The sequence below is a fragment of the Arthrobacter sp. AZCC_0090 genome, from assembly GCF_014207375.1.
Classification (GTDB): domain Bacteria; phylum Actinomycetota; class Actinomycetes; order Actinomycetales; family Micrococcaceae; genus Arthrobacter.
Genome location: NZ_JACHEE010000001.1, coordinates 225,549 through 283,219, shown reverse-complemented (window position 1 = coordinate 283,219; position 57,671 = coordinate 225,549). Strand labels below are relative to the sequence as shown.

Annotated in this window: 52 protein-coding genes (2 of these 52 cut by a window edge); 11 read left to right on the top strand and 41 right to left on the bottom strand. The window is 63.8% G+C overall.

The genetic code is table 11. The features are described 5' to 3' along the window. Both dnaJ and hrcA read right to left on the bottom strand, forming a co-directional pair. A protein-coding gene (gene dnaJ, locus HNP00_RS01365) for a molecular chaperone DnaJ (RefSeq protein ID WP_184735103.1) crosses the window boundary here: on the bottom strand, positions 1-61 show its 5' end (the start). The gene continues 1,070 nt to the left of window position 1, outside the view; only the first 61 of its 1,131 coding nucleotides appear in the window; the start codon lies at positions 59-61; the stop codon falls past the left edge of the window. Positions 62-122: 61 nt separating this feature from the next. After that, positions 123-1,136, bottom strand: coding sequence for a heat-inducible transcriptional repressor HrcA (gene hrcA / locus HNP00_RS01360; RefSeq protein WP_184735101.1), 1,014 nt, complete (start codon positions 1,134-1,136; stop codon positions 123-125). Between the two features lie 215 nt (positions 1,137-1,351). Between hrcA and HNP00_RS01355 the strand changes: the two genes are divergently transcribed. Then, a complete protein-coding gene (locus HNP00_RS01355; protein ID WP_184735099.1) occupies positions 1,352-2,209 on the top strand; it encodes a DUF3097 domain-containing protein in 858 nt (285 codons plus the stop codon). A gap of 147 nt (positions 2,210-2,356) precedes the next feature. Then, the gene (locus tag HNP00_RS01350) at positions 2,357-2,770 is read left to right on the top strand and encodes a DUF4870 domain-containing protein (protein WP_184735097.1); all 414 of its coding nucleotides are present in this window, start codon (positions 2,357-2,359) and stop codon (positions 2,768-2,770) included. Positions 2,771-2,805: 35 nt separating this feature from the next. Here HNP00_RS01350 and hemW read toward each other — a convergent pair whose 3' ends face one another. Together hemW and lepA are read right to left on the bottom strand one after the other, a co-directional pair. Further along, a complete protein-coding gene (gene hemW / locus HNP00_RS01345; RefSeq protein WP_184735095.1) occupies positions 2,806-4,035 on the bottom strand; it encodes a radical SAM family heme chaperone HemW in 1,230 nt (409 codons plus the stop codon). Between the two features lie 63 nt (positions 4,036-4,098). Further along, entirely contained in the window at positions 4,099-5,952 is a 1,854-nt protein-coding gene (lepA, locus tag HNP00_RS01340) for a translation elongation factor 4 (protein ID WP_184735093.1), read from the bottom strand. A gap of 179 nt (positions 5,953-6,131) precedes the next feature. Between lepA and HNP00_RS01335 the strand changes: the two genes are divergently transcribed. Beyond that, the gene (locus tag HNP00_RS01335; protein WP_184735091.1) at positions 6,132-6,701 is read left to right on the top strand and encodes a type II toxin-antitoxin system PemK/MazF family toxin; all 570 of its coding nucleotides are present in this window, start codon (positions 6,132-6,134) and stop codon (positions 6,699-6,701) included. A gap of 170 nt (positions 6,702-6,871) precedes the next feature. Then, entirely contained in the window at positions 6,872-7,132 is a 261-nt protein-coding gene (gene rpsT / locus HNP00_RS01330; RefSeq protein ID WP_028267110.1) for a 30S ribosomal protein S20, read from the top strand. Between the two features lie 107 nt (positions 7,133-7,239). On the opposite strand, the gene holA is transcribed toward rpsT, so the two are convergent. From holA to HNP00_RS01315, 3 genes are all read right to left on the bottom strand, one after another. Beyond that, positions 7,240-8,256, bottom strand: coding sequence for a DNA polymerase III subunit delta (gene holA, locus HNP00_RS01325; RefSeq protein WP_184735089.1), 1,017 nt, complete (start codon positions 8,254-8,256; stop codon positions 7,240-7,242). Further along, entirely contained in the window at positions 8,175-9,803 is a 1,629-nt protein-coding gene (locus HNP00_RS01320; protein WP_184735088.1) for a ComEC/Rec2 family competence protein, read from the bottom strand. The genes holA and HNP00_RS01320 overlap by 82 nt, the downstream gene beginning before the upstream one ends. A gap of 318 nt (positions 9,804-10,121) precedes the next feature. Continuing rightward, the gene (locus HNP00_RS01315) at positions 10,122-11,030 is read right to left on the bottom strand and encodes a ComEA family DNA-binding protein (RefSeq protein WP_184735086.1); all 909 of its coding nucleotides are present in this window, start codon (positions 11,028-11,030) and stop codon (positions 10,122-10,124) included. A 345-nt stretch (positions 11,031-11,375) separates the two neighbouring features. Between HNP00_RS01315 and HNP00_RS01310 the strand changes: the two genes are divergently transcribed. Beyond that, positions 11,376-13,064, top strand: coding sequence for a C1 family peptidase (locus HNP00_RS01310; RefSeq protein ID WP_184735084.1), 1,689 nt, complete (start codon positions 11,376-11,378; stop codon positions 13,062-13,064). A gap of 12 nt (positions 13,065-13,076) precedes the next feature. After that, positions 13,077-13,388, top strand: a complete 312-nt coding sequence (locus HNP00_RS01305) for a protease inhibitor I42 family protein (RefSeq protein WP_184735082.1) — start codon at positions 13,077-13,079, stop codon at positions 13,386-13,388. 21 nt (positions 13,389-13,409) lie between these two features. On the opposite strand, the gene HNP00_RS01300 is transcribed toward HNP00_RS01305, so the two are convergent. The 5 genes from HNP00_RS01300 to HNP00_RS01280 all read right to left on the bottom strand — a co-directional run bounded on the left by HNP00_RS01300 (position 13,410) and on the right by HNP00_RS01280 (position 21,620). After that, positions 13,410-14,423 (bottom strand): DegV family protein, encoded by a 1,014-nt coding sequence (locus tag HNP00_RS01300; RefSeq protein WP_184735080.1) that lies wholly within the window; start codon positions 14,421-14,423, stop codon positions 13,410-13,412. A 57-nt stretch (positions 14,424-14,480) separates the two neighbouring features. After that, entirely contained in the window at positions 14,481-17,009 is a 2,529-nt protein-coding gene (gene leuS / locus HNP00_RS01295) for a leucine--tRNA ligase (RefSeq protein ID WP_184735634.1), read from the bottom strand. Between the two features lie 320 nt (positions 17,010-17,329). Next, positions 17,330-18,844 carry a glycerol kinase GlpK gene (gene glpK, locus HNP00_RS01290; RefSeq protein ID WP_184735078.1) on the bottom strand — a complete coding sequence of 505 codons (1,515 nt, stop codon included), beginning with the start codon at positions 18,842-18,844 and terminating at the stop codon, positions 17,330-17,332. Between the two features lie 58 nt (positions 18,845-18,902). Then, entirely contained in the window at positions 18,903-19,652 is a 750-nt protein-coding gene (locus tag HNP00_RS01285) for an MIP/aquaporin family protein (protein ID WP_184735076.1), read from the bottom strand. 174 nt (positions 19,653-19,826) lie between these two features. Further along, complete coding sequence (locus tag HNP00_RS01280; RefSeq protein ID WP_184735074.1) at positions 19,827-21,620, bottom strand: glycerol-3-phosphate dehydrogenase/oxidase; 1,794 nt, start codon at positions 21,618-21,620, stop codon at positions 19,827-19,829. A gap of 124 nt (positions 21,621-21,744) precedes the next feature. Here HNP00_RS01280 and HNP00_RS01275 point away from each other — a divergent pair, with 124 nt between their 5' ends. The 4 genes from HNP00_RS01275 to HNP00_RS01260 are packed head-to-tail and all read left to right on the top strand — an operon-like array spanning position 21,745 to position 25,680. Beyond that, positions 21,745-22,707 carry a sugar-binding transcriptional regulator gene (locus HNP00_RS01275; RefSeq protein ID WP_184735072.1) on the top strand — a complete coding sequence of 321 codons (963 nt, stop codon included), beginning with the start codon at positions 21,745-21,747 and terminating at the stop codon, positions 22,705-22,707. Between the two features lie 54 nt (positions 22,708-22,761). After that, a complete protein-coding gene (locus HNP00_RS01270) occupies positions 22,762-23,643 on the top strand; it encodes an aldo/keto reductase (protein WP_184735070.1) in 882 nt (293 codons plus the stop codon). A 10-nt stretch (positions 23,644-23,653) separates the two neighbouring features. Beyond that, positions 23,654-24,601, top strand: coding sequence for an alpha/beta fold hydrolase (locus tag HNP00_RS01265; protein ID WP_184735068.1), 948 nt, complete (start codon positions 23,654-23,656; stop codon positions 24,599-24,601). Next, on the top strand, positions 24,598-25,680 hold the full coding sequence (locus HNP00_RS01260; protein ID WP_184735065.1) for a glycosyltransferase family 1 protein: 1,083 nt from the start codon (positions 24,598-24,600) through the stop codon (positions 25,678-25,680). Before HNP00_RS01265 ends, HNP00_RS01260 begins: the two co-directional genes overlap by 4 nt. Here the strand turns inward: HNP00_RS01260 and HNP00_RS01255 are convergent. The 27 genes from HNP00_RS01255 to HNP00_RS01125 form a co-directional block, all read right to left on the bottom strand. Continuing rightward, complete coding sequence (locus HNP00_RS01255; protein ID WP_184735063.1) at positions 25,677-27,803, bottom strand: primosomal protein N'; 2,127 nt, start codon at positions 27,801-27,803, stop codon at positions 25,677-25,679. The two genes, HNP00_RS01260 and HNP00_RS01255, sit on opposite strands and share 4 nt — an antisense overlap. A 106-nt stretch (positions 27,804-27,909) precedes the next feature. Continuing rightward, positions 27,910-29,139, bottom strand: coding sequence for a methionine adenosyltransferase (gene metK, locus HNP00_RS01250; protein ID WP_184735061.1), 1,230 nt, complete (start codon positions 29,137-29,139; stop codon positions 27,910-27,912). 91 nt (positions 29,140-29,230) lie between these two features. Next, positions 29,231-30,478 carry a bifunctional phosphopantothenoylcysteine decarboxylase/phosphopantothenate--cysteine ligase CoaBC gene (gene coaBC, locus HNP00_RS01245; RefSeq protein WP_184735059.1) on the bottom strand — a complete coding sequence of 416 codons (1,248 nt, stop codon included), beginning with the start codon at positions 30,476-30,478 and terminating at the stop codon, positions 29,231-29,233. Positions 30,479-30,505: 27 nt separating this feature from the next. Further along, entirely contained in the window at positions 30,506-30,766 is a 261-nt protein-coding gene (gene rpoZ, locus HNP00_RS01240; RefSeq protein WP_028267125.1) for a DNA-directed RNA polymerase subunit omega, read from the bottom strand. A gap of 39 nt (positions 30,767-30,805) precedes the next feature. Beyond that, positions 30,806-31,378: a guanylate kinase gene (gene gmk, locus HNP00_RS01235; protein ID WP_184735057.1), complete on the bottom strand. Its 573-nt coding sequence runs from the start codon at positions 31,376-31,378 to the stop codon at positions 30,806-30,808. 57 nt (positions 31,379-31,435) lie between these two features. Continuing rightward, positions 31,436-31,762 carry an integration host factor, actinobacterial type gene (gene mihF, locus HNP00_RS01230; RefSeq protein WP_184735054.1) on the bottom strand — a complete coding sequence of 109 codons (327 nt, stop codon included), beginning with the start codon at positions 31,760-31,762 and terminating at the stop codon, positions 31,436-31,438. Between the two features lie 109 nt (positions 31,763-31,871). After that, positions 31,872-32,753, bottom strand: a complete 882-nt coding sequence (pyrF, locus tag HNP00_RS01225) for an orotidine-5'-phosphate decarboxylase (protein ID WP_184735052.1) — start codon at positions 32,751-32,753, stop codon at positions 31,872-31,874. Next, positions 32,746-36,054, bottom strand: coding sequence for a carbamoyl-phosphate synthase large subunit (carB, locus tag HNP00_RS01220; RefSeq protein ID WP_184735050.1), 3,309 nt, complete (start codon positions 36,052-36,054; stop codon positions 32,746-32,748). The genes pyrF and carB overlap by 8 nt, the downstream gene beginning before the upstream one ends. After that, a complete protein-coding gene (gene carA / locus HNP00_RS01215) occupies positions 36,054-37,331 on the bottom strand; it encodes a glutamine-hydrolyzing carbamoyl-phosphate synthase small subunit (RefSeq protein ID WP_184735048.1) in 1,278 nt (425 codons plus the stop codon). The genes carB and carA overlap by 1 nt, the downstream gene beginning before the upstream one ends. Continuing rightward, positions 37,312-37,830: a hypothetical protein gene (locus tag HNP00_RS01210; protein ID WP_184735046.1), complete on the bottom strand. Its 519-nt coding sequence runs from the start codon at positions 37,828-37,830 to the stop codon at positions 37,312-37,314. Before HNP00_RS01210 ends, carA begins: the two co-directional genes overlap by 20 nt. Further along, on the bottom strand, positions 37,830-39,179 hold the full coding sequence (locus HNP00_RS01205) for a dihydroorotase (RefSeq protein WP_184735043.1): 1,350 nt from the start codon (positions 39,177-39,179) through the stop codon (positions 37,830-37,832). The genes HNP00_RS01210 and HNP00_RS01205 overlap by 1 nt, the downstream gene beginning before the upstream one ends. After that, entirely contained in the window at positions 39,179-40,192 is a 1,014-nt protein-coding gene (locus HNP00_RS01200) for an aspartate carbamoyltransferase catalytic subunit (protein WP_184735041.1), read from the bottom strand. Before HNP00_RS01200 ends, HNP00_RS01205 begins: the two co-directional genes overlap by 1 nt. Further along, on the bottom strand, positions 40,189-40,770 hold the full coding sequence (gene pyrR / locus HNP00_RS01195) for a bifunctional pyr operon transcriptional regulator/uracil phosphoribosyltransferase PyrR (RefSeq protein ID WP_184735039.1): 582 nt from the start codon (positions 40,768-40,770) through the stop codon (positions 40,189-40,191). Before pyrR ends, HNP00_RS01200 begins: the two co-directional genes overlap by 4 nt. A gap of 229 nt (positions 40,771-40,999) precedes the next feature. After that, positions 41,000-41,410, bottom strand: coding sequence for a transcription antitermination factor NusB (gene nusB, locus HNP00_RS01190; protein ID WP_184735037.1), 411 nt, complete (start codon positions 41,408-41,410; stop codon positions 41,000-41,002). Next, positions 41,410-41,973: an elongation factor P gene (gene efp / locus HNP00_RS01185; RefSeq protein ID WP_028267136.1), complete on the bottom strand. Its 564-nt coding sequence runs from the start codon at positions 41,971-41,973 to the stop codon at positions 41,410-41,412. Before efp ends, nusB begins: the two co-directional genes overlap by 1 nt. A 192-nt stretch (positions 41,974-42,165) precedes the next feature. Next, positions 42,166-42,687: a lipopolysaccharide assembly protein LapB gene (locus HNP00_RS01180; RefSeq protein ID WP_184735035.1), complete on the bottom strand. Its 522-nt coding sequence runs from the start codon at positions 42,685-42,687 to the stop codon at positions 42,166-42,168. Continuing rightward, the gene (gene aroB, locus HNP00_RS01175) at positions 42,684-43,775 is read right to left on the bottom strand and encodes a 3-dehydroquinate synthase (RefSeq protein WP_184735033.1); all 1,092 of its coding nucleotides are present in this window, start codon (positions 43,773-43,775) and stop codon (positions 42,684-42,686) included. Before aroB ends, HNP00_RS01180 begins: the two co-directional genes overlap by 4 nt. Then, entirely contained in the window at positions 43,772-44,281 is a 510-nt protein-coding gene (locus HNP00_RS01170) for a shikimate kinase (RefSeq protein ID WP_184735632.1), read from the bottom strand. The genes aroB and HNP00_RS01170 overlap by 4 nt, the downstream gene beginning before the upstream one ends. 56 nt (positions 44,282-44,337) lie before the next feature. Further along, on the bottom strand, positions 44,338-45,537 hold the full coding sequence (aroC, locus tag HNP00_RS01165; RefSeq protein ID WP_184735031.1) for a chorismate synthase: 1,200 nt from the start codon (positions 45,535-45,537) through the stop codon (positions 44,338-44,340). 26 nt (positions 45,538-45,563) lie between these two features. Continuing rightward, positions 45,564-46,454, bottom strand: a complete 891-nt coding sequence (locus HNP00_RS01160) for a shikimate dehydrogenase (RefSeq protein ID WP_184735029.1) — start codon at positions 46,452-46,454, stop codon at positions 45,564-45,566. Further along, positions 46,451-48,088: an endolytic transglycosylase MltG gene (mltG, locus tag HNP00_RS01155; RefSeq protein ID WP_184735027.1), complete on the bottom strand. Its 1,638-nt coding sequence runs from the start codon at positions 48,086-48,088 to the stop codon at positions 46,451-46,453. Before mltG ends, HNP00_RS01160 begins: the two co-directional genes overlap by 4 nt. Then, positions 48,085-48,675 carry a Holliday junction resolvase RuvX gene (ruvX, locus tag HNP00_RS01150; protein ID WP_184735025.1) on the bottom strand — a complete coding sequence of 197 codons (591 nt, stop codon included), beginning with the start codon at positions 48,673-48,675 and terminating at the stop codon, positions 48,085-48,087. The genes mltG and ruvX overlap by 4 nt, the downstream gene beginning before the upstream one ends. Positions 48,676-48,677: 2 nt before the next feature. Beyond that, on the bottom strand, positions 48,678-51,356 hold the full coding sequence (alaS, locus tag HNP00_RS01145) for an alanine--tRNA ligase (RefSeq protein WP_184735023.1): 2,679 nt from the start codon (positions 51,354-51,356) through the stop codon (positions 48,678-48,680). Between the two features lie 134 nt (positions 51,357-51,490). Beyond that, entirely contained in the window at positions 51,491-51,703 is a 213-nt protein-coding gene (locus tag HNP00_RS01140; RefSeq protein ID WP_184735630.1) for a hypothetical protein, read from the bottom strand. Positions 51,704-51,762: 59 nt separating this feature from the next. After that, positions 51,763-52,137 (bottom strand): DUF948 domain-containing protein, encoded by a 375-nt coding sequence (locus tag HNP00_RS01135; RefSeq protein WP_184735021.1) that lies wholly within the window; start codon positions 52,135-52,137, stop codon positions 51,763-51,765. A 150-nt stretch (positions 52,138-52,287) separates the two neighbouring features. Then, positions 52,288-52,908 (bottom strand): 30S ribosomal protein S4, encoded by a 621-nt coding sequence (rpsD, locus tag HNP00_RS01130; protein ID WP_028267147.1) that lies wholly within the window; start codon positions 52,906-52,908, stop codon positions 52,288-52,290. A gap of 170 nt (positions 52,909-53,078) precedes the next feature. Beyond that, complete coding sequence (locus HNP00_RS01125; protein ID WP_184735019.1) at positions 53,079-54,533, bottom strand: replication-associated recombination protein A; 1,455 nt, start codon at positions 54,531-54,533, stop codon at positions 53,079-53,081. A gap of 41 nt (positions 54,534-54,574) precedes the next feature. On the opposite strand from HNP00_RS01125, the gene HNP00_RS01120 reads away from it, so the two are divergent. Continuing rightward, positions 54,575-55,252: an acVLRF1 family peptidyl-tRNA hydrolase gene (locus HNP00_RS01120; RefSeq protein ID WP_184735017.1), complete on the top strand. Its 678-nt coding sequence runs from the start codon at positions 54,575-54,577 to the stop codon at positions 55,250-55,252. A gap of 57 nt (positions 55,253-55,309) precedes the next feature. On the opposite strand, the gene HNP00_RS01115 is transcribed toward HNP00_RS01120, so the two are convergent. Further along, entirely contained in the window at positions 55,310-56,086 is a 777-nt protein-coding gene (locus HNP00_RS01115) for an N-acetyltransferase (RefSeq protein ID WP_184735015.1), read from the bottom strand. An 84-nt stretch (positions 56,087-56,170) separates the two neighbouring features. Next, positions 56,171-57,671, bottom strand: the 3' portion of a protein-coding gene (gene aspS, locus HNP00_RS01110) for an aspartate--tRNA ligase (protein WP_184735013.1). 296 nt of this gene lie beyond the right edge of the window; 1,501 of the gene's 1,797 nt are visible here — the last part of the coding sequence; its start codon lies beyond the right edge, outside the window; the stop codon is at positions 56,171-56,173.

The following is a 57,671-nucleotide window of genomic DNA, read 5'->3' as shown; positions in this document are numbered from 1 at the left end:
TCTTGATCTCCTCGCCGGTTGCTTCCGGTGAGACGCCCAGAACGTCATAGTGGCTGCTCAAAGTCGGTATCTCTTCCTTGTTGTAACTGCGTTTCTTGCGAGACGGGTTCCGGCCGGGGCCGTCAGCCGCCCAGAATACGGGAAAGGTAGCGTGCGACGGCGCGGACGGCCGCCATGGTGTTGGGATAGTCCATCCGGGTAGGTCCAAGAATGCCGATCTTAGCGCTACTGCCTGGACCGTAGCCGGTGGCCACCACCGATGCTTCGGAGAGACCGTCGTAGGGGTTCTCACGGCCGATGCTCACGGTGACTCCACGGGGGTCCTCCGCCATGTCCGAGAGCAGGCGCAGCATGACCACCTGTTCCTCAAGAGCTTCGAGAACCGGTCCGATGCTCAGCGGGAAATCCACGTTGGAGCGGGCCAGGTTAGCCGTGCCTGCCATGACCATGCGTTCGTCCCGGCCCCTGTCGGCCAGCCTTTCCAGACCATGGGCAAGGACGCCTGCAAGGCCCCGAAGTGTTGGCGGGCACAGGGCAACTACCGACGGCAGGACCTGCGGCATGAGGTCAAGCTGCGAGCCGGCGATGCTTCCAAGGAAACGTCCGCGTAGGGCCATGAGGTCATCGTCAGTGGCATCCGCCCCTGCGTGCACCACGCCCTGTTCCACTTTGCCGGTATCCGCGATAAGTACCACCAGCACCTGGCGCGGAGCCAGAAGCACGAACTCAATGTGCCGAACCCGGGCGCGGCTTAGGTGCGGGTACTGCACGACGGCGACCTGGTTGGTCAGTTGGGACAGGAGCCGAACGGTGCGCTCAAGGATGTCCTCGACGTCGTCGGGTCCCTCAAGCAGCGAGTGGATGGCCCGACGTTCGGCGGCCGAAAGCGGTTTGACCTGGGAGATACGGTCGACGAAGAGGCGGTAGCCTTTGTCCGTGGGGATGCGGCCGGCACTGGTGTGCGGTGCGGCGATGAGTCCTTCTTCTTCCAAAAGGGCCATGTCGTTGCGGATGGTGGCGCTCGACACTCCCAAATGGTGCCGTTCGACCAAGGCTTTGGATCCGACGGGCTCGCGGGAGTGAACGTAGTCCTCCACGATGGCGCGCAACACTTCAAGCTTGCGTGGTTCGCTCACTGCCCACCTCCATTCAACCGCCAGTGCTGAACAGTTTCTACTCAGCGACCTGATATTCAATAGTTAGCACTCAACATGCCCAAGTGCTAACAAGTCTAGTATGAGCCACCACGTTGTTAGCATTGGTACCGCTCGCGGCGAACATGATTCCCGCGCGGTCCCGCGGAATGTCCAGGGCCGTCATTGATCCCCTAGCGCAAAGTGGTGTGAAGACCGTGTCTTACGACAATTGGGGCCCGCAAGATCTCTCCTCGCCTGCCAAGCGGCAGCTGCCGGAGGTGCCCGTTGAACGCGGGATGGTTCTCGAAGACGTGCAGTCCGGTTGGGTCGGGGCCGTGACCAGGGTCGAAAAGTCCGGCGGCATGCACATCGTGGTGCTGGAGGATCGCCGGGGAAAGAACAAGTCATTCCGGCTCGGCTTTGGATTCCTGCTCGACGGACAGCCAGTGAAACTTCTGCCGCCCGCGCCACGCGCGTCCGCCGTCGTGGCTGCCGGGCATGCAAGCCGCACAGCATCCGGATCCGTCCGGGTAGCCGGCCAGCGTGCCCAAGTCGCCAAGGCAAGCCGGATCTGGGTGGAAGGCAAACACGACGCAGAACTGGTGGAGAAGGTCTGGGGAGATGACCTCCGGGTGGAGGGAATCGTCGTCGAACCCTTGCATGGCGTGGACGACCTCAAGGCGGCGATTGCCGAGTTCTCTCCCGGCCCGGGCCGCAGGCTCGGGATCCTCGTGGATCACCTGGTGCCGGATTCGAAAGAGTCGCGGATCGCTGCCGACGCCATGACGCTGCCCGGCGCGCCAGGAAACGTCCTGATCGTGGGCCATCCCTATGTGGACGTCTGGCAGGCCATCCGTCCCAAGGTCCTGGGGATCCAGCAGTGGCCCACCATAGCCCGAGGCACCGATTGGAAGACCGGCATCCTGAAGTCGTTCGGCTGGCCACACACTACGGCCGAGGACGTCGGGCTTGGCTGGCAGAAGCTTCTCGGCGCCGTCCACAGCTACGCGGACCTGGAAGCCTCCCTGCTGGGTCGGGTGGAGGAAGTGATCGATTTCCTGACCGTGCCGTGACGGCGCTTTGCAGATTCACTTCGCTTTCACGGCGGCTCCAGCGCGGTTTCCCCGGCCTAGGGTCTGGGAGTTGGTCCGCTGATCGCGTGCCGAGCAAGTATTCTGGGACAGCAACACTGCACCGATAGATACTCGAAGGAAGAAACTGTGGCAGACAACGCTCCTGACGAACGGGACGGCGCTTCGGGCCAGTCCCAGTACCACGGCGTTCCTGCCAATGCGCTGCCCTTGACGGCCTCCGAAGACCGGCAGTGGGCCACCCTTGCGCACTTTGGCGGAATCCTTGGCTGCGTGCCTTCGCTCCTGATCTACCTGATCTTCCGCGACCGTGGCCCGTTCACGGCACAGGAATCGAAAGAGGCGCTGAACTTCACTTTGCCGCCAACGATTGCCGCAGTGCTCGCGAACATCCTGGTCCTGCTCCCGGTGGTTGGAAACCTGTTCGCGGTCGTGGCCACGGCCATCTGGGTCGCTGTGACCTGCTTCTCGGTGTCTGCCGGCATTCGCGTCAACCACGGACAGCCGCACCGCTACCGTTTCAACCTGCGCTGGATCAAATAGCGATGGCGCGCAGGGCAGCCGCCCTCGTCAGTTCGCTACTCCGGGAGGATGCGGCGGACCACGGCATCAGCCAGTAGCCGCCCCTTGAGCGTCAGTACCAGCCGTCCTTGGAAGGCTGCCGCAGGCTCCACCAGGCCGTCGGCGATGAGGCCCGCCACGGCATGGCGGCCGACCTTGTCGAGGGCATCGACCTGGAGCCCGGTGCCGAGGCGTGCCTCCAGCATGATGCGTTCCACTTCCCGCGTTCCGGCATCGAGGGTTTCGCGCCCAGCGGCAGGAGAGACCCCTTCACCGAGCCTGTTTGCATATGCGGTGGGGTGTTTGACGTTCCACCAGCGGACTCCGCCCATATGGGAATGCGCTCCGGGTCCGATGCCCCACCAGTCATCTCCCCGCCAGTAGGCAAGGTTGTGTTTGCAGGCCTGCTCGGGTGTGCGGGACCAGTTGCTGACCTCGTACCAGTTCAGCCCGGCTGCGCTGATCAGTTGATCGGCGAGTTCGTATTTGGCAGCGTGGTCGTCGTCGTCGATTCCCGGAACTTCACCGCGCCTTATCTGGGCGGCCAGCTTAGTGCCTTCTTCCACGATCAGTGCGTAGGCGCTGATGTGGTCCGGTTCGTAGGACAGGGCTGTTTCAAGGGAAGTCTGCCAATCCGCCATCGACTCACCGGGAGTGCCGTAGATGAGGTCGAGGCTTACCGCAAGTCCGGCGTCGCGTGCCCATTGGACCACCAACGGAACCCGGCTGGGCGTGTGGGTACGGTCCAGAACCTTGAGGACGTGCGGGACCGCCGACTGCATGCCGAAGGAAACCCGCGTGAAGCCGGCATCAGCCAGCAGCAGGAGCGACTCGGGGGTCACCGAGTCTGGGTTGGCTTCAGTGGTGACTTCGGCCCCGGCTTCGATGCCCCAGTGCCCGACGGCGGACGTCAGGATGCGTGCCAGATCTTCGGCAGGCAGCAGCGTTGGTGTGCCGCCGCCGAAGAATACCGTGCTCAGGGGCCGATGCGGCAGCCCGGAGGCTCCCATGGCCCGGACGGCGAACTCCACTTCCGAAATCGCCGTAGATGCGTAGGCATCCTGGGATGCGCCGCCTCCAAGCTCTGTGGCGGTGTAGGTGTTGAAATCGCAGTATCCGCAGCGCACGGCGCAGAAGGGTATGTGGACGTAGAGTCCGAACTTGCGTGACTCTACACCGTCAAGCACCTGCGGCGGCAAGAGGCCGTCCGCAGGCGCCGGGTCTCCGAGGGGAAGGACACTAGGCACAGGATCCCCCGTGTGCCCGTGCCCTACGTGCCAGTCCGGACGTGTGTTGGGCAAAGAGCCCCATTACTTCTTGGCCTTGTCCTTGGATTCGTCAGTGGTCAGGGCTGCGATGAACGCTTCCTGCGGAACTTCCACGCGGCCCACCATCTTCATGCGCTTCTTGCCTTCCTTCTGCTTTTCCAGAAGTTTGCGCTTACGGGTGATGTCACCGCCATAGCACTTGGCAAGCACGTCCTTGCGGATGGCACGGATGCTTTCGCGGGCAATGATGCGCGAGCCGATGGCCGCCTGGATGGGCACCTCGAACTGCTGTCGGGGAATGAGCTCCCGCAGCTTGCCTGTCATCATGACGCCGTAGGCGTAGGCCTTGTCCCTGTGGGTGATGGCGCTGAAGGCGTCAACCTGCTCGCCTTGGAGCATGATGTCCACCTTGACCAGGTCGGCAACTTGCTCGCCGTCGGCCTTCCAGTCCAGCGAACCGTAGCCACGGGTCTTGGACTTGAGGATGTCGAAGAAGTCGAAGACGATCTCGGCCAGCGGCAGCCGGTAACGGATTTCCACCCGGTCCTCGGAGAGGTAGTCCATGCCGCCCATGACTCCACGGCGGCTCTGGCACAGTTCCATGATGGCGCCGACAAACTCGTTGGGAGCCAGGATGGTGGCGGACACCATCGGTTCGCGGACCTCCGAGATCTTGCCGGTGGGGTATTCGCTGGGGTTGGTGACGTGGATGACCCGCTTGTCCTCCAGCGTGACCTCGTACTCCACGTTGGGAGCGGTGGAGATGAGGTCCAGGTTGTACTCACGCTCAAGGCGCTCACGGGTGATTTCCAGGTGCAGCAGGCCGAGGAAGCCGACGCGGAATCCGAATCCCAGAGCGGCCGACGTCTCCGGCTCATAGACGAGTGCGGCGTCGTTGAGCATCAGCTTCTCCAACGCGTCACGAAGCACCGGATAGTCCGTGCCGTCCAAGGGATACAGGCCGGAGAAGACCATGGGCTTGGCGTCTGCATAGCCGGCAAGGGATTCTGAGGCAGGCTTGGCCAGATTGGTTACAGTATCCCCCACCTTTGACTGGCGGACGTCTTTCACGCCGGTGATCAGGTAGCCGACCTCGCCGACGCCCAGTCCCTTGGAGGGAGTGGGCTCCGGCGAGCTGACACCGATTTCCAGGAGCTCGTGGGTGGCGCGGGTGGACATCATCTGGATCCGCTCGCGCGGGTGCAGCATGCCGTCCACGACGCGGACGTAGGTGACCACGCCGCGGTACGTGTCATAGACGGAGTCGAAAATCATGGCGCGCGCCGGGGCGTCGGGGTCGCCGACAGGCGCGGGTAAATCGCGGACGATCTTGTCCAGCAGGGCTTCCACGCCGGCGCCGGTTTTGCCGGACACCCGCAGCACGTCCTCGGGGTCGCCGCCGATCAGGTTGGCGAGTTCCGCTGCGTACTTTTCGGGCTGGGCCGCTGGAAGGTCGATCTTGTTGAGCACCGGGATGATGGTGAGGTTGTTTTCCATCGCCAGGTAGAGGTTGGCCAAGGTCTGAGCCTCGATGCCCTGTGCCGCATCCACCAACAGGATTGCGCCTTCACAGGCCGCGAGCGAGCGGGAGACCTCATAGGTGAAGTCAACGTGGCCAGGGGTATCGATCATGTTCAAGGCGTAGCTGGTGCCCTCAAGTTCCCAAGGCATGCGGACAGCCTGGGACTTGATGGTGATGCCACGCTCGCGTTCGATATCCATGCGGTCCAGATACTGGGCCTTCATGTCGCGGGACTTAACGACGCCGGTGTACTGCAACATGCGGTCGGCCAAGGTGGATTTACCGTGGTCGATGTGGGCAATGATGCAGAAGTTCCGGATGATGGCCGGATCTGTCGCGGCGGGCACCGGTGCGGTGCGGGCCATGGGAGACACGCAGGGTCCTTACTGTCGACACTCACACGGCCGAACCCCGGACTGGTCTGGACCAATCCGGCCGATGCCGCATATCTGAACTTATAGTCTCCCATGAACACGACGCCGCTTGTGCACTGTGATCAGGCGCCGATGCTTTGTGGGAGGCGCAGGATGGCGATGGAAAGTACGGTGGTGCCATGGCATCGGACACGCACCTGCTTGGCAGACTCCTCAAAGGCTCCTTGGGCTACCTTCGGCGGATCATCAGATCCCCCACCGGCACAGGAACCCGCCGGCCACCGAAAACCCGAGCGTCAACGGAGGCAAGCCGCCCCCGGAACGCAGGGACCGGCGTCGGGCAGCTTTCCCGGCCCTATCCGGGGGACTTCAGGGGCAACGTCTCTCCGAGGTACTCCCCCAACCCGGATGGCAAACCAGACCCCGGCGAGATTGTGTGGTCCTGGGTCCCCTACGAAGAGGATCATTCGCGGGGCAAGGACCGGCCGGTCCTCTTGATAGGGCGCGACGGCGGTTGGCTGCTGGGGCTGATGCTCACCAGCAAAGACCACGACAACGACCGCCGTTCAAACGACTACGTCGACATCGGCACAGGAGCCTGGGACGCCCAGGGGCGGCCCAGTGAGGTCAAGGTGGACCGGGTGGTACGCATCAACCCCTCGGACGTTCGGCGTGAGGGCGCCATCCTGGACAAACGCACTTTCCAAATGGTGGCGCATCGGCTCAACGGGCAACACGACTCGGCGTAAACGGTAAATCCCCGGAAAAGCGCCGAGTCTGATAATATTTATGGCTGTGTGTCCGTGCAGGTCGACGGCCACTCATGGTTGGCTGCCATAGGCATCCCCACGCCGCTCAGTCGATGGCCAACCTGAAAACCCTCTAGACCATTTCCGCATTAAAAAGAGAGTTCACACACGTGGCTAATATCAAGTCCCAGAAGAAGCGCATCCTCACCAACGAGAAGGCTCGCCTGCGTAACAACGCTGTCAAGTCTGAGCTGAAGACGGCCATCCGCGCCGTTGCCACCGCCGTTGAGTCCACGGACAAGGATGCCGCTGCAAAGGCTCTTGTTGCTGCCAGCCGTAAGCTGGACAAGGCTGTCAGCAAGGGCGTTATTCACAAGAACAACGCTGCAAACCGCAAGTCGGCGATCTCCAAAAAGGTCAACGCACTCTAAGGTTTTTCCAGTTCGACTGAGCTGAACGTGAGGCCGGCGCCCAATGGGTGCCGGCCTCAGGTATTTAACTCTCCCACGAGTCGACTCGGAGACCCCGGCAACAGGCTCTAGCGGCCCCGGGCCGAGGCAGCAATGACTGTGACAGCGTGCTCCACCGCGTACACGGGATCCCGCGCGAGTCCTTTGACTTGGGCGTCGGCTTCAGCTGTGACCTGGATGGAACGGATCAGGCCCTCAGGAGTCCAGCGCCGGACGTCCCGCTGTGCCTGTTCCACCAGCCAGGGCTGCATGCCAAGCTGCTTGGCAATCTGTGCGGACGAGCCCTGGGCTCCCGCGACTTTGGCAAGGGTGCGGAGCTTCGCGGCAAGGGCGGCAACCAGCGGGACGGGGTCAACCCCAGTGGCCAGGGCATGCCGGAGGCTGGACAGGGCCTGCGGTCCATTTCCGGCCATGGCGGCGTCCGCCACCTTGAAGGCAGTGGCTTCCACACGGCCGCCGTAGTAGCGCTCCACTGTGGCTGCGTCCACAGCCGTGGTGGCATCCGCGATGAGCTGGTTGCATGCTGCCGCGAGCTCCGAGAGGCTGGCACCGACTGCGTTGACGAGGGCCTGGACTGCGTCCGCCTCGATGCGCCGGCCGCCTGCCTTGAATTCCGAGATGACGAATGCTGTTTTCTCGGCATCCTTTTTCAAGGGCTGGCAATCTACTACCGGCCATCCGCAGGACTTGATGGCGTCCAGAAGTTTCTTGCCGCGCACCCCGCCGCCGTGACGCAGGACTAACACGACGTCGTTCTCCGGTTGGGCTACGTATTTCAAAGCATCGGCAAGGAAGGCATCGTTCATGGACTCGAGGCCCTCGATCTCGATGAGCTTGGCCTCGTCGAACAGTGACGGCGTGACGGTCATCGCTAGGGAACCGGACTCATAGCTTCCTGCGTTGAGTTTGCTGATTTCCACCTCCGGTGCGGTGGCCCGCACTTGGGAACGGACCCGATCCATCGCACGGATTCCGAGGTACTCCTCAGGGCCGGTAATGAGCACTACGGCGGACGGCGTGACATCCCGCCAGCTGACGGTGTTTGCCGCGGCGGTTTTAGCCTTGGAGACCGGGGCAGCAGCCAATGTTGCTTCCTTCCAGAGGGGTTTTTGCAGATTCCCAGTCTCCCACGTTCAGCGTTCGGGGCAGTGATCCTCAACCCCGCGGGCTGCCTGCCGGGCAGCAGCGAACGGTCGGAAGGGGCTTTTGTCCATCGGCGACGGACAGTAGACTCCCCCGCGGCCATGAGGAACACCACCCGGCCGTGCAAGTCCAACACGGTGTCGCTGGCCCACGCTGGATGCAAGACAAACCACGCCAACAGGGTTGTCACAACGGACCACAGAACCATGGTGGCAATTCCCGTGAGTCCTTCCGGCCAGGGCAGGGCCGCCCCTGGAAGTCCTGCGAAAAACCGGGCGATGACCGCCACCATTCCCGCACTCGCCCCGGAAATGGCCATAGGAAAGACTGCAAGCCAGGGAATCAACGGAACGAGCGGCACGGCAATGGTCCCGAGGATCGTCACGGGTGCGACAAACGGAGCAACCGCGATATTGGTGAGCAATGAGTAGCTGGAGAACTGCGGTTGCAAGGCCACAATCGCCGGGCTGCACAGAAGTTGCGCGGACAAGGGAACGGCAATGGCGGAAGCCAGCCAGGAAGGCATCCAAAGCGGGGCCCAAGTTGCTATGGGCCGTGCCAACAGGACAATTCCCAGTGTGGCGAGGACAGACAAGAGAAATCCGACGCTCATTCCGAGTGAAGGATCCAGAATGAGCAGGCCAGTCACGGCAAGGCAGAGAAAGCCCAGGCTCCGGCCCCGCCGCCCCCCACTTAGCGCGGCGAGGCCGATGGCACCCATCACTGCCGCCCTCAGGACGCTCGCATCTGGGCCGACCATGATGACAAAGGCCGCCAGACCAACAAGGGCCACTATTGCCGCGACTCCCCTGGCAAGCCGAAAGCTCCTGGCCAAAAGCACCAGGCCGCCAAGTATGAGGCTACAGTTTGCGCCGCTCACGGCCGTGAGGTGGGTGGTACCGGTGGTTTTCATCGCAGCCTCCAGGCCTTCGTCCAAGCCGGTGGTGTCGCCCGTGACCATTCCGGGCAAAAGACCGCTGGCGTCACCCTGCAGCCATTCAGAGGCAGAACCGAATTGCTTCTTCAACTGCGCTGGACCTTGCGGCATTTCGCCCTTCATTTCCGGCCTGTGTTGTGCGTCCGGCCGCATGGGTGGGGTGCCAGCCGCGACGACCCCAGCCTCCACCTGTCCTGTTTTTGCCTGCTTTAGCTTTCCGGAAGTTCTTACCTCCTGTCCCGGTACAACCTGATCCCAGCCTTCGCCTCCGGTCAGCAGAATTCTTGCGCGGGAGCGGATTAGCATCCCATCGGCGGCAATATCAATCAGTTCGGCGGGCACGGCCCATCTTCCCGATCCCCGTGAGTCGGTGCTCAGTTCTCGGGGATCTCCCACAACCAGTGCGTGGATGACAACCGAGGCGCGCGACGCCGAAGCCTCGGCAACCGGACCTTCTTGGCGCGGTCCGGCATCCATCGCGGCATGGGCGGCCACGGCCGATCCGAACAAACACGCGACGGCCAAAGTGGCGGGAATGGTTCGAAGGCTCACGCGCGGGATACTGCTCCGCAAGGCGCCCGCGCGTCCGTGCCCTGCGTGCCGTTGAGGGGTTTGTCGAGTCTGAGGGATCCGTTGACGCCTGCCTCGCAGCAGAAGCCCCGCGACGACGCAGAGGCCCGCGCACAGGGCCACTATCCACGTCGTAGGCAAGAACGGAGCAGACAGGGAGACAGCCCACGCGAGCAAGGCAGACGGGACCAACCGCAGATCGATGCGGCTACCGGGCTCCTGGGCGTCTACATGCCCCGACGGCGCGGACCGCGGAGCATTTGCTTGCCCGTTTCCCTTCATGCAGGATCACCAACCATGTCAGACCGTCACCAAAGGCAGCAGGGTTTCCATCATCTTCGGTCCGACACCATCAACGGCATCGAGATCTTCCACCGCCGCGAACGGACCGTGCTGCTGCCGCCACTCGACGATGCGTTTTGCGAGGACGGGACCTACTTTCGGCAAGGCGTCGAGTTCCTCAGCCGTCGCAGTATTGAGGTTAAGCTTTCCTCCCGCAGAGGTTCCGGCTCCCGAGCTCCCGCTATCAGGAGCGCCCACGGTCCCGCCAGCGGTTCCGGCCGCTGGCTCAGGAACGGGCTCCCCTGTCCGCGGAACATGGATCTTGGCAGCGTCCTGCACTACCGCGGCAAGGTTGAGACTGTTCAGCTCGGCGGCCGGCTCTGCGCCCCCAGCAGCGGCGATAGCATCAAACACCCGCGCTCCGGCGGGCAACGTGACGATCCCGGGATTCTTCACGGCACCGGCGACATGGACAGTAAGCTGGCCGCCCCGCGATTCGGGCGAGTTTTCCCCTGCATTGCTTCCGCCGACGCGTGGCGTTGCACCCGCAAACGAACTGCGGACCAAGGGTTCCACCGTTGGCTGGCCGGTCCACGCCTGCCAGGCGAACCACAACAGCAACAGAAGGCAAGGAACGGCCAGCAGGATGGCTACTCGCCAAGGCGTTCGCCAGCGGAGACGCACGGAAACCCGCGCCTCGTCCCCTTCGGTGCCGGGCCCGGAGGCGCCGAGGACCGGGCCGGCCAAGTGGGAAGTATCGTTGCCACGTGCAGCCGATGGGTGCAGGGGCAGCAGTGGCTCCGTCCCGCTCCTGGGCCTGACATGGGCGCCGGGCTCTGTTGAGGACGAACCGAGGCTGGCAGCGAACCGGCGCCGGGCCATGCGTGCCGCATCGTCAGCTCGAGAAGCTCCGTTCCTGCGTGGCATAACCTCGAGCCTAGAACCGTCCATGGGCCAGCGGCGGGCAGTAACGGCGATATGTGGACAGGCCACCATCAAGGGTCCTTGTGGAGGATGAGTCGCCGTCGAGCCGCCTTTGCCAGACCATTTGATCCAGATCGAGACCAAGGAGAATCGCTAGTCTCCTTTTTAGTAAAACGTCTTGACTAAAATGTCCCCCGCTCCTAGCATTTGAGTGTTGCGGGCTGGGCGGCCGCGGGGAGATCGGCTACCCATTGGGTATTTTGATCCCACCCACTCACTCTCCATTGGCATCAGGCATGCGGCCTGTCCAAGTAGCGAGAGGCCGCATTCGCGTAGGAGCGAATCAGAATGGCCAAGCTGGAAACATCCGAACTCACCGCCGCACTCAATCAATCCAATGCAAGCTGGACCGCGCGCGACACGCCGCAGTCTCAACTTACCGACGAAGACAAAACAGCACTCTTAGGCGTCATTTTCACCGCTGCCGACATCGCCCTGAGGGAAGCTGGGGTGCCGCGTGACTTTTCCTCGCCGCCTGCCGGTCTACCCTCGGAGTTGGACTGGCGAAGCAACAACGGAAACCACGTGACCGCCGTTAAAGACCAGAAATACTGCGGATCCTGCGTCTCGTTCGGTTGCACCGCCGTGGTTGAATCCATGGCCTCGATCGAGCTGGGCCAATTGCTGGACCTTTCCGAAGCCGATTCGCATTTCAATTCAAGTCATGGCCCGTCATGTGGGGGCTGGGACACGGATTCCTGCATGTCCCAGCTGCAGGCCCGGGGAGAAGTCAGCGAAGGCGTCTTGGGGTACATGAGTGCGTTCGACAACCCTCCGGTTATCGATCCGGCTACGTCCTTATGGAAGCCGTATGTCCGGCCGACTCCCAACCGCGCGAGCACGCAGGTTTCGATCACGAGCCATGGACTCATTACCGACCTCAATGCCCGCAAGCAGTACTTGCATGATCACGGCCCGATGGCGGCCTGCTTCGATGTCTACGATGATTTCTACCACTACTCCAGCGGAGTCTATTCCCGCCAGAGCGGTGCCCTACGAGGCGGACACTGCGTTGAAGTGATCGGGTATTCCGATTCCGAGCAATGTTGGATCGCGAAGAACTCGTGGGGAACAGGCTGGGGTATGGCCGGCTTCTTCAAGATCGGGTATGGCCAATGCAACTTTGACGTCTACGCGTGGGCCACTGCGCAGGGCGTCAAAGTCCCCGCAACCCCGTCTTGGCAAGGCTGGGAAGGTCTTGGCGGGATCATCACCTCGAAGCCGTCCGCCGTTTCCTGGGCCGCGAATCGGATCGACGTCGTAGCGCGCGGCACCGATTCCGCCATGTACCACCGATGGTGGGACGGCTCAGCGTGGAACGGCTGGGAGTCCTTGGGCGGAGACTGCCAGAGCGGCCCCGCCATCTGTTCGTGGGGTTCCGGCAGGCTGGATACCTTCGTTGTAGGTACCGATCACCAGCTTTACCACAAGTGGTTTGACGGTGGTTGGAGCAACTGGGAGGCTCTTGGAGGGATGCTGTCTTCTGATCCGGCAGCCGTTTCCTGGGGTCCAAATCGGATCGACGTCTTCGCTCGCGGGATGGACTCCGCCATGTGGCACTTGTGGTGGGACGGTAGCAACTGGGGAGGCTGGGAAAGCCTGGGTGGTGTCCTCGACTCAGCTCCCGCGGCGGCATCGTGGGCGGCGAATCGTCTGGACACGTTCGTCAAAGGTACCGACAGTCAGCTCTACCACCAGTGGTGGGCCGGTGCAGGATGGAGTGGGTGGGAAAACCTAGGCGGCTACGTTGGCGGGGATCCCGGAGCCGTTTCCTGGGGTCCGAACCGGATCGACATCTTCTACCCCGGCTCCACGTTCACCATGATGCACAAATGGTGGGACAATGCCTGGAGCGGCGAAGAAAGCCTCGGCGGCACCTTGTCATCCGGCGTCGGAGTCAGTTCCTGGGCGTCCGGGCGCTTGGACTGCTTCGTGGAAGGGACCGACTCGGCGATGTACCACAAGTGGTATGCCTGACAGAGAGGGCCGGTGCCAGTACACGTGATCACGGTAAAAAGCGGCGAACTCTTTATCATCGAGCTTCCAGCGAACCCGTCCACTGGCTACCAATGGTCCGTCGTGGATGTTCCCCACGCGTTGGAACTGGTTGAGGAACACTTCACGCCAGCCATTACCGGAACTACTGCGGCCGGGGTCCCGGCCGCAGTAGGCTCCGGGGGCATACATACCTTCAATTTCATGGCCAATGGGACAGGCGAAGTCGAAATTCAGTTTGACCTCAAACGGGTCTGGGAATCGGAGGCAATCGAGCGCCGGAAGTTCACTGTCCTGGTCAGTTGACATCCGTGGGCATCAAGCCCGCTAAAGGTCAGCGATGACCTGGCGCTGGCCCTCATATCCAGGAGTACTGCTTTCCCCAACAACCACAGCCAAAACGCCAAGACCGGCGTGAGCTGCCAAGACGGCAGGCAGGGCACTGATCTGTGCTGGCGGGCAACCCGGGCAGTTCTCCCCGAGCCGCGACGCGAGCAGTTCGGCCTCAGCCAGGTTTCCAAAATGGTGCACGGCGAGCCGGGATTGTCCTGACGGCCGGGAATTGACATCCGCAGCAACGATTTCTTCAAGCCGGGCGACGGCCTTGGCCGCCGAGCGCACCTTCTCGAGCGGCACGATCTTGCCGCCGTCGACCGCAAGGATCGGTTTGATGGACAACATTGTCCCGAGCAAGGACGCGGCAGCGCCGATTCGTCCCCCGCGCCGGAGCTGCTCGAGGCTCGGTACATAAAAGTAGACCTTGGTGCGACTCAATCGTTCCTCGGCGAAGCGACGGACTTCGGTCGCAGAACGGCCGTCTGCTGCTGCGACGAGCGCACTTTGGACACCCATGCCTTGCGCCATTCCCACGGTGCGGGAGTCCAGGACCTCGACGGGAATTGAAACGCGCTGCGCAGCCAACCGGGCGGCATCGGCAGTGCCGGACAGCCCTGCGGAAATGTGGATGGAGACCACAGCGTCGAAGCCGCGATCCCGCGCTGCGAGATAAGCCTGTTCGAACTGCCCGGGCGAAGGACGGGATGTCTTTACTGGCGATCCGGCCGCCAAGGCCACCGCGAGTGTCTGGGTGATGTCGTCTTCACCCTCGCCGTAGATTTCTTCGCCCACCATAACAGGCATCGGTACGACGGCGAGGCGCCCGTCGGCAATGAACGCCTTGACCCATTCGGCCGGGAGGGCGGCTGCCGAGTCAGTGACGACGGCGGTGCGCACGGCGACCGGCGACGGTTCAGCGCTGGCGCGACCCGGCGTTGTGGACTGGCGTAGGCGGGCCAAACGTACCTTGAGCCACAACCATGCGGGTGGTTCGCGGTCCGTCAACGATGCCTCCTGGGCTGCTGGCCGGCCGCCGGCAAGCACCGGCGGCCGGATACCCGGCTAGGCCGGGACGATGTTGACCAGTTTAGGCGCGCGCACGATCACCGTGCGGATGCCACGGCCATCGAGTGCGCGCTGCACGTTTTCACTGGCCAGGGCGAGTTCGCGAAGTGCGTCCTCACTGATGTCAGGGGACACCTCGAGGCGGTCGCGGACTTTCCCCTGGACCTGCACCACAGCCGTGACAGTGTCCTGGACAAGAAGCGAAGCATCATGGGAGGGCCAGCCAGCATTCGCTACAGAGGCCGGGTGGCCCAACTGGTTCCACAAGTCCTCCGCCGTGTAAGGCGCGAAGAGGCTCAGGATGATTGCTACTGCCTCGGCGGCTTCGCGGACGGCGGGATCTGCGCCACCGGCCCCGGAATCGATGGTCTTGCGGGTCGCGTTGACGAGTTCCATCAGCTTGGCCACCACGACGTTGAACTTGTTGTTGTCCAACAGCTCTGCGGCGTCAGCGATGGTCCTGTGGGTCACGGTGCGCAGCGCGCGGTCACCGGTGGAGACATCGACGCCGGGCTCGCTCGCGACGTCCTGGCCGAGGCGCCAGGCACGGGCAAGGAACTTCGCCGAGCCAGACGGCGAGACATCCGCCCAGTCGACGTCGTCTTCGGGCGGGGAGGCAAAGACCATGGTCAAGCGGACGGCGTCGACGCCGAACTTGTCCAGTTGCTCGCCAAGATCGACGCCGTTGCCGAGGGACTTGCTCATGGCCTTGCCGCCGTTGAGGACCTGGCCCTGGTTGAGCAGGGCGCTGAAGGGTTCGTCCGCGGCGAGCAGGCCCATGTCGTGGATGACCTTTGTGAAGAAGCGCGCGTAGAGCAAGTGCAGGATGGCGTGTTCCACGCCCCCCACGTATTGGCCCACCGGCATCCAGTCGTTGATCTTGGCTGGATCAAACGGTCCTTCGGTGTAGTGCGGGGAAACGAAGCGCAGGAAGTACCAGGACGAGTCAACGAAGGTGTCCATCGTGTCTGTGTCGCGCTGGGCGGCCCGTCCGCAGTTCGGGCACTCGACGTTGACCCACTCCAATGCCGCGGCAAGCGGGGACGTGCCTCGCGGCGACAGCGCCTCTCCGCGCAGGTTTTCAGGCAGCCTGACGGGCAGCTGATCGTCCGGCACCGGCACCTCGCCGCATTCGGCACAGTGGATGATGGGGATCGGGGTTCCCCAGAAACGCTGGCGGCTCAGGAGCCAGTCGCGCAGGCGGAAGTTCACGAACTTCTCCCCTGTGCCCAGCTTCTCCAGGATGTCGATGGCTGCAGGGATGGCCTCGGCCTTGGACAATCCGTCCAGTTCGCCCGAGTTCATCAGGGTGCCTTCGCCGGCGGTCGCAACACCGGTTTCGGCAGGGTCCTCCCCACCGGTGTTCAGCACCGGACGCACCGGCAGGCCAAAGGCCCGGGCGAAATCCAGGTCGCGCTGGTCGTGGGCAGGTACTGCCATGATGGCGCCGGTGCCGTAGTCGGCAAGCACGTAGTCAGCGGCCCAGACGGGCAGCTTTTCGCCGTTGAGGGGGTTGATCGCGTAGCGGCCGGTGAACACGCCGGTCTTCTCGCGCTCCGTGGACTGGCGCTCGATGTCCGACAGGGCCTTGACCTTTTCGCGGTAGGCCATGAGGGAGTCGTGGTGTTCGGGCGTGACCAAGTCCAGGGCCAGATGCGCGTCCGCGGCGACAACGAAGAACGTCGCCCCGTACAGGGTGTCCGGGCGCGTGGTAAAGACAGTGACTTCGCGCTCGGCGCGGCTATCGGTGGCTTCGATGACGAACCGCACGTGTGCGCCCTCGGAGCGGCCGATCCAGTTGCGTTGCATTGCGAGCACGCGCTCGGGCCAGTGCCCCTGCAGTTCTGACATGTCGTCCAGCAGGCGATCAGCGTAATCGGTGATCTTGAAATACCACTGGTTCAGGGACTTCTTGGTGACAGGGGTTCCACAGCGTTCGCAAGCGCCGTTGACCACTTGCTCGTTCGCCAGGACGGTCAGGTCCTTCGGGCACCAGTTGACCGGTGAGTCCTTGCGGTAGGCCAGGCCGCGCTCGTAGAAGCGCTTGAACAGCCACTGAGTCCAGCGGTAGTACTCCGGGTCCGAAGTATGGAGCCGGCGGGACCAATCGGCAGAGATGGCATAGCGCTTGAACGACGCAGCCTGGGTATCGATGTTGGCGTAGGTCCACTCGCTGGGGTGCGCGTTGCGCTTGATGGCTGCGTTCTCCGCAGGCAGGCCGAAGGAGTCCCAGCCGATGGGGTGCAGGACATCGAAGCCCTTCTGACGGAGGTACCGCGCCACGACGTCGCCCATCGCGAAGGCCTCGGCGTGGCCCATGTGGAGGTCGCCTGAAGGGTAGGGGAACATGTCCAGGACATAGCGCCGCTCACGGGATCCATCGTCAACAGGGGTGAAGACCTTGAGGTCTTCCCAGACCTGTGGCCACTTGGCTTCCATCGAGGCGAAGCTGTAGACACCCTCCTCGGGCGTCTCCCCTGCCACTGTTGACTGTGCTCCGGTTTCTGTCTCCGGCTGAACGCTCACTGCTGCCCTCTTCTGTTCTTCCATGACGGTTTTGCCTCCTGCTCCGGGTCCCGGAAGGTCCCGGACACACAAAAGCCCCTCGGCAAGGAGGGGCGGCCGCTCGGTTCGCGATGTCTAAGAATCGACGTCAACCGGGCGGCTAGCTAAGCAGAAGGATCGCACGCATAAAGCCACCTTACCGCTTTGTTATGTGTTGTGTGCAAACACGGAACAGACGCCGCGAGTAGGTGAAGGTTGAGGGAGGCCGCACTTCGCCCGGGTGTGGTGGGCACCGCGAAGCGGGCGGGGCAAGTGCGGCCTTCCTCAACCGACGGTTGAGCCTACTTAACGTCCTCGTCCACCCAATCCATGGACTTGGTCACTGCCTTCTTCCACAGCCGCATCTGGCGGTCCCGCTCGGCGTCGTCCATCTGCGGCTCCCAGCGCTTGTCCTCGCCCCAGTTGGCGCTGAGTTCGCCCAGGTCTTTCCAGAAGCCGACGGCGAGGCCTGCCGCATAGGCTGCACCGAGGGCCGTGGTTTCCACGACCTTCGGACGGACCACGGGCACGCCCAGGATGTCGGCCTGGAACTGCATGAGCGCCTCATTGGCGACCATGCCGCCGTCGACCTTCAGCTCGGTCAGCGGAACGCCCGAGTCAGCGTTGACGGCGTCGAGCACTTCGCGGGTCTGGAAGGCGGTGGCCTCCAGGGCCGCGCGGGCGATGTGGCCCTTGTTGGCAAAACGGGTCAGGCCCACGATGGCTCCGCGGGCGTCAGCGCGCCAGTACGGGGCGAACAAGCCGGAGAACGCGGGCACGATGTATACGCCACCGTTGTCCGCGACTCCGGAGGCCAGCGTCTCCACCTCGGGAGCTGAGCTGATCATGCCGAGGTTGTCGCGCAGCCACTGGATCAGTGAACCGGTGACGGCGATGGAACCTTCCAGCGCGTAGTGCGGTTTGGCATCGCCCAGCTTGTAGCCAAGCGTGGTCAAGAGGCCGTTCTTGGAGTGGACGATCTCCTCGCCGGTGTTGAAGATCAGGAAGCAGCCCGTGCCGTAGGTGTTCTTGGCTTCGCCGGCCTGGAATGCCGCCTGGCCAAAGGTTGCTGCTTGCTGGTCACCCAGGATGCCGGCGACGGGTACCTCGCGCAGCAGTTGGGAGGTGTGCACGTTGCCGTAGACCTCGGAGGAGGACTTGATGGCAGGCATCATCGACGCCGGTACGCCAAACGCGTCCAGGATGTCCTGGTCCCACTGCAAGGTGTCGAGGTCCATGAACATGGTGCGCGAGGCGTTGGTGACGTCCGTGGCGTGCACGCCGCCGTCGACGCCGCCTGTCAGGTTCCACAGGACCCAGCAGTCGGTGTTGCCGAAGATGAGGTCCCCGGCTTCGGCCTTGGCGCGCGCGCCTTCAACGTTGTCCAGGATCCATTTGATCTTGGTGCCGGAGAAGTAGGTTGCCAGAGGCAGGCCGACTTTCTGCTTGAATCGTTCGGGTCCACCGTCCTGGGCCAACTCGTCAACGATCGACTGTGTGCGGGTGTCCTGCCAGACGATCGCGTTGTAGATGGGTTCGCCCGTGTTCTTGTCCCACACGACGGCGGTTTCGCGCTGGTTGGTGATGCCGACGGCGGCGATGTCGTGCCGGGTCAGGTTGGCTTTGGACAACGCCGAGCCAATGACCTCGCGGGTGTTGTCCCAGATTTCGACCGGGTTGTGCTCCACCCATCCGGCCTGCGGGAAGATCTGCTCGTGTTCCATCTGGCCGGAGGAAACGATGTTTCCCGAGTGGTCAAAAACGATGGCCCGCGAGCTGGTGGTTCCCTGGTCAATGGCGATGACATATTGCGACATTATGACGTCCTTGTCTGGTTGCTTTGGTGCGGATGCGGGATAAGTGTCTGAGCGTGTACTACTTGGCGATGGTTGCCATGATCGGCACTGAGTGGGCAACGAGGCCCGCGATGGTCCCGCCAAGGAGCGGTCCGACCACCGGAACCCACGAGTATGCCCAGTCGCTGGAGCCCTTGCCCTTGATCGGCAGAATGGCGTGGGCGATACGCGGGCCGAGGTCACGGGCGGGGTTGATCGCATAGCCTGTGGGTCCGCCAAGGGACGCGCCGATACCCACGACGAGCAATGCCACCGCGAGCGGCCCGAGGCCGGACGGAGTGCCACCGAAGGTCAGGATCACGAACACGAGCACGAACGTTCCGATGATTTCGGTGACCAGATTCCAGGGGTAGGAGCGGATCGCCGGACCCGTGGAGAACACTGCAAGCTTGCTGGCTGCCAGCGGCTCGGCGTCGAAGTGCTGCTTGTGGGCGAGCCACGCGAAGATGGCGCCCAGGAAGGCACCGGTCAGTTCTCCACCGAAGTAGGTGAACGTGGATGCCGCGCTCACGGCTACCCCCGGGGCGAACTCGGCCTTGCCATCAACCAAGAGGCCAAGCGTGACAGCCGGGTTCAAGTGTGCACCGGACATAGCCGCTACGTACACACCTGCAAATACAGCGATGCCCCAGCCAAAATTCACCATCAGGAACCCGCCATTGTTACCCTTTGTGCCTTTCAAGGCGACGTTTGCCACAACGCCACAACCGAGCAGGGTAAGCATTCCGGTTCCGAACACTTCGGAAAGGAAAACAATTCCGAGAGACATCTTTGACTCCTCATTTTCTTCTGTTGTCAGCCCCGCAGATTTGTTGGGGGCCGTTGGGCCGGCGTCTGTTAGCGCCGTCCCGGTTGCCGCGCTCCCTAGCGGAGCGGAGCGCCGCAACCCTTGTGTCCCGGCTTCATGGCCAGAACAATCAAGCTGATGTGACGTACATTACGTTCAGGCGACGAGGCTGTGAACAGTCACGCCATGAAAACGCAGAAGGACATTCTGTGCGTGCTGGATTTCCGCGTCGCGCTTCGCTGAATCCCAGGCAAGCTGCCCGGAAAGGATTTCGGCGACTTCGTTGAGCAACTCCCCCGTCACGAGGCCCCGGAAGGCCAGGGAGGTGCGGCGAATGAGGACATCCACGAGGTGCCCGATCTGTTCGTTGGCGGCCATGAATTCCAACTCCCGAACGCTGAGCTCGTTCGTGGAGCGCAGTTTCCGGTCCTCGCCTGCATGGAGGTAGGCAATGACATCCTCAGCGCGAGTGCCGTAGCGCGTCAGCAAGCCGCTGACCCGATCGGCGTCGAGGCCGGGCGCCATGTGCTTCTTGACCCAGTCTTGGATTCCGTCTTCGCTGTTCGGGAAGCCGGAGCCGCCCCCGATGGCGAGCTTCGCCGTCGAGATCTTCCGTTCCATGCCCAGTTCGCGGAGGACATCGTTGCTCAGGTGTTCGGCGAGGGCCCGGAAGGTGGTCCATTTTCCGCCGATCAATGAGAGGACGACGGCGGCCTTGCCGCCAAGGGCGGCCGCGGCACCGGAGGCTGGGCGCTCGCTCCGTTCGATGCGGTAATCGCGGGACACGAAGCCCGGCTGTGTGTCATCGTGGCGCGGAAGCGGTCGGACGCCGGCGAAACTGTAGACGATCTGGCTGCGATCCACCATGATGGAGGGGAAGACATAGCCCACGAGGTCGAAGAAGTAGTCAATCTCGGCTTCGGTGCACACGGCGTCCTGGGCCATGTCGGCCTCGACGTCGGTGGTCCCCACCAGGACACGATCGCCCATTGGGTAGATCAGCACGATCCGTCCGTCGGTGTGTTCGAAGAAGATTTCGCGACCGCCGCAGGCTGCGAGCAGTTCCGGGTGGTCCAACACAATGTGCGAGCCTTTGGTCCCTCCCATGAAACTGCTCGCGGCCCCCATGGCCTCGTTGGTGAGGTCCACCCACGCGCCGGTGGTGTTGACGATGACGTCGGCCTGGAAGCTGAATTCCTCACCGGTGAGTTCATCGCGCAGCACGACGGAACCGGCCGCGGACGAGTCCATGGAGACGAGCGAGACGTAGTTGCTGGCGCGGGCGCTGCCACCCGGCAGGCCACTTCCGATGCCAGCTTTTTCACCGTCCTGGAGCACATCGAGCGTGAGTCGCTCGGGATTGTGCACGGATGCGTCGAAATAGGTGGCGGCGTATTTGATGCCTGGGTGCAAGCTCGGCAATTCGGCCAGTGCCTTCGCCCTGCCGCGGAACTGATGGCGAGGGACGCTGCCGCCGTCGCGGGAGAAGAAGTCATACATGCTCAGTCCGAGCTTGATAAGGAAGGCGCCGCGTTCCTTCGGCTTGCCTTGCTTGTGCGTGAGGAAGCGGGTGGGGGCGGACAGCATCCCGGAAAAGGTGCTGAAAATCGGGATGGTTGTCTGCAGCGGCTTGACGTAGTGGGGTGCAATCTTCAGGAGGCGGTTGCGCTCGACGACGGATTCCTGCACGAGGCGGAATTCGCCGTTCTCGAGGTAGCGGATGCCTCCGTGGATCATGTGGGACGAGGCTCCGCTGGCGCCCTGGCAGTAGTCGCCGCGCTCCACGAGGGCAACGTCCACGCCCTGCAATGCCAGATCGCGGAATGTGCCGACGCCGTTGATGCCGCCACCGATAATCAGCACCTGGGCTTGCGGCCGTTCGCGAAGTGCTGAAGCCGAGGTACGGCGAGGTGATCCCGCTGCGGAACCATAAAAGCTGTTGTGTCCCAAAACTGCTCCCTTGGGCTTTGGTATGTGCGTTGCATCACTTGACGTCGCACCTTGCACAACTATTCTTCGAAGGAGTGGAAAATGAAATCAAGCTATTTGCACAAACGTGCAGAACGGAACTGAGATGCCACGATCACGACATTCGGAAGCCCTCCGGGCAGCGCAGATGTACTACCTCCAGGACCTCACGATGGACGCCATCGCCCGCGAACTCCGGACCTCGCGCTCGACGGTGTCCCGCTTGCTGTCCTCGGCACGGGAGTCGGGACTGGTGCAGGTCCAGATCCGGAGTCCACTTGACTCCGCGCCCGAACTGGAGCGGATGATCCGCAGTCACTATGGTGTCGATGTACACGTGGTGCCTGTCCTGGACACCTTGAACGAGGCGGAAACCCTTGACAGGGTGGCGATGCAGGCAGCACGGACCATCGGACCGCTCGTCGATTCGAACGCCATTATCGGGGTGGCCTGGGGTGCGACCATCAGCGCCGTCAGCAGGCACCTGACCCGCAAGATCACCCACGACAGCACCATCGTCCAGCTCAACGGCGCGGGCAACATGCAAACCACGGGCATCACGTACGCCAGTGACATCATGCGGCGCTTCGGCATCGCCTACGGAGCCCGGGTGGAACAGTTCCCCGTTCCTGCTTTCTTCGACCACGCTTCCACCAAGACCGCCATGTGGAATGAGCGCAGCGTCCAACGCGTGCTCGACCTCCAAGCCAGGATGAGCATCGCGATCTTCGGTGTTGGGTCTGTCCATTCGGACTACCCCAGCCACGTTTACGCGGGTGGCTACCTCGACGAAACTGACCTTAATCTGCTGGCCAGCTCGGACGTCGTAGGCGATGTTGCCACGGTCTTCTTCCGCGCCGATGGCTCTTCCGACGGGATTACCCTCAACGAGCGTTCCACCGGCCCGAGTCACGAGCAACTAAGGCAGGTCCGCCGCCGCATCTGCGTCGTTTCGGGTGCATCCAAGATCAATGGCCTGCGTGGAGCCCTGGCGGCTCGGCTTGCAACGGATCTCATCCTGGACGAGGCCACCGCCAAGCGCCTGGTTAGTTTCGGGAGCCCATCCTGAATATTTGACTGATCCTGAATCATTCCCGGCACCGAGGTAGGTAGAGTCTTGGCTATGAAACCCTCGCCTCGGCTCAGTCTCAACAACGGCGTCTTGATTGACCAGTTGGGGTTCGGGCTCTACAAAGTGCCGCCGGCGGACGCCACGTCTTTGGTCGCCACAGCGCTGGGCGCCGGCTACAGGCACTTCGATACAGCCGCAATGTATGGCAACGAGACCGGCGTAGGCAGGGGTATAGGCAGCGCCGTCATACCCCCGGCCGGCGTGGACGGCAACACGGGAGGCTCCGGGGAGGGCACGCACTCGCTCTCCCGCGAAGACGTCTTTGTCACCACGAAGCTCTGGAATGACGACCACGGCTATGACTCCACTCTCCGGGCTTTCGATAGCTCCATGGCCAATCTCGGCCTGGACTACGTCGATCTGTACCTGATCCACTGGCCTTGCGCCGGGCGCGGCCTGTTCCAGGAAAGCTACCGGGCCATGGAGACCATGTACCGAGAAGGCCGCGTCCGCGCGATCGGAGTCTCTAATTTCCAGCCGGCACATCTTGAATCGCTGATGCAGAAGGCCGAAGTGGTTCCAGCCGTGAACCAGATTGAACTGCACCCGTGGCTGCAACAGCCCCGGCTCCGCACCCTGCACGAGCAGTTGCGCATCCGCACCGAGGCGTGGAGCCCGCTGGGCCGTGGACAGGTCCTCCAAGATCCGGCCGTCCGGGCGCTCGCGGACAAATACGGCAAAACACCTGCCCAAATCATCATCCGCTGGCACGTCCAGCTCGGGAATATCGTGATCCCCAAGGCGAGCTCCGCCGCACGCATCCAAGAGAACTTCAATGTCTTCGGCTTCGAGCTTGATGCCGAAGACATGGACGGCCTTGCCGCCCTCGAACGCCACCACCGCACCGGGTCACACCCGGACAACGTCAACTAGGACCTGCCGAATGGAACAAGTGGACGCCAACCACTCCCCCGAACCTGCACCGGCCTCCCCGCGGGAGTTCTTCAGCAAGGCCTTGGCCTCCCGGACCAGTGCCTCGGACATCGACCTCGACGGCAGCAACGTGGCCTATTGGTGCTACGAACCGGTTACCGTGACCGCGGACACCCGAACCATCCTGGTCATTCATGGTTTCCGAGGCGACCACCACGGCCTGCTCCGGGTTGTAGACCATTTGCCCGAGATGCGGATCATCATGCCGGACCTTCCCGGATTCGGCAGTTCGGAACCCTTTGCCGGAGACCCCCACACTGTGGAGCGCTATGGAAAGTTCATCACCGGTTTCATGGCCGCCTTGGGGCTTGGCCGGGACACGGTGTTGCTCGGTCATTCCTTCGGGTCCATCGTCGCGAGCCACTTCGCCGCTGCGAACCCAGGTGCCATCCGCCCGCTGATCCTGGTCAATCCCATTGCGGCTCCCGCGCTCGAGGGGCCAAAAGGCCTCATGACCAAGCTCGCGGTCATGTACTACCAGATCTCCGCCAAGCTCCCGCGCCGGTTGGGGCTCGCCGTCTTGCGCAGCCGCCTGATTGTTCGCGTCATGAGCGCCGCCATGGCCAAGACCCGCGACAAGGAGCTCCGTGCCTTCGTCCATGGGCAGCACGATGCGTATTTCTCCGCCTTCGCCGACCGTGCCAGCCTTCTAGAGGCCTTCCGGGCCTCCGTCTCCAGCCATGTGGCCGAGGTTGCCGGCCAACTGGACCTCCCGGTGCTGCTGGTGGCCGGCGAAAAGGATGAGATCGCGCTGCTCCGGGACCAGCACAAACTGGTGGAGCTGTTGCCCGACGGTGCGCTGGTAGTGATTCCCGACGTCGGGCATTTGATCCATTACGAGACACCGGCGCCCGCCGCCGCCGCCATCCGCAGCTTCCTGGAGGAACACCCCGCGTGAAAATCGTCATTGACGCCCGCTTCACCCGCACGGACCATCACGACGGCATCAGCCGCTATGGTTCGAGCCTCATAGCGGCGACGTCCAAGATCGCGGATGTCACCATGCTTATCAACGACAAACGCCAGTTGGCGCTCCTTCCGGACGTCCCCTACGTGCTCATCAGCAGCCCGCTTTCGCCGCGAGAACTATTCGTGGCGCGCGAGGTCAACAAGCTCGGGGCTGATGTGGTGGTTTGCCCTATGCAGACCATGGGAACCCTGGGCCGGAAGTATGGATTGGTCCTGACCTTGCACGATCTCATCTACTATGAGCACCCGGCCCCTCCAGGCTTCCTTCCGGCGCCCGTACGGTTGTTGTGGCGGCTCTACCACAAGGCCTACTGGCCGCAGCGCCTGCTTCTCAATCGCGCGGACGTCGTCGCCACCATCAGCCACACCACCGAGTCGCTCATGGCGAAGTTCAATTTGACCCGGCGGCCGGTGCGGATCGTCGGCAACGCACCCCAGCCAGGACAAACGCCACGCGATCCCTCAGCCGGCGCCGAGAAGTCCCTGCTCTACATGGGCTCGTTCATGCCCTACAAAAACGTGGAGACCATGATCCAGGGCATGTCCGAATTGCCCGGATTCACGCTTCATCTCCTGAGCAGGATCACCCCGCAGCGCCGTGCCGAGCTGGAGCCCCTGGTGCCGCCGGGTGCGCAGGTCGAGTTCCACAACGGCGTCACGGATGCCGAGTACGATTCCCTCTTGATCCGCGCCACGGCCCTCATCAGCCTGTCCAAGGCGGAGGGTTATGGGTTGCCGCTGGTCGAGGCCATGGCGCTCGGCACTCCCGTGATCGCCAGCGACATTCCCATCTTCCGGGAGGTCGGTGCGGATGCCGTGAGCTATGTGCATCCGGAATCGCCCGCCGAATTCGCTGCGGCAGTCAGGGCCCTTGAAAATGAGGAGCTGTGGCAAGCGCGCTCCCGCCGTTCGGTGGAACGCGCGGCCGACTTCAACTGGGACGAATCGGCCCGACAACTATTGGCGGTTGCCGAAGAGGTCGTGGCGATGCGCAGCCGCAAGCGCTAGAGGACATCCACGCCGTCGAGCCGCAGCTGAACGGGCCCCGAGGTGCGTTTCGCCGCGCTGGCAGCTTTGACAGCCCGCATGGCCCTGGTCGCTTCGGCTGCTTGGGCGTAGGGAATGAAGAGCAGCGTCCGGACGTCCGGATCGGCGTCTCGCGCTGTAGAACGTTGCGCAGACAGGGTGAGCGAAACCGGCGCGGGGCCAGCGGTACGCAACCGGATGTTACTGGCCAGGCTTTCGGTGAAATGCACGACGTCGGCCCGCTTGCCTGTGACTGATGCGATCCGCACCGCTGGCGGCAACTGGAGTTCCTGTCGCAGTACCAGCTCCCGGGAGGCATACCCGGCCGGGTCCCAACGCAACAGGGCGCCGGTCGCGGCGGTGTCGTCGGCAGTGATGACCACGAGTCCGCCTTCGCTCGCGGGGCGCACGAGCGCCGCCGCGTTGAACCACCGCCGAACGGTGTCTTCGCCAGCACGAAGATTCTCCCGGCGGAGGAGCGAATTGCCGTCCAAAAGCAGCGCCGCTGCGTAGCCGCCAGGTGCGATCGGTTCGGCGCCCACCGTAGCCACCACCAGCGCGCAGGCGTCTGACACCGTGGATTTGACCTGGTCTCCTGAAGAAGTCACGACGGCCTTGCCTGGAAAAGCCCTGCCCAGCTCTTCCGCGGTCCGGAGCACGCCGGCAGCCCCCCTGCGAAGACGGCCCCCGCCACAATTGCGGCAACGCCATTCCGGAGCCGGTGTGGAGCACCAGCGGCACTGCGGGAGGGCAGCTTGGCCGGCGATCGCGAGCGGCCCCTGGCAATTGTTGCATCTGGCTGGCTCGCGGCAATCCTCGCAAACGAGCGACGGCGCATAACCGGCCCGGGCCACCTGCACCAAGACGGGTCCGCGTTCCAGGCCTTCTTTGGCTGCACGCCACGCGGCGCCGGGCAAGCGTGCAATCCGGGCCAGGGGGTCCCGCTCTTGCTCAAAACTGTCCGCTGTGTTGAGCACGCGTGGCGCGCTGGAGCGAACCACTGTGCGAGGGGGTTCCACCGGCACGGCCCAGCCGCCTTCAACAAGCCGCTGTAGCTCGGTGCTGCGGCTGTGCGCGGCCATGAGGCAAGCCGCAGATTCCTGCTCGGAGCGCAAGAGCAGAATCTCGCGGCTGTGGGCATAGGGAGCGCGCTGGTCGATATGGAGGTCGTCGCCGTCGTCCCAACACACCACAAGCCCAAGGTCCTGGACTGGAGCGTACGCCGCGGACCGCGTACCAATCGCCACTTTGGCTGCGCCGCTCAGTAGCCGAAGGTAGCTCCGGTACCGCGGGGACTGACCGTCGTCGGCCGTCAGCCGTGCGATTTCGCCGGCTGGCAGGACGGCGTCGAGCGCCGCCTCCATGCGGTCGAGATCACGGTAGTCGGGCACAACCACGACGGCGCCCCGCCCCGAGGAACGGACTGCGGCGACTGCAGACGCTACTAGTTCGGGCCAGCCCGCGGCTCCGAAGCCCCGCACCGCAGTGAGGACGGCCCGGGGCGAGCCACCTCCGGCCAGGTGCTGCAGGTACGGTGCGCCGTTGGTGTAGGAAGCCCAGGCTGCTTGAGCCGGGGACACAGCACCCCCAGCAGGGCTGGCAGTCTCGGCTGGCTCCTCCAAGAGGGAATCACCGGAAAGAAGAAGCTTTTCCAAGCCAGCGACGCGCGGCGGAATGGCTGTCCGGAGGACGTCGCTCAGCGTCCCGGCATAACGGGCCGCGACGCTGGAGGCAAGCTCCAGCAAAGACGGCGTCAAGACCTGGATGGGCGAAATCACCTTGAGCAGCGGGCTTAAGGCATGCCCGGCTTCGGAGGATTCCGCACGCTCCAGCACGAAGCCGTTAAGTTCCTGGCCGTTAAAACGCACTTTGACCCGCACGCCGGCCAACGCAGTGCGTTCGAACTCGGCCGGGACGCTGTAGTCGAAGGGCCGGTCCAAATGCGGGAGGGGCGATTCGATCAGGACCCGGGCCACCGGATCGCTTGCCGCGAGGGCTGGCCCATCGGCGTTGGTCCCGCGGACGGGGAAACCCTGCAACAAGGACGGTTGACGGGCCGGCGAAGGCAACGCCAGGGCAAGGGGAAGCAACGAATCATCGCTCATGCTTGCCACCTCCCTGGTTCGGCTCTTGGGTCAAGCCAAACACACACCACCGACAATCAGGCTCCGGTCAGACGAGGCTCCGGCGGAGGCTCCGGCGCAGGCGGGGTCAGGCGTTGAAGAATTCCTTCAGTTCGTCCACCCGGTCCAGCCGTTCCCACGTGAAGTCTGGCTCGTCGCGGCCGAAGTGGCCGTGTGCCGCCGTCTTGGCGTAGATGGGCCGCTTGAGGTCAAGGGCGTCGATGATGGCGCGGGGACGGAGGTCGAAGATCTCCGCAATTGCTTCGCTGATCTTGGCCGGATCAACAGTCTCGGTACCGAAGGTCTCGACGTACGTGCCGACAGGACGCGCCTGGCCGATCGCGTAAGCGATCTGGATTTCTGCGCGCTTTGCCAGCCCCGCGGCCACAACGTTCTTGGCCACCCAGCGCATCGCGTAGGCAGCCGAACGGTCCACCTTCGACGGATCCTTACCGGAGAACGCACCGCCGCCGTGGCGGGCCATGCCGCCGTAAGTATCAACAATGATCTTGCGGCCGGTCAGGCCGGCATCACCGACAGGTCCGCCGATGACAAAGGCGCCAGCGGGATTCAGGATGTTCGCGACGTGGGAGATATCCAGGTTGGACACTGCCAGGACGGGATCGATCACGTGCGCGGCGAGGTCGGCGCGCAGGCGATCAAGGCTGGTACCTTCGGCGTGCTGGCTGGAAATGACCACCGTTTCAACGGAAACCGGGCGGTCGCGGTCGTATCCGACGGTCACCTGCGTCTTGCCGTCAGGCCGCAGGTAGGCGAGTTCGCCGCTCTTGCGGACTTCCGTGAGCCTCTCGGAGAGGCGGTGGGCCAGCCAAATGGGGGTCGGCATGTAGGACGGGGTTTCGTCGCTCGCGTAGCCGAACATGATGCCTTGGTCACCGGCGCCCTGGAGGTCGTAGTCGTCCTCCTGGCGGCCTTCGCGGGCTTCGAGGGAGTTGAAGACGCCGCCGGCGATGTCGTTGGACTGCTGGCCGATCGAGACAGACACGCCGCAACGGGCGCCGTCGAAGCCGTTGGCGGAGGAGTCATAACCGATTCCGAGGATGGTCTCGCGGACGATCTGCGGGATCTCCACGTACGCATCCGTGGTGACCTCGCCAGCCACGTGCACCAGGCCAGTGGTGGCCATGGTCTCAACGGCCACGCGGGACTCAGGGTCTGCTGCCAGGAGCGCGTCAAGGATGGCGTCGCTGATTTGGTCGCAGATCTTGTCCGGGTGCCCTTCCGTCACCGACTCAGAAGTGAAGAGCCGGAGCTTGGACGGGGTTCCGTGGGATTCATGATGCAGCGGTAAAGTCACTCGACTACCTTACTCGGTTGAGGGCGGTCGGCTTCCGCCGTATGTCCCTTTGCTAAGGATGGACCAGCTAAGGAATAAGCGCTGTCCGGGCCTAAGTGGCCGGGTGCACGCGGCTCAGTTCAGAACTGATGCGGTCAATGACGGCGGCGGCGACGTCGGATTTGGAACCCGCCGCCGACTGCGGCTCTGCGCCATGGCCGGAGAGAATGATCACAGAATTCTGGTCTTGGCCGAACACCCGGCCAACGCCAACCTGGTTGACTACCAAGAGGTCGCAGCCCTTGCGTTTGAGCTTGGCGGTGGCGTGTTCCAGGACGTTACCGTCTTGGTCCCCGGTTTCAGCGGCGAAACCGATGATCAGCTGTGTTGTTGATTCAGCGTCGCGGCGCTCTACCAGTTCATGCAGGATGTCAGGGTTCCGCACGAGGCGCACCACGGGAGCGTCGGTGCCTTCGCTCTTCTTGATTTTCGTCGTTGAGACCTCAGCGGGACGGAAATCAGCCACCGCGGCGGCCATGATCACGACGTCGGAGCCGACGGCGGCTTCCAGCGCGGCGTCACGGAGTTCCAGGGCAGATTCAACCCGCACCAGTTCGACGCCAGCGGGAGGCTGGACGTCCATATGGGCAGCGAGGAATCTCACCTTGGCGCCGGCATCGAGGGCTGCTGCCGCCAGCGCAACGCCTTGCTTGCCGGAGGACCTGTTCCCCAGGAAACGAACTGGATCCAAGGCTTCCCTGGTGCCGCCCGCGGAAATCGTGACGGTTCGACCTGACAAAGGTTTTGCGTCAACGAGCTGGGCGGAAGGCGTGGAGGCGTCAACCAAAGCGATGGCGGCCGCGAAAATTGCCTCTGGCTCGGGGAGCCTCCCCGGCCCGGAATCCGCGCCCGTCAGCCGGCCCACCGCCGGTTCGAGGACGGTGATGCCGCGGCTGCGCAGGGTTTCCACATTCGCCTGGGTTGCTTGGTTCTGCCACATTTCAGTGTGCATTGCGGGAGCAAAAAGCACTGGGCCATGTGCCATGAGGAGCGTGTTGGTGAGAAGATCCCCCGCCTGGCCGGATGCGGCCTTGGCCAACAGGTCGGCAGTCGCCGGGGCAACGACGATGAGATCGGCCTCATGGCCAAGCCGGACGTGGTTGACCTTCTCCACGTCGTCAAAGACACTGTTGCTCACCGGATTGCCCGAGAGCGCCTCCCAGGTAGCCACGCCGACGAATCGGTTTGCGGCCTCCGTGGGAATGACCGTGACGTTGTGTCCGGCCTCAGTAAAAAGCCGGAGGAGCGATGCAACCTTGTAGGCTGCGATCCCTCCCCCGACTCCGAGGACTATGCGCACGTGACCTCCGTCAACAGGCAGTCTGTTTTACTCTGCGGGTTCGATCGGGGTGGAGACCAGCAGGCCTTCGTTGATCTCGCGCAGGGCGATGGAAAGCGACTTCTCGTTCAGCTTCGTGTCGACCAGCGGGCCAACGTACTCGAAGAGGCCCTCGTGCAGCTGGGCGTAGTAGGCGTTGATCTGGCGCGCGCGCTTGGCGCCGAAAATCACCAGGCCGTACTTTGAATCGGCAGCAGCAAGCAGCTCGTCGATCGGCGGGTTGATGATGCCTTCAAGGTTCGTGGACACGAATTCTCCAAATTCTAACGGGCTGACAAGTGCTAGCGCTTAGCGCTGGTGCGGGGTAAGCCCCATGAGTGAAACAAGCTCGTCCGCTGCCCGGCGTACCTCGTCATTGATGACGGTGTGGTCAAACTCCGGTTCAGCGGCAAGTTCCAGTTTAGCGGTTTCCAGCCGTCGCTGCTGTTCCTCCGGGGTTTCGGTGCCGCGTCCAACCAAGCGGCGGACCATTTCGTCCCAGCTGGGCGGAGCGAGGAAGACGAAGTTGGCGTCCGGAACTGCTGCCTTGACCTGGCGGGCGCCCTGCAAATCGATCTCCAACAGCACGGACTTGCCTTCGGCGATGGCGGCGTCGACCGTGCTGCGGAGCGTGCCGTAGCGGTTCTTGCCGTGCACCACTGCCCACTCAAGCAACTGGCCACCTTCAACAAGTGCGTCGAATTCCTCGGCGGACTTGAAGAAGTAGTGGACACCGTCCTTCTCCCCCGGCCGCGGCGCACGGGTGGTGGCTGAAACCGACAGCCAGACCTCAGGGTAGTTGTCGCGGATATACGTGGATACTGTTCCCTTGCCAACGGCAGTGGGGCCTGCAAGGACGGTCAGTCCCGGATTCTTGCTCACATCGTCCTTCGTGGAGATTCCTTATATGCTGCATTTCTTCTTGAACGCCGCATTTGTTTAGACGCTGTATTTGTCTTCCATAAAATCTATCAGCGACCGGGACTGGTGAATTCCCAGGCCCCTGAGCCGTCGTGATGGGGCGATTCCAATTTCCGTCATGATGGCCGCTGCCCGGACGGGACCGACACTCGGGACAGCCTCCAGAAGCTCGGAAACACGCATGCGGGCGATGGCTTCATCAGTCTGCGCCGACTTGATCAGCCCGGCGATACTGAGTTCACCTCTCCTGAGCTGTTCCTTTGCCAGGGCCCGTCTTGCACGAGCCCTGGCGGCCTTTTCCAAGGCATCGGAACGTTCCTCCGCAGACAAGGTTTTCAAAGTCACTGACACATCCCCCTTTGGCCGGCATCGAGTGCGTGGCGATTTGGACTGCTCCCGAAGCTACCGCGAGGTCAGTGTGGAGCGCAATGCACAGGACGCACCAAGATCGCGATCAGCCTTCCAGCAAGCCGTCGCGGGTGGCCTCAGTAGCGGAACGCAAACCGGCGACCGCGGGACCAGCGGCCAGGATTCCCCGGCTCGATGTCGCAAGGACCGCCGGATACGCCTCACCGAAGGTGGCACGTAGATCCGCCGGCGTAGCTCCTTGGGCACCGAGCCCAGGAGCCAAGATGGGTCCGCGAACAGCGTTGAGGTCCAAGCCCAGATCCACCAAAGCGGTGCCAATAGTGGCGCCCACCACGAGACCGACAGACCCCATGGTTCCCGCATAGCGACGGTTCTCGTCGGCGGCCGCCTCAGCGATCCGCCGAGCCACCGACTCAGAACCGCCAACGTGCTGAACGGATTTGCCTTCGGGGTTCGACGTCAGCGCGAGAACGAAAACACCCCGGCCATACTCGTCTGCGAGGTCCAGCGCCGGCCGCAATGACTCAAATCCGAGATACGGGCTCAGCGTGACAGAGTCCGCAGCCAAGGACGAACCGTCGCGCAGCCAAGCGTCCGCATAAGCCGCCATCGTGGAGCCGATGTCTCCGCGCTTGGCGTCGGCGATGCTCAACACTCCGGCATCGGATGCCGCAGCAAGGGTCCGCTCCAGGACGGCCATCCCTGCGGAACCGTGGCGCTCATAGAGCGCCACTTGCGGCTTTACCGCGGCAGCGAGCGTCGCCACGGCTTCCACGACGGTGAGCGAGAAGCGCTCCAGCCCCGCGACGTCGTCGTTCAGTCCCCAGTCAGACAGCAGTCCCGGATGCGGGTCAATACCGACGCAAAGGGGGCCGAGGTCGGCCATGGCGGCAGCCAGCCGGGAACCGAACGGCTGTCGGGGCCCCGACCTGACAACAGCCTGCGCGACTACAGCAGACTCAGGCATTGACTGCCTCGGCTGACGCCTTCAGGTTGGCGGCGTGCTCCTGCAAGCTGGTCACCGACCACTCGTAGGTGCGCAGCGCCTCGATTGCCTGCACCGCGGCGTTGAACTCGGCCACGGTGGTGATGCACGGGATGCCGATGGACGTGGCGGCCGCGCGGAGCTCGTAGCCGTCGCTGCGGGCTTCGCCACCCGAAGGGGTGTTGAAGACCATGTCGATCTCGCCGGCGATGATGAGGTCCGCGATGGTGCCCTCGCCTTCGGCGCTGCTGCCTTCTGCAACCTTGCGGACCGGGGTGGCCTGGATGCCGTTGCGGCGCAGAACGTCCGCGGTACCGCCCGTGGAGACGATCTCGAAGCCGAGATCGGACAGTCGCTTGACGCCCATGATCACCGAGCGCTTGTCCCGGTTGGCGACGGAGACGAAGATTTTGCCTTCTGTGGGCAGCGCATTGTTGGCCGCGGCCTGGCTCTTGGCGAAAGCGGTGTCGAAGTGCTTGTCGATGCCCATGACTTCACCAGTGGAACGCATTTCGGGGCCGAGCAACGAGTCCACCACCTTGCCTTCCGGCGTCCGGAAGCGGCTGAATGGCAGCACCGCTTCCTTCACCGCAACAGGTGCGTCAAGCGGCAGGGTGGAACCATCGCCCGTTTCCGGCAGCATCTTGTAGGCGCTCCGCAGTTGATTGATGGTGACCCCGGTACCGATCAGCGCGGCAGCCTTCGCCATCTGCACGCCCGTGGCCTTGGACACGAACGGCACGGTGCGGGAAGCACGCGGGTTGGCTTCCAGCACGTAGAGCACATCGGATGCCAGGGCGAACTGGATGTTGATGAGGCCACGGACGCCGACGCCTTCAGCAATGGCACGGGTGGCCGTGCGGACGCGTTCGATCACGTTGCTGCCGAGGGTGATCGGGGGCAGGACGCACGCGGAGTCACCGGAGTGGATACCGGCTTCCTCGATGTGCTCCATGATGCCGCCAAGGTACATGTCCGTGCCGTCGAAAAGCGCGTCGACGTCGATTTCGACGGCGTCCTCGAGGAAGCGGTCGATCAGCACCGGGTGGTCCGGGGTGATCTCCGTCGCGTTGGCGATGTAGCGCGAGAGGTTGGCTTCGTCATAGACGATCTCCATGCCCCGGCCGCCAAGCACGTAGGACGGGCGGACGAGGACCGGGTACCCGATCTCGTCGGCGATCTTCTTGGCGTCCTCGAAGGACACAGCGGTGCCGTTCTTCGGGGCGATCAGGCCGGCCCGGTCGAGCACGCGGGAGAACATGCCGCGGTGCTCGGCGAGGTCGATGGCTTCCGGGGAGGTACCCAGGATCGGCACACCGGCGTCTGCCAGCTGCTGTGCGAGCTTGAGCGGGGTCTGGCCGCCGAGCTGCACGAACACGCCCATAACGCCTCCTGTGCGTTCCTCAGCCGCGATGACCTCGAGGACATCCTCAAGGGTCAACGGTTCGAAGTAGAGGCGCGTGGAGACGTCGTAGTCCGTGGACACCGTCTCCGGGTTGCAGTTGACCATGACGGTCTCATAGCCGGCCTTGCGGAGCGCCATGGAGGCGTGAACGCAGGAGTAGTCGAACTCGATGCCTTGGCCGATGCGGTTCGGGCCGGAGCCCAGGATGATGACGGACGGCTTGGAGTGCAGGGCGACTTCGTCCTCTTCGTCATACGCCGAGTAGTGGTACGGGGTGTACGCGGCGAATTCGGCGGCGCACGTGTCCACGGTTTTGTAAACCGGACGGATGCCGAGGGCCTGGCGGACGCCACGGACAACAGCCTCCGGGTTGTGCGTCAGGGCACCGATCTGCTCGTCCGAGAAGCCGTGGCGCTTGGCGTTGCGCAGCATGCCTTCGGTCAGCGCACCGGCCTTGCGGATCTCCTGCGAGGTCTCGTTGAGCAGCTGCAACTGGTCCAGGAACCACGGATCGATCTTGGTGGCTGCGTAGAGCTCTTCGACCGAAGCACCTCCGAGCAAGGCGCGCTGGACCTGGTAGAGGCGGTCCGTCGTCGGGCGCTTGGACTTCTCGATCAGCTCCGGAACTTCCCATTCGGGCACGTGGCTGAAGTCCAGCTGCGAGCCCTTCTGCTCAAGCGAGCGGAGGGCCTTCTGCAGGGCCTCCGTGAAGTTGCGGCCCATGGCCATTGCCTCACCGACGGACTTCATGGTGGTGGTCAGCGTGTTGTCCGCTGCGGGGAACTTCTCGAAGGCGAAGCGCGGAACCTTGACCACGACGTAGTCGAGCGTCGGCTCAAACGATGCCGGTGTCTTCTGCGTGATGTCGTTCGGGATCTCGTCCAGCGTGTAGCCGAGGGAAAGCTTGGTGGCGATCTTGGCGATCGCGAAGCCGGTGGCCTTGGACGCCAGCGCCGAGGAACGCGAAACACGCGGGTTCATTTCGATGACGACGACGCGTCCCGTGTCCGGTTCGATGGCGAACTGGATATTGCAGCCACCGGTGTCCACGCCGACTTCGCGGATGACGGCGATGGAGATGTCGCGCAGCCGCTGGTATTCGCGGTCCGTCAGGGTCAGGGCCGGTGCCACCGTGATGGAGTCGCCGGTGTGGACGCCTACGGGATCGAAGTTCTCGATGGAGCACACAACAACGACGTTGTCGTTCTTGTCGCGCATCATCTCCAGCTCATATTCCTTCCAGCCGAGGATGCTCTCTTCCAGCAGGACCTCGGAGGTGGGGCTGTACTGCAGCCCCTGGCCCACGATGCGGCGCAGGTCGTCCTCGTTGTAGGCCAGGCCCGAGCCCAGGCCTCCCATGGTGAAGGACGGGCGGACAACCATCGGGTAGCCGAGGTCTTCCGCGGCGCTCAGGGCTTCATCCATGGTGTGGATGATGTGGCTGCGGGCCGACTCGGCGCCGCAACGCTCCACGACGCCCTTGAACTTCTCCCGGTCCTCGCCGAGTTCGATCGCGGCAATGTTGGCACCGATGAGTTCGACGTTGTACTTCTCAAGCACGCCGTTCTTGTCCAGGGCGATGGCCGTGTTGAGGGCCGTCTGACCGCCCAGCGTAGGCAGGAGGGCGTCCGGGCGCTCCTTCGCGATGATCTTTTCGACCACCTCGGGGGTGATGGGTTCCACGTAGGTGGCATCGGCGAACTCGGGGTCGGTCATGATGGTGGCCGGGTTGGAGTTCACGAGGATGACGCGCAGGCCCTCCTCCTTCAGCACGCGCAGTGCCTGGGTGCCGGAGTAGTCGAATTCGGCCGCCTGGCCGATGACGATCGGGCCGGACCCGATGACAAGGACGCTCTTGAGATCTGTACGCTTTGGCATTACTTGGTGTCCTCGTTCTTCGCAGAGTTCGATGTCTGAGTGGCGGCGGCCTGCGCAGCATTCTCGCCGTTCTTCGTGCTCTCCATCAGGTCGATGAAGCGGTCGAAGAGGTAGGCGGCGTCGTGCGGACCGGCCGCGGCTTCGGGGTGGTACTGAACCGAGAATGCCGGGATGTCGAGGCACGCGAGTCCTTCGACGACGTCGTCGTTGAGGCTTACGTGGCTGACCTCCACGCGGCCAAACCGCTCTTCGGGAGCCAGCGTGGCGCCGTCCATGGGAGCGTCGACGGCGAAGCCGTGGTTCTGCGAGGTGATCTCGACTTTGCCCGTGCGGCGGTCCATCACGGGCTGGTTGATCCCGCGGTGGCCGTACTTGAGTTTGTAGGTACCGAAGCCGAGGGCACGGCCCAGGATCTGGTTGCCGAAGCAGATTCCGAAGTAGGGTAGCTTCTCATCGAGCACCGAGCGGAGCAGCTTCACCTGGGTGTCGGCGGTGGCGGGGTCGCCAGGGCCGTTGGACATGAAGAAACCATCCGGGTTGACCGCCTTGACGTCTTCCAGCGTGGCGGTCGCGGGCAGGACGTGGACGCGGACGCCACGTTCTGCGAAGCGGGCCGGAGTCATCGCCTTGATGCCAAGGTCGATCGCGGCGATGCTGAACTTCGCTTCGCCCTCCCAACCATGGTCTGCGGGCTCCACGACGTAGGCTTCGTCGACGCTCACTTCTTCGGCCAGGCGTGCGCCTTCCATGGGAGCGCTGGCCAGGACGGTGTCCAGGAGCTCCTTGTCGGAAGCGTTGGCTGCTTCACCGGAGAAGATTCCGGCACGCATGGTCTTGTGCTCGCGCAGGTGCCGGGTGATGGCACGGGTGTCCACGGCCTGGATGCCGACGATGCCCTGCTCAACGAGCTCTTCATCGAGGCTGCGCTCCGAGCGCCAGTTCGAGGGGCGGCGTGCGGCGTCGCGAACAACGTAGCCAGCCACCCAGATGCGGCGGGACTCGGCGTCTTCCTTGTTCACGCCGGTGTTGCCGATGTGCGGAGCCGTCTGGACCACTAGCTGGCGGGCGTAGGAGGGATCCGTGATGGTTTCCTGATAACCGGTCATGCCGGTCGCGAATACGGCCTCGCCCAGGGCAACGCCCGTGGCACCGTAGCTACGGCCACGGAAAGTGCGGCCGTCTTCGAGGACCAGCACTGCTGCGGTGGACTCTGCTGGGTTGGTATTTTCTGTCACTGCGTTGGTATCCGTCACGTTGTTACTTTCCACTATCGGCATCTGCCTGGGGGGCTGCAGAGATCAATTCTTGAAGTGCTTCGAGGAGGGGTTCCTTGTCGGCGGCGTGCCTGGTCCTGAATCCGGTGTCGAGCTCACGTTCTCCGAGCATCCAGCTCAAGACCACGATTCCGTCCTTTTCCACGAATTTTCCGGCCATGCCGCTGGCGCTGCGGCAATCGGTCACGGCTCGCGATGGAATGAACAGAGGTCCAGTTCCCGCGCGGTCGAACAGGACGCCTTCCGGATGGATGCTCATTTCCGCGTTCCCGCGAAAGCCAAGGCCATGAACAGCGATCCGGTCAAGCCAGTCTCCCGCCGTCGTCGTGGCCACATACTGGCCTTCAGCCACAAGGCCTGCCGGGCTGAGTTGTTCAGGCACGTCCGGAAGCGGCCCGAGGCCGGCTTGCTGCTTGAGCCTGCTGCGCCATCCCAGCGCTATGAGTCCGGCGACAATTGCGGCAAGGCACAGGACCAGCAGCAAGGAAGCGATTTTGTCCATCAGTTGCTGCTGCCTGCGCCTGCAGGGTCCGCTGCGTATCGGTACGGGGTGTTGAGCTTGCCGCCCAGTACGGTCGGGTGACCCCTGAAGAACGTGGCGACGACCGCGCCCGGCAACTCCTTGCCCGCAAAGGGTGAGTTCCGGCCCATGGTCGCCATCTTATAAGGATCCACGGTCCAGCGGGCGGCGGGATCCACGAGGATCACATTGGCAGGCTCGCCGGCTTCGAGCGGGCGCCCTTGATCTGCCACCCGGCCAATGGCCGCGGGCACCGTGGACGTGACGCGGGCGAAGTCGGCCCACGTCATGAGCCCCGTCTCGATCATGGTTTCCTGGACTACCGACAGAGCAGTTTCCAGTCCCGTCATGCCCATTGCCGCCTGGGCCCACTCGCATTCCTTGTGTTCGCTCGGATGCGGGGCGTGGTCTGTTCCCACGACGTCGATGGTGCCATCGGCGAGCCCGGCGCGAAGCGCCTGGACATCCGCGTCGGTGCGAAGCGGCGGGTTGACCTTGTAGACGGGGTCGTAGCTGCGGACCAGTTCGTCCGTGAGCAACAAGTGGTGGGGTGTGACCTCAGCGGTGACGTTGATGCCGCGTTCCTTGGCCCAGCGGACGATCTCCACCGATCCGGCGGTGGACACGTGGCATACGTGCAGGCGGGATCCGACATGCTGGGCAAGCAGGACGTCGCGGGCGATGATGCTCTCCTCGGCCACCGCCGGCCAACCGGCAAGTCCGAGAACCGCCGAGACGGTGCCCTCGTTCATCTGGGCCCCGGCGGTGAGGCGGGGTTCCTGCGCGTGCTGGGCAACGACGCCGTCGAACGCTTTGACGTACTCCAACGCACGGCGCATCAGCACGGGATCGTGCACGCAGATGCCGTCGTCGGAGAAGACGCGGACTTGGGCACGGGAGTCGGCCATGGCGCCGAGTTCAGCGAGCTGCTCGCCGGCGAGACCCACCGTGACGGCGCCCACCGGGCGGACGTCCACCCAGCCGGAGGCGCGGCCCAGGCTGTGGACCTGCTCGACGACGCCAGCAGTGTCGGCCACCGGATTGCTGTTGGCCATGGCGTGCACCGCGGTGTAGCCGCCAAGGGCTGCGGCACGGGTGCCCGTTTCCACGGTTTCGGCGTCTTCGCGACCGGGTTCGCGCAAGTGGGTGTGGATGTCCACCATGCCGGGAAGCGCCACGAGGCCGGCGGCCTCAATCACCGTGGCTCCTTCTGCGGACAGGCCGGTCCCGCGCTCGGCGATGAGGCCATCGCGGATCAACAGGTCCTCGGCGTCGCCACCCAGGATGGCCGCGCCGCGGATCAGGTAGGTACCGGTTGCGGTCTCGGTCATCAGTTGCTCTCCTTGTCGGAACGGGCGGTGCCCGGCGTGGTGGCGGCTTCACGGGTATCCCCCGAGAGCAGCAGGTACAGGGCGGCCATCCGGACCGACACACCGTTGCGGACCTGGGCCAGCACGGTTGAGCGGGGCGAATCGGCGGCGGCGGCGGAAATTTCCAGGCCGCGGTTCATGGGACCAGGGTGCATGATGATGGTGTCCTTGAGCCCGAGGTCGTCGAGGGCCCGGAGGCGGGCATCGTCGAAGCCCCAACGACGCGAATACTCTCGCGTCGAGGGGAAGAACGAAGCATTCATCCGCTCACCTTGGACGCGCAGCATCATCATCGCGTCCACTCCGGCTCCGAGTGTCTCGTCAAGGTCGTAACTGACCTTGCACGGCCAGTGTTCGACGCCGATCGGCAGCAAGGTGGGTGGGGCCACGAGGGTTACTTCCGCACCAAGGGTGCGCAGCAGCCACACGTTGGAACGGGCGACCCGGGAGTGCAGGACGTCACCGGCAATAGCGACGCGCATCCCGCTGAGGTCTGCGCCGTTGGATGCCGATCCTTTCAGCTTGGACCAGTGGCGGCGCATCGTGAATGCGTCCAGGAGGGCTTGGGTGGGGTGCTCATGGGTGCCGTCTCCGGCGTTGATGACGGCGGCGTCGATCCAGTCGGTGGCAGCCAAGCGGTGCGGTGCGCCAGAGGCCCAGTGGCGGATGACTACCGCATCGGCGCCGATCGCTGCAAGGGTCTGGGCGGTGTCCTTGAGGGACTCACCCTTTGATACCGAAGAGCCCTTGGCCGCGAAGTTGATGACGTCTGCGGAGAGGCGCTTTGCTGCCGCCTCGAAGGAAATACGGGTGCGGGTGGAGTCCTCGAAGAAGAGGTTGACCACGGTGCGGCCGCGCAAGGCGGGCAGCTTCTTGACTTCCCGGTCCCCCACCGCAGCCATCTCTTCGGCGGTGTCCAGGATTCGGATGGCGTTCTCGGCGCTGAGGTTCTCCGTGGAGAGCAAATGTTTCATGCGCCGGCCTCGATGACTACTTCGTTGATGGGCTGACCATCCACCGAATCGAGTTCTTCCAAGTGGACCCGGACCTTTTCCGAGGACGAGGTGGGCAGGTTCTTGCCCACGTGGTCCGCGCGGATGGGCAATTCGCGGTGGCCACGGTCCACGAGGACGGCGAGGCGAACGATGCGGGGCCTGCCAAGGTCGACGATTGCGTCTAGGGCTGCCCGGATGGTGCGGCCCGAGTACAGGACGTCGTCGATGAGGACAACAACCTTGTTGTCGATGCCGGACAGCGGCAGCTTGGTGGGATAAGGCGGCCTGGCGGGCTGGCGGGAAAGATCGTCCCGGAACATGGTGACGTCCAACTGACCGACTATTGCCGAGGCGTTGACGGACGGATCCGCGGCGGCGATCTTGTCTGCCAGCCGCACAGCCAGCGGATAGCCGCGGCGAGGGATGCCCAAAAGTACCAAGTCCTGGGAGCCCTTGTTGGCCTCAAGGATCTCGTGGGCGATACGAGTGAGCGCACGGTCGATATCCGCGTGGTTGAGGACAACCCGGGACGGCACCGGCGCAGTGACTTCAGTCATCGCTCGTCTCCCCTTTCCCCGCCTCACGGGACGGAATTAAAAAAGGAACATTTGCCCTACAAAATTACCACAGCGGTGGCGCCCGGCCGACGCGCTCCGGGCGCGGACCATGCGTTTTAGCTCACAACCGTCCGAGTGCATGCGCAGTCCCCATCGCAACCGCCAACGCAAAGGGCTGGCGCCCACAGTTTCCTGTGGGCACCAGCCCTTCGGATGCTTTCACTGCCGCTTAAGCGAGCAGGGAAGGCTTCAGCTTCTGGAGACGTCCGAGGAGGCCGTTGATGAACGCAGGCGATTCGTCGGTGGACATGACCTTGGCCAGCGCGACTGCCTCACTGACCGCGACGCCGTCCGGGACGTCGTCGTTGTAGAGGAGTTCCCAGGCGCCGATACGCAGGATGATGCGGTCAACCGCCGGCATGCGCTCAAGGGTCCAGCCCTGGGCGTAGGTCTGAAGGAATTCGTCGATGGTCGGCTGCATGGCAACCACGCCCTCCACGATGTCGGTCGTGTACGGGTTGACTACGAGATCGGTCATTTCCCGGCGGGCCTTCAAGACCTCGAAGGCGGAGGCGGAACGCTGCTCCGCCTCAAACAGTACTTCGAGGGCCCTGTTACGGGCCTTACCACGGGCACTCACTAGTCGTTGACCCGGCCCAGGTAGCTGCCGTCGCGGGTGTCTACCTTGACCTTGGTGTTGTTCTCAACGAACAGGGGCACCTGGATCTCATAGCCGGTTTCAAGGGTGGCCGGCTTGGTTCCAGCGGAGGAACGGTCACCCTGCAGTCCCGGCTCGGTGTAGGTGATTTCGAGGACGACGCTCGGGGGCAGCTCAATGTAGAGCGGGGTGCCCTCGTGGATGGCAATGTTGACCATCTGGTTTTCCAGCATGAAGTTGGTGGCGTCGCCTACCGTGGCGCCGGAAACCGTGATCTGGTCGAAGTCCTGGGTATCCATGAACACGAAGTCCGCACCGTCCTGGTACAGGTACTGGTAGTCGCGGCGGTCAACGGTGGCGGTTTCGATCTTGAGGCCGGCGTTGAACGTCTTGTCCACCACCTTGCCAGACATGACGTTGCGCATCTTGGTGCGCACGAACGCGCCGCCCTTGCCCGGCTTGACGTGCTGGAACTCAATGATGTTCCAGAGCTGGCCCTCGAGCTTCAGCACGGTGCCGTTCTTGATGTCATTTGTGGTTGCCACTATTATCCTCTGGTTTCTCTCACTGGTTCTAGCTACTGTTTCTAGCTTCCAGCCGGGTATGCCAATCTGGCATGCCTTGACGGCCGCCAGCGCGTATTTATCAAAAATCCAAAGACCATTCTACCGGCAAATTGCGCAGCGCCTGCCGCCCGCCCTATCAGTCGGGCGAGACCATCAAGGAGGCGCTCCCGTTCAGGAGGCGAGCTCGAGGGCGTTCCGGGCACGCTGCAGGGCAACGGCAGAGGAGTAAATCAGGGAAGCATCGGCTGCCAAGGCAACGCGCAGGTCCAGGGCCTTGGTGAACGATTCCGCTGCGGCGACGGGATTGCCGGCCACAAAATGGGCCCGCCCCAAATACTGATGGACGATCGGTTCCTTGGCTGTTCCATTGACTTCGCCCAGCAGTTGGCGGAAGAGCTCCACAGCGCGGTCGAAGCGGTTGGTAGCACGGTGCAGTTCGGCCTCGAAGATCCGGAGCTTGAAAGATTCGGGGTCGTTGTAGCGGGCCTCGGCCAGCAACTCGGCGGCTTCGCCGGGGTGGCCTTCGAGCATGAGCGCCATGATGCGGTCAGCGGGATCGTTGGACTCGGCCAACGCGGACTGCATGACTTCCTCGTTGACGATGTGCGGCAGGAGGGTGTCCGGATTGGTGCGCACTCCGGGGAACCCGCCCGTAGGCCAATCACTGATGCTGCTGAAGGTTTCAGTCGTCATGATGCGATCTCCTGGTAGGCAGCGAAAAGCAGCGAGGTGTCAGGAACGTCGAGGATTCCGGGCTTCGCCACACCGTCGAGCACTACAAAGCGCAAGAGGTCACCGCGGGACTTCTTGTCGCGGCGCATGCCATCAAGCAGGCCCTGCCAGCGGTCCCGGCGGTAGGTGACCGGCAGCCCGAGCCCCTCGAGGATCGTGCGGTGCCGGTCGGCGTCGACGTCGGAAAGCCGCCCGACGCTGCGGGCGAGCTCGGCGGCAAACATCATGCCGACCGAAACAGCCGCGCCATGCCGCCACGAGTAGCGTTCCACGAGTTCGATCGCGTGGCCCAGGGTGTGGCCGTAGTTGAGGATCTCGCGCAGTCCGGATTCCTTGAGGTCTTCGGAAACCACTTTCGCTTTGACGGCGATGGCACGCTCGATGAGCTCGCGGAGCACCGCGGAACCCGGGTCAATGACCTCCTCCGGCTTGTTTTCGACGAGGTCCAAGATGGCGGGATCTGCAATGAAGCCGCACTTGATGACCTCAGCCATTCCGGAAATCAGCTCGTTCTTGGGCAGGGTCTGAAGCGTGTCCAGGTCCGCGAGGACGGCCGCGGGCGGGTGGAACGAACCCACGAGGTTCTTGCCCTCCGCCGTGTTGATACCGGTCTTGCCGCCCACCGACGCGTCCACCATGCCAAGGAGGCTCGTGGGCATGTGGATGACCTTGACACCGCGCAGCCAGGTTGCCGCGACAAATCCGGCGAGGTCGGTGACAGCGCCGCCGCCAACCGCAACGATGGCGTCCGAGCGGGTGAAGTCGTTCTGGCCAAGCACCTGCCAGCAGAAGGCCGCAACCTGGATGTGCTTGCCTTCTTCGGCGTCGGGGATCTCAGCAGTGAGGGCCGTGAATCCCGCAGCCTCGAGTTCTGCGCGAACCGTATCGCCTGTCAGCCGCAGGGCGCGCGGGTGGACCACGAGGACACGCTTGACGCGCTCCCCCAGTTTCGCGGGGAGGGTCTCCAGGAGGCCGCGTCCGACGACGACGTCGTAGTTTTCGTTCGCGGACTGGCCGGTGACCTTGATGACAGTTGATTCGTTGCTCACTTTTGCACTTCCTCTTTCAAGGCCGCGTATTCACGCAGTCTTTCCTCCACGTGGAGGGCGATTTCCGCCACGGTTCCGGACCGGACATCGACGATAACATCTGCCAAGCGTTCATAGACGGGACGCCGGGCAGCAAACAGGGCATTCCAACGGGCCATGGCGTCACCCGCCAGGAGCGGCCGGCCGGTGTTGCGGGCGATGCGCTCGGCGACCGTCGCTGCATCGCATTCGAGATACACCACAGTGCAATCGCCCAGGAGCTGTTGCGTGCCTGAATCCAGCACTGCTCCGCCGCCAAGCGAAACAACCCCGCCATTGGCGTTCGCAGCTTCGACCGCACGCGCGACGGTCCTGGCCTCGATCTCGCGGAAGGCATGTTCTCCACGACCCGCGAAAATGTCCGCGATGGTCCCATGGTGCTCAACAATGACGACGTCCGTGTCAACGAACGGCACGCCCAATTGCTGGGCGAGCTGGTGGCCAATGACCGACTTGCCGACGGCCATCGGTCCCACCAAGGCAATCGCGGGCCCGTGACCGGTGCCCGAGGTACCGCGGACCACTAGTGGCCGACCGAGTCCAGGTTTGCCGGAATGCTGTCCAGGTAGCCCCGAAGGTTCCGTGCGGTTTCGGCGACGGAGTCGCCACCGAACTTCTCAGTCACAGCTTCGGCCAGAACGAGGGCAACCATGGCCTCGGCCACGACGCCCGCCGCCGGGACGGCACAGACGTCGGAGCGCTGGTGGTGAGCCTTGGCAGCTTCACCCGTGCTGACGTCGATGGTCTTCAGTGCGCGCGGGACAGTAGCGATCGGCTTCATGGCCGCACGAACGCGCAGGACTTCGCCGATGCTCATCCCGCCTTCAATGCCACCTGCCCGGTTGGTCTTCCGCACGATGCGGCCAGCCTCGTCCTTGACGATTTCGTCGTGCGCGGCGGAGCCTCGGCGGGCCGCGGTGAGGAAGCCATCGCCGACTTCGACGCCCTTGATGGCCTGGATGCCCATCAGGGCAGCAGCCAAGCGGGAGTCGAGGCGACGGTCCCAGTGCACGTAGCTGCCGAGTCCCGGCGGAAGTCCGTAGGCCAAGACCTCGACAATGCCGCCGAGGGTCTCGCCTTCCTTGTGCGCTGCGTCGACTTCGGCCACCATGGCGTCCGAGGTCTCGCGGTCGAAGCACCGCAAGGGATCGGCGTCGAGGGCCAGGACATCGGACGGCACCGGCAGCGGCCGACCCTCCGGTACGGTGACGCTCGCGATGGAAACAGTGTGGCTGACGAGTTCGATGCCGAGCTGCTTCAGGAATTGCGACGCTACTGTGCCAAGCGCGACACGGGTGGCGGTTTCCCGGGCGCTGGCGCGTTCAAGAACGGGGCGTGCCTCGGGGAATCCGTACTTCTGCATACCTGTGAAGTCCGCGTGGCCCGGCCGCGGGCGGGTCAGGGGTGCGTTGCGTGCCTGTTCGGCAAGGAGGGAGGGATCCACGGGGTCCGCAGACATGATCTGCTCCCATTTGGGCCACTCGGTATTGCCGATCTGGATGGCAACGGGTCCGCCCTGCGTGACGCCGTGCCTGACGCCGCCAAGGATGTTCACTTCGTCCTGCTCGAACTTCATCCGGGCGCCTCGACCATAGCCGAGACGGCGGCGCGCCAAGGCATCGCGGATTTCCTCGCTGGTGAGTTCCACACCGGCGGGGACGCCTTCAACAATTCCGAGCAATGCCGGGCCATGGGATTCACCGGCAGTCAACCAACGCAACATATATCCAATCCTGCCATGTAAGGCCCCTAGTACACCCGCCGGGGTAGCCCGACTGAGTCGCACATCACATCTATGACATCGGCGGTGACTTCAGCGCCGGAAAACAAACGAATTTGCTCGACGGCTTGGTAGAGCAGCATTTCCAGTCCGGGAACCACTACTCCACCCCGCGAATGCCACACTTCGGCAATGCGGCTGGGCCAGGGATCGTAGGCGACGTCGAGCAGCACACCCCAGACATCGTCGGGACGCTTGCCATCGTCGGGACGCTTGACATCGTCGGGAAGCCGGTCGAGCCCGGCGGCAATGCTGTCCGCCGCCCGCGGCGGAAGAGTGGAGATCACCAGGTCGGCTCCGGCGATGCCTTCAGCCGCCTCGGTCATCGGCCGGAGTTGTACGGAGAGTCCGACGGCGGCAGCTGCGGCTTTCGCCTCGGCCGCCCGTCCGGCGTCGCGCACGTAGACGTCAACATGGCCCGAACCCAGTTCGTGTAGCGCCGCAATGGCCGCCGCGGACGTTCCGCCGCCGCCAAGAATCGCGGAACTCGGCCGCTCCTTGACCCCGGCGTTCCTGACGGCTTGAACGATGCCAGCCACATCTGTGTTGTGACCAACCCGCCGTACACCGTGCTCGGTGGCTTCAAACGCGACGGTGTTGATGACGCCCAGGTGCGAGCCGGCCCCCCGGACCTCATCGACCTCGTCCACCATGGCGGTCTTGAGGGGCATGGTCACGGACAAACCGCACCAGTTATCCTGCGCCTGAAGGCCCGCCATGAAGGCCGGCAGCCGCTCAACCGTCACGTCGATGGCTGAGTAATCAATGTCGAGTCCAAGCTTCGCATAGGCTGCGCGATGGAGTGCTGGTGACTTCGAGTGGCTGATGGGGTGCCCCAAAACGGCAGCACGTCTACTCACACGCACCGTCCCGCGTTGGCGGCACACCATGCGTTGTATTGCTCAACGTACTTGCTGTGCTCCGCCAACGTGCTGGAGAACTTCGTCTCCTTGGTGTCGAGGTTGATGGTCACCCAGTAAAGGTAGTTGTTGGGCGTCGGCTTCGCGGCAGCGTCGATGGCCGTCTTGCCGGGCGAGCCGATCGGGCCAACCGGCAGGCCCACGTTGGCATAGGTGTTGTAGGGGTTGCTCTTGTCGGCCTTCTGGGCATCGGTCAAGTGGAAGGTCTTAGTACCGAGGCCATAGGTGACGGTGGCGTCCGACTGGATGAGGCCGTTCGTCTCCGTATTGCCCGGCTTGAGCCTGTTGTAGATTGCGCCAGCCACGTTGCCGTAATCGGCCTGGCCGCCTTCTGCCTGCACAATGCTGGCGACAGTGATGGTCTGGTATTGCTTGGCGGGATCCGTGACGCCCTGCGCCTTGAGCTCGTCCGTGGTGGCCGTGACGAGTTTCTGGAGGATGTCCTTGGCCGAGGTCCCGAGGGGGAAGCGGTACTCCCCCGGTGCGAGGAAGCCTTCCAGGTTTTTTGCGGGGGCCGGGACGCCAAACTGGACCGGCGAGTCACTGAGGGCCTTTAACTCGGACAGAGGGATACCTGAACCCTTGGAGATCGCATCGAGCGACTCCCCGATTCGAAGCCCCGCACTGAGTGCGAAGTACATGACCTTGGAGGCGTCCTTGTTGAGGAGGACATTCACGGCATCGGAGTTCTTCATTTCCGTGCGGAACGTGAAATCACCCGGTGAGAGTTCACCGCCGGCCGCCGTGAATGCGGCCAGGAACGTATCGGCGTTCGCGATGACGTGCTGGTTCTGGAGGTTGGTCGCGACCAGTTTGGGGCCGGAACCCGGAGCCACCGTGACCGTGACGGAGCCGGTGCCCGGGCCAGGGTAGTCGTTGACCTTGTCCATGCCGAGCAGCGGTTTCAGGAACTGAGCTCCCACCGCAACCGCGGCGACGAAAACGGTGAGGGTGAGCAGGAGCGCAAGAAGACGACGGCGACGACGGACCTTCTTCGACGGAGCCTTTGCCACGGGAATCGCGGCCGGGATGAGTTCATGGGCATCGTGCTCGTCATGGACTTCGTATTCGAAATGGGGATCGTGGTGCTCATAACCTTCGTCATGTGCATGCAGTTCGTGGAACTCGTCGCCGTGTGCGGGGTCGTAAACCGGAACCGAATCGGCGTGCTCGGCGTCGTGATGACGGACGTCAACGTGCACGGCGTCATCATATGAAGCCTCGTGTTGCTGCACGTCTTCTTCTGGCGCAATCACATTGGCTTCTCCTGGCGCAATCACATCGGCCGGCGGAGGAAAGCCCTCGGAAGGCGGGGTTTCGCTGCGAATGCTGTCATCGTGGAGTTCCGCCACGGGGGCCGGCGCTTCGGAGGCGGACGGCGCGTAGTGCGGAACATATGCCAACTGCGGCTTCGGTACGGCGACAGGTTCAAAGTGCACAGGCACAGGTGGTGGCAACACCTCTTGGTTCTGCGTCTCCAGGAAGCGTTCCCTGGCACGGATTTCACGACGCGTCAGAGGCCTTGTGCGGTCTTCTGATGCTTCGTTGGAGGGGTCGTTGTTGACCGGGCTCACAATTGTCTTCCCCTCGTTGGAGAGTGTGGATCTGTGCCGGAGGCCGGCAGCGGCGCACTGGCGCCGTCAATGTGTTGGGGTGGCATCGGCGCCTGCACGCGCCTGCCCACATCTGCACCTCTGGCTTTTTGCATGTCGATCGCGTGCTGCAAAATTCCGGCAGCGGCAACCTGATCCACCACTTTACGATGATCCTTGCTGCTCATGCCAGCTTCATGGAGATTGCGGTGGGCCGTCACGGTACTGAGCCGCTCGTCCACCATGTTGACGGGAACGTCAAGTCCGCGGCGCTGCAAGTGGGCCGCCAGCAACTCCGCGTAGTCGGTAGCCATGACGGCGGACGCGTGTTCCTCACCCTTCATCGTGCGCGGTAACCCGACGAAAATCTGGACTGCGCCGAGCTCCGCGACATGCCGGACGATGACCCCGACGTCGGAATTCTTCTTTGCATCCCGGCTTACCGTCTTGAACGGCGTGGCCAGGATGCCGTCTGGATCGCAGATGGCCACGCCCACACGGACGGTGCCGACGTCTACCCCCAGTTTGATGCCCCGGGGGTAGCCGTCGTTGCTCGCGGTGGCCTCCAAGATCAGCGCTTGGCGATCGCGTCCACAACGGCCGCAAGGGCCGGTGCGATCTTCGCGGCGTCGGTTCCGCCGCCTTGGGCGACATCGTCCTTGCCGCCGCCGCCGCCGCCGAGGATTCCCGCTGCCACCCGTACCAGGGCGCCTGCCTTCACGCCCGCGTCACGGGCGGCCTCGTTGGTGGCCACGATGATGACGGGGCGGTCGTTGCTGACACCGGCCACTGCCACCGTGGAAGCGTCGGAGCCGAGCCGGTTGCGCAGGTCCATGGCGAGGCTGCGGAGGTCGTCCGCTCCCCCGACCTGGCCGGCGTCGTGCGCCACCACCCGGACGCCCGCAGCGTCCTGGGCCGTGGCAACGAGGTTTGCCGCAACCGCGGTCAACTGCTCCTTGCGGAGGCGGTCCAGTTCCTTCTCGGTGGACTTGAGCTTGGCCAAGGTGCTGGAGATCCGGTCTGCCAGTTGGCCCGAAGGGACCTTGAGCATCTCCGTGAGCTCGGTGACCAGGGCACGCTCGGCAGCGAGGTGCCGGAAGGCGTCAAGGCCAACGAAGGCTTCCACACGGCGGTTTCCCGAACCGACGGACTGCTCGCCAAGCAGCGACAGGCTGCCAATGAGCGAGGTGTTGGCCACATGGGTGCCACCGCAGAGCTCGCGGGACCACGCGCCGTCGATCTCAACCACGCGAACTTCGCTGCCGTAGTTCTCGCCGAACAATGCCATGGCGCCCAGGGCTTTGGCCTCGGCAAGGCCCATGACCTTGGTGTCCACTTGGAAGTTGTTGCGGATGGCGATGTTCGAGACCTCTTCGATCTCGGACTTCGTAGCCGCACTCAGTCCCTCGCCCCAGGCGAAGTCGAAGCGCAGGTAACCGGCCTTGTTGAAAGAGCCACGCTGGGTGGCTTCCGGGCCAAGGATCTGATGAAGGGCAGCGTGCACAATGTGCGTGCCAGTGTGCGCCTGCTCTGCGGCGTGGCGCCGTTCGCGGTCGACGGCGGCGCGGACCAAGGCGTCTGAAGCGATCTCGCCTTCGCGGACGATCGCCTTGTGGACGCTCAGGCCCTTCACGGGGCGTTGGACGTCGAGAACCTCGACGACGAAGCCGTCACCGGTGATGAGGCCCTTGTCTGCGGACTGGCCGCCGGCTTCGGCGTAGAACGGCGTTTCGTTGAGGACGAGTTCGATCTCGTCGCCCGTGGAAGCGTGGGCGACCCGTCGGCCGGAGCTGACGATGCCGCGCACGCGGGCTTCGCTTTCCAACTCGGTGTAGCCCGTGAACACCGTCACCCCTTCGGCCAGGAGCTCCTGGAAGGCTGAGACATCAGCGTGTCCACCCTTCTTGGCCTTGGCATCTGCCTGTGCACGCTGGCGTTGTTCGAGCATGAGGCTACGGAATTCGGCTTCGTCAACCTTCAGGCCGGCTTCCTCGGCCATTTCGAGGGTGAGATCGATCGGGAACCCGTAGGTGTCGTGAAGGGCGAAGGCATCTTCGCCGGACAGCGGCTTGCCGGCAGCCTTGGAGAGCACCACGGCTTCCTCGAGGCGCGCGGTACCCGAGGCGATGGTGCGCAGGAAGGCTTTTTCTTCGGCATAGGCGATGCGGCTGATGCGGTCGAAATCGGTCTCCACGATGGGGTACACGCCCTTCATGGCGTCTCGGGATGCCGGAAGCAACTGCGGAAGGCAGGCTTCTTCGACTCCGAGGAGGCGCATGGCGCGGACGGCACGGCGAATGAGCCGGCGCAGGACGTAGCCGCGGCCTTCGTTGGAGGGGGACACGCCGTCGGAGATCAGCATGAGGGCCGAACGTATATGGTCGGCAACAACGCGCATTCGGACATCGTCCGTGTGGTGCGGGTCGTCAGCGGACTCGGCGGAGGTGTATTCCTTGCCGGACAGGGCTGCGGCCTTGTCGATGACGGGACGGACCTGGTCGGTCTCGTACATGTTCTCGACGCCCTGCAGGATCATCGCGAGGCGCTCCATGCCCAGGCCGGTGTCGATGTTCTTCTTGGGCAGCTCGCCGACGATGTCGAAGTCCACCTTGGAGCGAACGTTCTCAATCTGGTACTGCATGAAAACGAGGTTCCAGATTTCGACATAGCGGTTTTCGTCCGCGATGGGACCGCCCTCGGCGCCGTAGGCCGGGCCGCGGTCGTAGTAGATTTCCGAGCACGGACCGGCAGGACCTGGCTGCCCGGTAGACCAGTAGTTGTCCGCCTTCCCCATCCTCTGGATGCGGGAGGCGGGGATTCCGGTGTTCTTCAGCCACAGATCCTGGGCTTCGTCGTCTTCCTCGTAGACGGTCACCCAGAGGCGTTCAACGTCCAGTCCATAGCCGCCGTCGTCGACGCTCTTGGTGAGCAGTTCGAAGGCAAACTTGATGGCGTCTTCCTTGAAGTAGTCCCCGAAAGAGAAGTTTCCGCACATCTGGAAAAACGTGCCGTGGCGGGCGGTCTTGCCCACTTCCTCGATGTCGCCTGTGCGGATGCACTTCTGGACGCTCGTGGCGCGGTTGAAGGGCGGCTCCTCACGGGCGGTCAGGTAAGGAATGAAGGGCACCATGCCGGCCACAGTGAAGAGCAGGGAAGGGTCGCTGGACACGAGCGACGCTGAGGGGACGGCGGTATGGCCCTTGCTGACAAAAAAGTCCACCCAGCGTTTGGTGATCTCCTGCGACTTCATTAGCTGATTACTTACCCTTCTCAATTCACTGCACATGAGTTTGTGCGCGGCGTTGGCAGTTGCCACTGCCGCAGCTTCTAATTCTGCCTTGTTGACGGCCGCTTGGGCGAACCGCGGCGGTTGTATCGCGGCGGCTACCGCCTGCCGGCATCCGCCTCGTTGATGCCGAGCGCGGCCCGGAGGTCGACTTCGCGTTCATTCATCCCGGCGCGCACTGCGTCAGCGAAGTCATACACTCCATCAGCCAGCCGTGCTACGGCGCGATTCAGGCCGTCGGGACCGATATTGGCCTTCGCTTCGGTGATTTTGCGGAAGGCAATGACTCCGATTGCCACGCCGATCCCCATCCAGACGATTCTTTTCACTGTATTCCTGACATACGAAGGGTCGCGACTTACGAACGGGTTCAGCGGCTGCGGCGGCCACTGCTCGATTTACGGCGATTGGCAAAGGCCGAACGCACTCCGTAGCTGAACGCGGCAACCTTGATGAGCGGTGAACCGACAGTTGCGGCCACCAGTGAGGACAACGCCGAGATGTTGGCGGAGGCATCGGAAACGTTGGAGGTGATGCCGTCCACCTTTCTCAGCTGCTGGTTGGTGGTGGAGACCGTCGCGGTGACTTCGTCCATCAGGGGCGTCGCTCCGTCGCTCAAGGAGCGGATGGAGGTGCGGACTTCGTCAAAGACGCGTCCGAGTTTGAGGATGGGCACGGCCAACAGCAGCACAAGGAGCGCAAAGACTCCGGCCGCGATCAGGCCTGCAATATCGCCACCAGTCATGGACACTCATCTCCTAGCATTTTTGTTGCGTCGCGGTGGGCGCGCCGTGCGGTTCTGCACTGACGGCCCCCGGCGTGGCTTCCCCAAGTACCTTACATACAAAGAAGCCCGCGGCGCGTGCCACGGGCTTCTTTGTATGCGCGCTGGAATTTAGCGAGCGTAGAATTCGACGACGAGCTGCTCTTCGCAGGTCACGGGGACCTCGGAGCGCTTCGGGCGGCGAACCAGGCGTGCCTGCAGGGCGTCAATCTTGACGTCCAAGTAGGCCGGGACGACGTTCAGGACGTGTGCGCCTGCTGCTGCAACCTGGAACGGAGCCATGACTTCGCTGCGGCTGTGAACGTGGATGAGCTGGCCTTCAGCAACGCGGAACGACGGGCGGTCCACGCGGATACCATCAACGAGGATGTGGCGGTGCACAACCAGCTGGCGGGCCTGGGCGATGGTGCGGGCAAAGCCAGCACGCAGCACGAGGGCGTCGAGACGCATTTCGAGCAGTTCGATCAGGTTTTCACCGGTCAGGCCCTTGGTGCGGCGTGCTTCTTCGAAGGCGCGGGTCATCTGGGCTTCGCGGATACCGTACTGGGCGCGCAGACGCTGCTTTTCGCGCAGACGTACGGCGTAGTCGGAGTCCTGCTTCTTGCGGGCACGGCCATGCTCACCGGGGCCGTACGGGCGGCGCTCCATGTACTTGGCGGCCTTGGGGGTCAGAGCGATGCCGAGTGCACGCGAAAGGCGTGCGGTACGGCGAGCACGAGTGTTGTTAGCCACTTGTGTCCTTCCAATATCTGCGGTGTGTCAGTGTTACTGGCCTCCATGAGGGAGAGCATCGGCCAACCGCTGCCTTTTGCTACGGGGCGCAGGGCACAGCACCAAAACGTGAGTTCTGATGGATTGTGCGTCCGTGCCTTGCCAGACAAGCGTCCATCCTACCATGAGTCCTACTTGCCCCGGATGATCCTGCGCAGCCGCTCGAGCCTGGGAGCAATATCCCGTTCGGAACCGTTCCCCGTGGGCTCGTAGTAGTCCCTGCCGACCAAATCATCCGGAGCGTACTGCTGGGTGGCCACGCCGTGCGGGGCATCGTGGGCGTACTTGTAACCTTGGCCGTGGCCAAGTCCCTTCGCGCCTTGATAGTGGGCGTCCCTCAAATGCGCCGGAATCCCGGTCCCCATCCCCGCGCGCACATCGGCGATGGCCTTGTTGATGCCCATGTACGCGGCATTGGACTTTGGCGCAGTCGCCAGATGCACCACGGCCTCCGCGAGGATGATCCGCCCCTCGGGCATGCCGATCAGCTGCACTGCCTGGGCGGCGGCAACGGCGGTCTGCAGGGCCGTGGGATCCGCCATGCCGATGTCCTCGGCAGCGGAAATGACGATCCGGCGGGCCACGAAACGAGGGTCCTCGCCTGCTTCGAGCATGCGGGCCAGGTAGTGGAGGGCCGCGTCGACATCGGAGCCTCGGATCGATTTAATGAATGCACTGGCGACGTCGTAATGCTGGTCGCCCGCTCGGTCGTATCGGACAGCGGCGACGTCCAAGGCTCGCTCCGTGTGGCGGAGTTCGACGACGACCGGAGCCTCGGGGGCGCCGTCACCCGCGAGCCCGGGCTCTTCGGAGGCGTCGCCGTCGTGGTTCCGGTCTCCGTATGCGACGCCGGCAGCGGCCTCAAGCGCCGTGAGCGCGCGGCGTGCATCTCCCCCGGACAAGCGGACCAAGTGCTGGAGGGCATCCGGGGTGAGCTCCACCCCCCCTGCCAGACCGCGGGCATCGGCAACGGCCCGCTGCAGGAGGCCTTCGATATCGGCGTCGGTAAGAGGTTTCAGGGTGAGCAAGAGTGACCGGGACAGCAGAGGCGAGACCACCGAGAACGACGGGTTCTCCGTGGTAGCGGCGACCAGGACCACCCAGCGGTTTTCGACACCGGGAAGTAGCGCGTCCTGTTGGGCTTTGTTGAAGCGGTGGATCTCATCAAGGAACAGCACTGTTGTTGTCCGGTAGAGATCGCGGGCAGTCAGGGCATTTTCCATGACAAGCCGGACGTCCTTGACGCCCGCTGTGATGGCGGACAGTTCGACGAACTTCCTGCCGGGTCCGCGGGCGATGACGTGCGCGAGCGTCGTCTTGCCCGTGCCCGGCGGTCCCCACAAGATGACAGAGCTGGGACCGGCAGGACCGGCGGCGTTGGCCCCGGCAGCGAGCTGCCGCAACGGTGACCCCTGGCCCAGCAAGTGCTGCTGGCCCACTACGTCGTCCAGTGTCCGGGGCCGCATGCGGACGGCCAGAGGACTCCGCGGCGACGCCGGACGCCCTGTATCGGAACGGTCCGAATCGGACGCCTGGCTGCCGGCGTCGTCGTCGCTGTCCGCGCCGGCACCAAAGAGATCTTCCACATGGATAGGCTACTCATGATTCCATCGAAGGAGACATCGACGTGGAGACCCGGCCGTCCGGCCCCAACGAAAAGCAGCCGCCACCGGCAGGGCGCACCGCCTTCATCCCTGGCCCCCGCTTGCCTGGTTGGGTGGAGCGTTTCGCCGCGAGTCATGGCGTGCTTCAGGAGGAGCCCGACGACGGCGGCACGCTTCTGCGGGCGGCGGACGGCGCCGTGGCGCTCCTGAAAGCTCCGTGGACCGTTGATGGAAGGCCCGGCAAGGGCACAAACGCGGTTGAGCGTTTGGCATCCCTTGCTTCGCAGGAAAGGCGGCTCGGAATCATTCTGGTCCGGCGGGGCGGGTACGCAGTGGGGGTCGTGAGCGGCGGCAAAGTGACTGCGTCCAAATCGGGTTCCCGCTACGTCCAGTCGCGGTCCGCGGCAGGAGGATCCTCGCAGCAGCGGTTTGCCCGGCGTCGCGAGAATCAAGCGAACGCGCTGACGGAAGCTGTGGCCGGACATGCCGCCCACGTCTTCGCCGGGCAAGGAATTGAATACCTCGTCGTGGGCGGGGACGCCGCACTGTCCGCCGCGGTCCTGGAGGAAACTGCGTTGAAGGAGTACGCGTCGCGGAAGCGGTTGCAGTCTCTGGCAGTCGCCGACCCCAACGCAACCGTGCTTCGCAGGGCTGCGGCGGATGCGTGCGCCGTGCGGATCGAGGTCACGGATCCGCTGTAGCGTCTCGCAGCGCCAACACCGCCAGCGAAAGATCGGTGGGGTTCTGGAGCCGTCCTGTTAGCAGCCCGACAACGCCCGCTGGGGCCGTGCCTGCCGGTAGAGGTACCGGCCGTGCTCCGCGAATCCGGCGCCCTCGTAAAGGGCCTGGGCGCCGGTATTCGAGGCCATCACCAGCAGCCAGAACTCCACGACACCCTGGCGGTTGCCCGCCGTAAGAAGCGCGTCGAGCACTTGCCGCCCGTAACCACGGCGGCGGTGTGCGGCCGTGGTGGCCATGCAGTAGATACCTCCCCTGCCGTCCACCAAGGCGAGGCGCCCGACGGCGGCCGGGTCGCCGTCGTCGTCCCTCACGAGGGCATAGATCGACGGACAAGACGTCAAGATGTTCCGCGCAATCTCCAACTCGGCGTCTCCGCTGCGCCCGTCGACGGACCACCACAACCGGAGCCACTCTTCGGAAGGCTTTTCGGAGATCTCGACTCCCCCAGCGAGGGGTTCGAGCGACGCCATAGGGCTGCCCGGGCGGATCATGATCAGCGTTTCAGATTGCCGGGTGAATCGTTGCGCATCAAGCACCGCGTTCGGGCCGGTGCTGCGTTCATCGTCGAAAATCTGGAAGATCAGCGGGAGGCGCCTTGAGCGATACCACTGGGTCGCGGCCCGGACTGCCGATTCGTGGTCGCTGGCCTGCTCCCTGGGCCAGACCGAGTTTGCCCGCTGTGTGACGCCTCCAGAGGCGCGCATGACCCAACCTCCGGAATCCTCACGATCCTGGGCCGGCCAGGCCCGGTCCATCAGCTCTTCAATCAATCCAAGGCTCATTTCTTGGGCCATGTGTCCTCCTCAAGGCCAATCGCCGTCATGATACGCCGAAGGCCCCCGCAGCGGCGGAGGCCTTCGGCTTACTGCTACAGTTCGTTACTCGGACTTGCCCTGGGACTTGGCTGCCGGGGGCTTGGCCTCAGGCTTGAAATCGACTCCGGCTTCCTTGCGCTGCTGCGCCGTGATGGGCGCCGGAGCAGCGGTCAGGGGGTCGTAGCCGCCGCCGGACTTCGGGAAGGCGATGACGTCGCGAATGGAGTCGACGCCGGCCAACAAGGCCACAACGCGGTCCCAACCGAAGGCCATGCCACCGTGGGGAGGGGCGCCGAACTTGAAGCCCTCCAGCAGGAAGCCGAACTTGGTCTGCGCGTCTTCCTTGTCCAAACCCATGAGCTCGAAAACGCGCTCCTGGACATCACTCTCGTGGATACGGATAGATCCGCCGCCGATCTCGTTGCCGTTGCACACGATGTCGTAGGCGTAGGACAGCGCCGATTCAGGGTCCTTGTCAAACGAGTCCAGGAACTCTGGCTTCGGAGAAGTGAACGCGTGGTGCAGGGCCGTCCACTGGCCGCCACCCACCGCGACGTCGCCGGAAGCGACGGCCGCAGCTGCCGGCTCGAACATCGGGGCGTCCACGATCCAGACGAAGGCCCAATCCTTGGGATCGATCAGGCCGGTACGGTGGCCGATCTCGACGCGGGCAGCGCCCAGCAGCGCGCGGGACGGGGACTTCTCGCCGGCCGCGAAAAAGATGCAGTCGCCCGGCTTGGCTCCCACAGCGTCGGCCAGTCCGGCACGTTCGGTGTCAGTGAGGTTCTTGGCAACGGGGCCCGTGAGCTCGCCGTCTTCCTTGAAGAGCACATAAGCGAGACCCTTGGCGCCACGTTGCTTCGCCCACTCCTGCCAGGCGTCCAGCGCACGGCGGGCCTGCGAGGCTCCACCGGGCATGACAACCGCGCCAACGTAGGGTGCCTTGAAGACGCCGAAGTTCGTGTCCTTGAAGAACTCCGTCAATTCGGTCAGTTCCAGGCCGAAGCGCAGGTCCGGCTTATCGGAGCCATACTTGGCCATGGCCTCGTGGTAGGTCATGCGGCGGATCGGCGTCGGGATCTCGACGTCGATCAGCTGCCACAGTGCCTTGACGATGCTTTCGCCGAGCTCAATGATGTCGTCCTGATCAACGAAGCTGGCTTCGATGTCCAGCTGCGTGAATTCCGGCTGGCGGTCCGCACGGAAGTCTTCGTCGCGGTAGCAGCGGGCGATCTGGTAGTACTTTTCGAAACCGCCCACCTGGAGCAGCTGCTTGAAAAGCTGCGGCGACTGCGGAAGCGCGTACCAGGAACCCGGCGCCAAACGCGCCGGAACCACGAAGTCGCGGGCGCCTTCCGGCGTCGAACGCGTCAGCGTGGGGGTTTCGATTTCCACGTAGCCCTGCTGGTGGAGCAATTCGCGGGCAACACGATTCGCCTCGGAACGCAGGCGCAGGTTATGGGCGGGGCCCGGCCGGCGCAGGTCAAGGTAGCGGTGCTTGAGGCGTGCTTCCTCACCGACCTCCACGTGCTCATCGATCTGGAACGGCAACGGGTCCGAGGTG

Coding starts and splice junctions, on each gene's coding strand:
- HNP00_RS01265 (WP_184735068.1), top strand. CDS start 23,654: ATGGAACAAGTGGACGCCAACCACTCCCCCGAACCTGCACCGGCCTCC.
- HNP00_RS01285 (WP_184735076.1), bottom strand. CDS start 19,652: ATGTCTCTCGGAATTGTTTTCCTTTCCGAAGTGTTCGGAACCGGAATG.
- HNP00_RS01200 (WP_184735041.1), bottom strand. CDS start 40,192: ATGAAACATTTGCTCTCCACGGAGAACCTCAGCGCCGAGAACGCCATC.
- HNP00_RS01205 (WP_184735043.1), bottom strand. CDS start 39,179: ATGACCGAGACCGCAACCGGTACCTACCTGATCCGCGGCGCGGCCATC.
- HNP00_RS01275 (WP_184735072.1), top strand. CDS start 21,745: ATGCCACGATCACGACATTCGGAAGCCCTCCGGGCAGCGCAGATGTAC.
- pyrR (WP_184735039.1), bottom strand. CDS start 40,770: ATGACTGAAGTCACTGCGCCGGTGCCGTCCCGGGTTGTCCTCAACCAC.
- HNP00_RS01170 (WP_184735632.1), bottom strand. CDS start 44,281: ATGGCCGTCGGCAAGTCGGTCATTGGCCACCAGCTCGCCCAGCAATTG.
- HNP00_RS01335 (WP_184735091.1), top strand. CDS start 6,132: ATGGCATCGGACACGCACCTGCTTGGCAGACTCCTCAAAGGCTCCTTG.
- HNP00_RS01310 (WP_184735084.1), top strand. CDS start 11,376: ATGGCCAAGCTGGAAACATCCGAACTCACCGCCGCACTCAATCAATCC.
- HNP00_RS01255 (WP_184735063.1), bottom strand. CDS start 27,803: ATGAGCGATGATTCGTTGCTTCCCCTTGCCCTGGCGTTGCCTTCGCCG.
- HNP00_RS01140 (WP_184735630.1), bottom strand. CDS start 51,703: ATGGGGATCGGCGTGGCAATCGGAGTCATTGCCTTCCGCAAAATCACC.
- HNP00_RS01135 (WP_184735021.1), bottom strand. CDS start 52,137: ATGACTGGTGGCGATATTGCAGGCCTGATCGCGGCCGGAGTCTTTGCG.
- alaS (WP_184735023.1), bottom strand. CDS start 51,356: ATGAAGTCGCAGGAGATCACCAAACGCTGGGTGGACTTTTTTGTCAGC.
- HNP00_RS01315 (WP_184735086.1), bottom strand. CDS start 11,030: ATGCCACGCAGGAACGGAGCTTCTCGAGCTGACGATGCGGCACGCATG.
- HNP00_RS01270 (WP_184735070.1), top strand. CDS start 22,762: ATGAAACCCTCGCCTCGGCTCAGTCTCAACAACGGCGTCTTGATTGAC.
- carB (WP_184735050.1), bottom strand. CDS start 36,054: ATGCCAAAGCGTACAGATCTCAAGAGCGTCCTTGTCATCGGGTCCGGC.
- aroC (WP_184735031.1), bottom strand. CDS start 45,537: ATGTTGCGTTGGTTGACTGCCGGTGAATCCCATGGCCCGGCATTGCTC.
- pyrF (WP_184735052.1), bottom strand. CDS start 32,753: ATGCCTGAGTCTGCTGTAGTCGCGCAGGCTGTTGTCAGGTCGGGGCCC.
- carA (WP_184735048.1), bottom strand. CDS start 37,331: ATGCCGATAGTGGAAAGTAACAACGTGACGGATACCAACGCAGTGACA.
- HNP00_RS01210 (WP_184735046.1), bottom strand. CDS start 37,830: ATGGACAAAATCGCTTCCTTGCTGCTGGTCCTGTGCCTTGCCGCAATT.
- HNP00_RS01180 (WP_184735035.1), bottom strand. CDS start 42,687: ATGACGACTGAAACCTTCAGCAGCATCAGTGATTGGCCTACGGGCGGG.
- HNP00_RS01115 (WP_184735015.1), bottom strand. CDS start 56,086: ATGGCCCAAGAAATGAGCCTTGGATTGATTGAAGAGCTGATGGACCGG.
- glpK (WP_184735078.1), bottom strand. CDS start 18,844: ATGTCGCAATATGTCATCGCCATTGACCAGGGAACCACCAGCTCGCGG.